This is a genomic window from Streptomyces sp. NPDC052101 (genome assembly GCF_040680235.1).
In the GTDB taxonomy this organism is placed as follows: domain Bacteria; phylum Actinomycetota; class Actinomycetes; order Streptomycetales; family Streptomycetaceae; genus Streptomyces.
This window is the reverse complement of record NZ_JBFAWH010000007.1, coordinates 220,333-278,003: the sequence shown is the minus strand read 5'-3', so window position 1 is coordinate 278,003 and position 57,671 is coordinate 220,333. Positions and strand designations below refer to the sequence as shown.

The following is a 57,671-nucleotide window of genomic DNA, read 5'->3' as shown; positions in this document are numbered from 1 at the left end:
CGCGCGCGTACGGCGCACGACGATCATTGACGATCATTAAGGGACTTCTCAGACAGGGTCCGTACGGTGCCGGGCATGGCTACGAAGACACAGGAAGGCGCCAAGGCCGGCACCGAGGCGCAGGGCGACGAGACGGCGGTGGAGGCCGCCACCACCGAGGAGGAAGCCGCGCGGGCGGAAGCTCTTGAGGACGGCTCCGGGCAGGTGGATGCCGCCGGGGAGGACGCCGCCCGGGAGGATGCCGCCGAGGAAGCGGAACCCGCCGAGGAGAAGGCGCCCTCCGGGGTCGGGCAGGGCGCCGGTGCCGTCGTCTCCGCCGTGCTGGGCCTCGTCTCGCTCAGCGGCGGCTGGATCGGCACCGTCGCGGGCGCCCGCGAGCAGCTCGTAGGCCAGCTGCGGACCTCCTCCACGGCGAGTGTCGCCTCCCAGATCAAGGCGGTCTACGGCAACGCCTGGCACAGCACCGCCCTGTGGGCCGGCCTGTTCGCGCTGGCCGCGCTGCTCACCGGCGCGGTCGTGCTCGCCCGGCCCGCCTTCGGCGCGCCCGGCCGCCCGCAGGACCCCTGGATCAAGTCGGTCGCCTGGGCGGGTGTCTCGCTCGGCGTCATCGGCCTGCTGCTGGCCGTCCTGAAGTACTCCGACGCCCTGCTCGCGCTGCCCTCGGCCGGCTGAGAAACCGGCTGAGAACCCGGCTGAGACCCGGGCTGAGAACCCGCAGGTCCCAGGGGCCTTAGGGAATCCATGAGCGCCTTATGGACTCCCTAAGGCCCCTTACGCGCGCGTGCGGCCGAAACGCGGCCCGAAGATGCGGAACTCTCCCGATGTGGCGCACCCCCCTGGGAGACGAAGGTGGAGGCATCGCAGAACGCCGAGGCACCACACCGAATCTCCGCGAGGGACACGTCATGATCGAGTTCGAGTACCAGAAGATGCGCTCCGCCCAGCTGATCCGCGAGGCCGCGGAGCAGCGCCTGGCCCGCGAGGTCAACCGGGCCCGGCGCGCCGCCCGGCGCACGGCCACGGCCGGTCACGACGCGGTGGCCGCCGAGTCCCATACCGACCGCCCCCGCCGGCACCGGATCCCGCGCGCCGCGTGACCACCGGGCCGGCGGACCGGGGCACCCCCGGTCCGCGGGGCGACCGGTCGGAAGGCGGCCGTACGGGGGTCGGCCGCCTTCCGGACCAGGGTCGTACGACCGCCCGGCGCGGTCGTACGACCCTTCCGCCTGCTGATACGACTCTCCCGGCCGACAGTACGACGATCGCACCGGGGTTGTGGAAAACGGGTGCCCAGCTGTCCGAGCCTCGTGCGATGCTCTGGCCCGTGGAGACCAGGTCCGTCAGTCCCGTGTTCGTCGGCCGCACCGTCGAGCTGGACACCTTGAACGACACGCTCGCCCGCGCCCGCGCCGGCGAGCCGCAGGCGCTGCTGCTCGGCGGGGAGGCGGGGGTCGGCAAGACCCGCCTCGTCGAGGAGTTCGCCACGGCCGCCGCCCGGCATGCCGTCGTCGCCGTCGGCGGCTGCGTGGAGATCGGCGCCGACGGACTTCCGTTCGCCCCCTTCTCCACCGCGCTGCGCGCCCTGCGCGACGCCCTGCCCGAGGAGTTCGCCGCCGCCGCCCGGGGACAGGAGGAGGAACTGGCCCGCCTCCTGCCCGACCTGGGCGAGGCCGGCGCCGGCCGCCACGACGAGCAGGGCATGGCCCGCCTGTTCGAACTCACCGCCCGGCTGCTGGAACAGGTCGCCGCCGAGCAGCCGGTCGTGCTGGTCCTGGAGGACCTGCACTGGGCCGACGCCTCCACCCGGCACCTCCTCGCCTACCTCTTCCGCACGCTGCGCGCCGGCCGGCTCCTCGTCCTCGCCAGCTACCGCTCCGACGACATCCACCGCCGCCACCCACTGCGCCCCCTGCTCGCCGAACTCGACCGGCTGCGCACCGTCCGCCGTGTCGAACTCGGCCGCTTCACCCGCGAGGAGGTCGGCCGCCAGATCGCCGGGATCCTCGCCGCCGAGCCCGACCCGGCCCAAGTGGACGAGATCTTCGAACGCTCCGACGGCAACGCCTTCTTCGTCGAGGAACTCGCCGTCGCCACCTGCGACGGCCACTGCACCGGCCTCACCGACTCCCTGCGCGACCTGCTGCTGGTCCGGGTCGAGACACTGCCCGAGAGCGCCCAGCGGGTCGCCCGGGTCGTCGCCGAGGGCGGCTCCACCGTGGAGTACCGGCTGATCGCCGCCGTCGCCGGGCTCACCGAGGACGACCTCATCGAGGCCCTGCGGGCCTGCGTCGGCGCGAACATCCTCACCGCCACCCGGACCGGCGACGGCTACCGCTTTCGGCACTCCCTGGTCCGCGAGGCCGTCGCCGACGACCTGCTGCCCGGCGAACGCTCCCGGCTCAACCGCCGCTACGCCGAAGCCCTGGAGGCCGAGCCCGCGCTCGTCCCGGCCGACGCGCGCGTGATGCGCCTGGCCAGCTACTGGTACCACGCCCACGACGCCGCCAAGGCCCTCCCCGCCGTCCTGGACGCCTCCGTCGCGGCCCGCCGCCGGCACGCCTACACCGAGCAACTCGGGCTCCTGGAGCGGGCGATGGAGCTGTGGGACAGCGCCCCGGAGGAGGTGCGCGCCGCCCTGCGCCCGGTCGACTACACCGAGGTCTACCCCCCTTGCGGCTGCGACCCCGCCACCACCCCGCTGCGCTGTCTCGACCTGATGGCCGAAGCCGCCGTCGCGGGCCGCTTCGGCGGCGAACGGGAGCGCGCCCTGAAGATCACCAAGAGGGCGTTGCGCCTTCTGGAGGAGGACCCGGACCCCTTGCGCGCCGCCTGGTTCTGGGTGCAGCGCTCCCGGCTCGTCCAGGCCCAGGCCCGCGGCGACGGCTGGCAGGAACTGGCCACCGCCCAGGACCTGGTGCGCGGCCTGCCCCCGTCCGAGGTGCACGCCGAGGTGCTGGCCCTCGTCGCCAACTGGTCCATGCTGCACCGGCCCGGCCCCGAGGCCTTCGCCGCCGCCGAGCGCGCCGTGGAGTACGCGCGCATGGTCGGCGCCCGCGACATCGAACTGCACGCCCGCCTCACCCTCGGCTGCCTCAAGGTGGACTCCGGCGACACCGAGACCGGCCTCGCCGAGGCACGGCAGGTGCTGCACGACACCCTCGCCGAGGGCGTGCGCCAGGTCGCGGGGCGCGCCTATGTGAACCTGCCGTCCGAACTGCAGAGCCTCGGCCGCGACCGGGAGGCCGTCCCCCTGCTGCGCGAGGGCATCGACTTCGCCCGTGACTACGGGCTGATGGACTCCGAGGCCTGGATGCGGGGCAACCTGTCCGAGGCGCTCTACTCGATCGGACAGTGGACGGAGGCCGCCGAGGTCGCCACCCGCGCGACCGGGGTCGGCCATGGCGCCAAGCCCCGGGGCGCGGGTGCCCTGCGCCTGGCCCACCTCGCCCTGGCCCGCGGCGACCTCGCCGAGGCGGGCCGGCAACTCGCCGCGGCCCGCGCCCACTGGGGCACCCACGACCCGATGCCCCAGCAGTCCCTGCCGCTGGCCCGGGTCGCCCTCGGGGTCGCCGCCGAGGAGGGCCGTATCGCCGACGCCCGCGCCGAACTGCTGCGGGCCCTGGACGCCGGTTTCCCGCCCGGCACCCACCGCTACGGCTGGCCGCTGCTGCGGGCCGCCGCCACCGCGGAGGCCGAGGCCCGCACCCTGCCCGCCGCCCGGACGGGCCGCGCCGAGATCCTCGACCGCCTCGGCGCAGCCGCGCGGACCCTCCCCACCACCGCCCCGCTCTGGCAGGCCTACGGCCAGTGGACCCGCGCCGAACTGCGCCGCGCGGACGGCACGGACACCGCCGACGACTGGTCGCCGGTCGTCACCGCCTTCGAGTGCCTGGACCGCCCCTACGCACTCGCCCGGGTCCGCCACCGCCTCGCCGCGGCCCTCCTCGGCGCCGCCGGCGGCGACGACGAACGCGACCGCGCGGTGGAGCTGCTCCGGCTGGCCGACGCGGTCGCCGCCCACCTCGACGCCCGGTCCCTCGCCGATGCCGTCGCGCGGCTCGCCCAGCGCGCCCGCCTCACCCTGATCGGCACCCCCAGGCAGGCCCTCGCCCCCGCCGACCCGGCCGCGGCCCTCGGCCTCACCAGCCGGGAGCGGGACGTGCTGCGCCTGGTCTCGGTCGGCCGCACCAACCGCCAGATAGCCGAGGAGCTGTTCATCTCCCCGAAGACCGCGAGCGTCCACGTCTCCAACATCCTGGGCAAGCTCGGTGTCTCGGGCCGGGGAGAGGCCGCGGCGACGGCACACCGGCTGGGGCTGTTTCCGGCCGAGACGCTCACTGCCCCGACGGCGGGGTGAGACCTACGCTGGGGGAAAGCCGCAAGGGGGAGCAAGCGGGGGAGGGGCCGTGTTCAACGCCTTCGAGGAACTGTTCGCGCCGGGCCGCAAACACACCCGGGACGAGCAGAACCGACTGGAACTGACCGTCGAGGACGTGGGGGACGCCGACCCCGGGCGGGGGCCCATCGACCTGACGTCCGGAAAGGCCGTCATACGGCTTCCCGGCCCACTGCCCGCCGACGAGGAGCCGGTGGACAGCCGCCGGGAAGACGCCGGGGAGGCGTGAGCGGTCCGGCCTGCGCTGTCCCGCCCCGTCCGGGTTCCCGTTCCACCCGACCGATCCCGGGAGGGAACCCCCGGTCCCAGGACCCCTGGCCGCTCAGTCCCAGGACCCCTGTCCCGCAGGCAGCCGGGACACCTCCGCCAGGTCCTCCTCGGTCAGGCGCAGCCCGGCCGCCGCCGCGTTCTCCACGGCCCAGCGTTCCCGCTTCGTGCCCGGTAGGGCGATCACATGACGGCCCTGGGCCAGGACCCAGGCCAGGGCCACCTGGGCCGCGGTGACCTGCTCGCCGTGCCGGCGCGCGATACGGCGCAGGCCCGCGACGATCGGCTGGTTGGCCGCCATCATCTCGGCGGTGAAACGGGGATGGCGGGCCCGGACGTCGTCCGGTTCGAAGCCCTCGCCGGGGGTCAGCGTGCCGGTCAGGAAGCCGTTGCCCAGCGGCATCGCCGCGAGCAGGCCCACGCCCCGCGCCGCGCACCACGGCAGCAGCGCCCGCAGGGCCTCCGGCGACCACACCGACAGCTCCGCCTCCACCGCGGCCACCGGGAACACCTGCTGCACCCGCTGCAGCTGGCGCAGGGTGGCATCGTGCAGCCCCGTACCGAAGCGGCGGCCACCGCGCGCGCCCACCGCGCACAGGCCCAGTGCCCGCACCTTGCCGGCCCGCACCAGCTCGGCCATCGCGCCCCAGGTCTCCTCGACGGGGACCTCGGGGTCGGCGCGGTGCAGCTGGTAGAGGTCGATCACGTCCGTCTGCAGGCGCCGCAGCGAGGCGTCGCAGGCCCGTTTCACATACCCGGGGCGGCCGTTGGCCACGATGTGCTGCTCGCCCACCAGCAGCCCGACCTTCGTCGACACGAAGGCGTCCGCGCGCCGCTCCTTCAGCACCCGGCCGAGCAGCAGCTCGTTGGTGAACGGGCCGTACATGTCCGCCGTGTCGAGGAGGGTCGAGCCCAGATCCAGCGCCCGGTGCACGGTCCTGACCGATTCGTCGCCCCGCTGCCGCGACCCGCTGTACGCCCAGCTCATCGGCATGCACCCGAGTCCGACGGCCCCCACCCCGAGCGCCCCCGCGCCGATCGTCCTGCGCTCCACCTGCTCGTGAACCTCCCTTTGCCCCGGCCCCCAACCTAACCTCTGCACGCGCGCGTACCCGACCGAGGGGCCGCCCGGCGGGCACCGCCCCGAAGTCACCCGCGGTAGCACCCCCGTGCCCGCGCTCACCTGTGCTGATCGGCGGGCGCGGATGTTGTCCGGCCGGATCCGCCGGGCAGGCCATAGCCTCCATGCCATGACTGAAGACGTGTGGCTTCCCATAGCGCCGGAGGAGATCGAGGGACTGCCCGAGGGGCCCCGGTATCTGTTCTGGGACGGGGGCGACGACGGGGAGCAGCCGTTTCCCGGCGACCCGGCGGACTGCGTCCTGTACGTGGTGCCGTACATGAAGCGGTGGACGGTCAGGGTGCGTCCCCTGGAGCAGCTGACCCATGTGCGGGTCATCCAGACGCTGACGGCCGGCGTCGACGACGTCACCGCGCGGCTGTCGTCCATCCGGCCGGGCGTGCAGCTGTGCAACGCGCGCGGGGTGCACGAGACGAGCACCGCCGAACTCGCGCTCACCCTGACCCTCGCCTCCCTGCGCGGCATCCCCGGTTTCGTCCGCGCCCAGCAACAGGAGCGCTGGGAGAGCGCGTTCCACCCCTCCCTCGCCGACAAGAGCGTCCTCATCGTCGGCTACGGCTCGATCGGCGCCGCCATCGAGGACCGGCTCGCGCCCTTTGAACTCGCGCGGGTGGCGCGCGTCGCGCGCTCTGAGCGCACCACGGCGCGCGGTCCGGTGCACCCGCTCACCGAATTGCCCTCCCTGCTTCCACACGCTGACGTCGTGATCCTCTCCACGCCCTTGACGGAGCAGACGCGGGGGCTGGTGGACGCCGAGTTCCTGGCGCGGATGAAGGACGGGGCGCTGCTCGTCAACGTGTCGCGCGGTCCCGTCGTCGACACCAAGGCGCTGCTCGCGGAGGTGGAGAACGGCCGCATCGGCGCGGCCCTCGACGTCACCGATCCCGAGCCGCTGCCGCCCGGACACCCGCTCTGGCAGGCCCCCGGCGTGCTCATCAGCCCGCATGTGGGCGGGCCCTCCTCGGCCTTCCTGCCGCGCGCCAAGCGGCTGCTCGTCGACCAGCTGACCCGGTTCGTGCGCCACGAACCCCTGCGCAACGTGATCCTCACGACAGGGGCGTGATCCTCCCGGCCCTCCCGTTCGGCACCCTCCGCAACCTCTCGGACGCGGCCCGTACCCGCATCGGTGCTGGTCGTCACGGAGCGTAGAGAAGCTATGTCCCTGAGTGACGATCCTGGTGTATCGTCCCGACAGGGGCTGCGCCGTCGATGTTCGGCGCCGGGGATGGACATTTCAGATTTGTGAGGGGGGCGACGGGCGATGCACGGCCTATGGACGAACGATCCGACGCGGCGGAGCCGCCGACGGCGGCCCTGGCGCACAGCCGCGCGCAGGCGCGGCCACCACACCAGTCATCACCAGCGCAGGAACAGCGCCCGCAGGAGGCATACGCACCCAGCGCACCGGGACCGTCGGGACCCGGGAGCGGCGCTCACCGGGAGGCCCCGGTGAGCGCGCCACCCTCGGTGACCACCGCCCTGGACGGAGCGGTGCGCGCATCGCTCCCGCAGCAGGCGCAGCTGCTTCGCCGGCCGGCCGCCGGCGAGGCCACCCGCACGCTGGAGCAGCTCGTCCTCGCCCTGGTCTGCGCGGCCTACGCCGTCGGGGCCGCGTGCGACTGGGGCGCGGGCGAGATGGCGCTGATCATGGGCGACTTCGGGCTGAGCGCCGCGGCGGGCACCGCCGCCGTCTCATGCTTCCTGTACGCCCGCAATCCGCGCGTCCGCTTCCGCTCGGCCTGGCTGCTGTTCGCCCTCTCCTCGGCGATGGCGGCCCTCGGCAACGCGGTCTGGGGGTGGTACGAGGTCGTCCTCGGGCGGCCCGTGCCCAGCCCCTCCTACGCCGACCTGTTCTTCCTGTGCTTCGCGCCGCCCGCGATCGTGGGCCTGCTGGTGCTCGCCAAACGGCCGGTGACCAGGGCCGGCTGGATCTGCCTGGGGCTGGACGCCTGGCTGATCGGCGGCTCGCTGCTCACGCTGTCGTGGAGCCTCGCGCTCGCCCAGGCGGCCCGGTTCGACGGGCCGAGCGTGGCGCACACCGCGCTGTCGCTGGCGTACCCGCTGCTCGACATCGCGCTCGTCAGCATGGTGCTCGCGCTGCACTTCCGCCGCACCCCGGGCAACCGCACCGCGGTGAACACGGCGATCGGCGCGCTCGCGCTGACCGTGATGTGCGACGCGCTGTTCACCTCGCCGCTGCTGCACAGCAGTTACCGCTCCGGGCAGCTGCTGGACGCGGGCTGGTTCGCCGGTTCGCTGCTGCTCGCCTACGCCCCCTGGGCCGCGCCCCGCGGCAAGGGCGCGCAGGAGGCCCACGGACCGGACGGGCACACGCGCGTGGTCCACGAGCACCTGCCCGGCCAGCGCGGCACGGCGCACCCGCCCGTGTCCGTGCCCGCCCCGGGAGGCGATCACAGCCGGTATCCGTCCGGCCGGCCGCTCACCGGCTCCCTCGCCGCACTCACCCCGTACCTCGCCGCCGCCGTGTGCACCCTGGGCATCCTGTACAACGTCCTCAACGGCCGCCGACCCGACCACGTGGTTCTGATCACCGCGGGCGCCGTCGTGCTCGCGCTCGTCATCCGGCAGGGCATCATGCTGCTGGACAACATCACCCTCACCCAGGAACTCGCGCAGAAGGAGAACCACTTCCGCTCCCTGGTGCAGGGCTCCAGCGACGTGATCATGATCGCCGCGCCCAACGGCATCCTGCGCTACGTCTCCCCGGCCGCCGCCGGTGTCTACGGCCGGCCCGCCGAGGAACTGGTCGGCAGAGAGCTGGCCGGCCTGATCCACCCGGAGGACCTGGGCTGCGTGGTGCACGAGGTGCGCCGCTTCCTCGCCGTCAGCCCGCTGGACGAACCCACCACCCGCATCGAGTGCCGCTTCCGGTCCGGCGACGGCGGCTGGCTCAACGTGGAGTCGACCGTCAACCGCCACCACGGCGGGCTGATCTTCAACAGCCGCGACGTGACCGAACGGGTGCGCCTGCAGGCGCAGTTGCAGCACAACGCCGAGCACGACCCACTGACCGACCTGCCCAACCGCGCGCTGTTCACCCGGCGCGTCCAGCAGGCCCTGTCCGGCCGTCGCGCCACCGACCGGGGCACCGCCCTGCGCAACACGGCCGTGCTCTTCATCGACCTGGACGGTTTCAAGGCCGTCAACGACACCATCGGGCACCAGGCCGGGGACGAACTGCTCGTCCAGGCCGCCCGCAGACTCCAGGACGCGGTCCGGCAGGGGGACACCGCCTCCCGGCTGGGCGGCGACGAGTTCGCGGCCCTGATCGTCGGGGACGGCACCCGCGACCGCGCCGCCCGGGAGCGCAACATCCTGGAGCTGGCCGACCGGCTCAGGCTGACCCTCTCCCAGCCGTACGCCATCGACGGCAACGATGTCCGGGTCAACGCCTCCATCGGCGTCGCGTTCGCCGAACCGGGCCTCGGCGCGGGCGAGCTGCTGCGCAACGCCGACCTCGCGATGTACCGCGCGAAGGCGGCCGGAAAGGGCCGGGTGGAGCTGTACAAACCGCAGATGCAGCAGGACGTCGTACGCAAGGCGGAGCTGGCCACCCGGCTGCGCGCCGCACTGCACGACGGCGAGTTCGCGCTGCTGCACCAGCCGGTGGTGGGCCTGGGCGACGGCCGGATCGCGGCGGTCTCCGCGCAGGCGCGCTGGCGCTCCTCGCAGGGCGTGCTGTTCACCCCGGCCGAGTTCCTGCGGGTGGCCGAGGACGGCGACAAGACCGCCGAGCTGGACCGCTGGATCCTGCAGGAGGCCGTGGAGCAGGCCGCCGAGCGGGCGGCCACCGGAATGGTCGTCCCGGTGACAGTACGTGTCGGCGCCCGGCGGCTGCTGGACCGCTCCATGCCGCTGGGCCCGGTGGAGGCGCTGCTGACCCGGCACGGGCTGCCGCCCGGCGCACTGGTCGTCGAGCTGTCCGACACCGATCCGCGGATCCCCTTGGAGGAACTGGAGCGCAGGCTGACCGCGCTCAGCCGGCTCGGGGTGCGGATCGCGCTGGACGGCTTCGGCAGCGGCTACGCGGCCATCACCGCCCTCAGAAGGCTCCCCGTAGACGTCTTGAAACTCGATCGCAGCCTGGTCGAGGGCGTCGTGGAGTCCGCGCGGCTGCACAAGATCACCAGCGGTCTGCTGCGGATCGCCGGGGATCTCGGGATGCAGTCCGTGGCCGAGGGCGTGGACCTGCCGGAGCAGGTGGTCGCGCTGCGCGCGATGGGCTGCACCCATGGGCAGGGCATGGCGTTCGCCGGGCCGCTGGACGAGTACCGGCTGCGCCGGGCGCTGGGGACCGGCCACTATCCAGTGCCGCACGCACCGGGCGAGCCGGCGTTCGCCGGAAGCCTCAGGGAGCCACAGGGGCGCGCGGGGGTGTACACAGGTGGTGTCCCCGCTGTCCTGGGAGGCGGCAGTGCCCTTCGCTCACATTCTGAGACTCCTGTCCCACCCACTTGACACCTGGTGCGCGTCGGGGGGAGGGTCAGTGCCATGCGCACCCGAATTCTCGTACTTGGACAGCGCGTCGGCTGAGCTGGGACCCACCGGAGGACGATCCGGAATCCCCAGCGACCTCACCGGCGCGCTCCCCTCGCTTGCCCTACGGCACGAGGGGTTTTTTGTTGCACGAGCGCCTTTCGTGCAGCGCTTGAACTCCGTACAAACCTCGCAAAAACCCTCAGCATCGAGAAGAGAATGCCGATGACCGAGCAGGCCACCGGGGCCCATCCGCAGCCGCGGCCCCGATCCGGAGGACAGCAGTCCGCCCCCGTCGAGCACGTCACGGGTGCGCAGTCCCTCATCCGCTCCCTCGAGGAGGTCGGCGCTGACACGGTATTCGGCATTCCCGGCGGCGCGATCCTGCCGGCGTACGACCCCCTGATGGACTCGACGAGAGTCCGTCATGTCCTGGTCCGCCACGAGCAGGGCGCCGGCCACGCGGCCACCGGCTACGCGCAGGCCACCGGCAAGGTCGGCGTCTGCATGGCCACATCGGGCCCGGGCGCCACCAACCTGGTCACGCCGATCGCCGACGCCCACATGGACTCCGTGCCGCTGGTCGCGATCACCGGCCAGGTCGCCTCGAAGTCGATCGGCACGGACGCCTTCCAGGAGGCGGACATCGTCGGCATCACCATGCCGATCACCAAGCACAACTTCCTCGTCACCAAGGCCGAGGACATCCCGCGGGTCATCGCGCAGGCGTTCCACATCGCCTCCACCGGCCGCCCGGGCCCGGTCCTGGTCGACATCGCCAAGGACGCCCTCCAGGCGAAGACGGTCTTCTCCTGGCCGCCCACCATGGACCTGCCCGGCTACCGCCCGGTGACCAAGCCGCACGCCAAGCAGATCCGCGAGGCGGCCAAACTGATCACCTCCGCCCGGCGGCCCGTCCTCTACGTCGGCGGCGGCGTCATCAAGGCGCACGCGACCGCCGAGCTGAAGGTCCTCGCCGAACTCACCGGAGCGCCCGTCACCACCACCCTGATGGCGCTCGGCGCATTCCCCGACAGCCACCCGCTGCACGTGGGAATGCCGGGCATGCACGGTGCGGTCACCGCCGTCACCGCGCTGCAGAAGGCCGACCTGATCGTCGCCCTCGGTGCCCGCTTCGACGACCGTGTCACCGGCAAGCTGGACAGCTTCGCTCCGTACGCCAAGATCGTCCACGCCGACATCGACCCGGCCGAGATCGGCAAGAACCGCGCCGCGGACGTGCCGATCGTCGGCGACGCCCGCGAGGTCATCGCCGACCTGGTCCAGGCCGTGCAGAAGGAGCACAGCGAGGGCCACAAGGGCGACTACACCGCCTGGTGGAGCGACCTCAGCCGCTGGCGCGACACCTACCCGCTCGGCTACGACCAGCCCGAGGACGGCTCGCTGTCCCCGCAGCAGGTCATCGAGCGCGTCGGCCAACTCGCGCCCGAGGGCACGATCTTCGCGGCGGGCGTCGGCCAGCACCAGATGTGGGCCGCGCACTTCATCCAGTACGACAAGCCCGCCACCTGGCTCAACTCCGGCGGCGCCGGAACCATGGGCTACGCGGTCCCGGCCGCCATGGGCGCCAAGGCCGGACAACCGGGCCGTACGGTCTGGGCGATCGACGGCGACGGCTGCTTCCAGATGACCAACCAGGAACTGACCACCTGCGCCCTGAACAACATCCCGATCAAGGTCGCCATCATCAACAACGGCGCCCTCGGGATGGTCCGCCAGTGGCAGACCCTGTTCTACAACCAGCGCTACTCCAACACCGTGCTGCACAGCGGCCCGGAGGACATCAACCCGGACGCGAAGGGCACGCGCGTGCCGGACTTCGTGAAGCTCTCCGAGGCGATGGGCTGCGTGGGCCTGCGCTGCGAGCGCCCCGAGGACCTGGACAAGGTCATCGAAGAGGCGAACTCCATCAACGACCGCCCGGTCGTCATCGACTTCATCGTCCACGAGGACGCGATGGTGTGGCCGATGGTCGCCGCCGGCACCTCCAACGACGAGATCATGGCCGCCCGGGACGTCCGCCCCGACTTCGGCGACAACGAAGACGACTGAGCGAGGAAGAGCAGAAGAGATCATGTCCAAGCACACGCTCTCCGTCCTGGTGGAGAACACACCGGGCATCCTCGCCCGGATCGCCGCCCTGTTCTCACGGCGCGGCTTCAACATCGACTCGCTCGCAGTCGGTGTCACCGAGCACCCCGACATCTCCCGCATCACCATCGTGGTGGGGGTCGAGGACCTCCCGCTGGAGCAGGTGACGAAGCAGCTCAACAAGCTCGTCAACGTGCTGAAGATCGTCGAGCTGGAGCCCGGTCAGGCCGTGCAGCGCGAACTCGTCCTGGTGAAGGTCCGCGCCGACAACGAGACCCGCTCCCAGATCGTCGAGATCGTCCAGCTGTTCCGCGCCAAAACCGTCGACGTCTCCCCGGAGGCCGTCACCATCGAGGCCACCGGATCGAGTGACAAGCTGTCCGCCATGCTCAAGATGCTGGAGCCGTTCGGCATCAAGGAGCTGGTGCAGTCCGGCACGATCGCCATCGGCCGCGGCGCCCGTTCGATCACCGACCGTTCGCTGCGCGCTCTGGACCGATCCGCGTAAAGCTGAAGTACGGCTGAAACCGGGCGGTCGGCGACACACCGTCCGCCCGGATACCGAGACCCCGAGACTTCCCTTCCCCGCACCGTCATACGGTGGGACGCACAACCTGCACACCAAGGAGAGAACCCAAAGTGGCCGAGCTGTTCTACGACGCTGACGCCGACCTGTCCATCATCCAGGGCCGCAAGGTCGCGGTCATCGGCTACGGCAGCCAGGGCCACGCCCACGCGCTGTCGCTGCGTGACTCCGGTGTCGACGTCCGTGTCGGTCTGCACGAGGGCTCCAAGTCCAAGGCCAAGGCCGAGGAGCAGGGCCTGCGCGTGGTGACCCCGGCCGAGGCCGCCGCCGAGGCCGACGTCATCATGATCCTCGTCCCGGACCCGATCCAGGCCCAGGTCTACGAGAAGGACATCGCCCCGCACCTGAACGACGGCGACGCCCTGTTCTTCGGCCACGGCTTCAACATCCGCTTCGGCTTCATCAAGCCCCCGGCCGGCGTGGACGTCTGCATGGTCGCCCCGAAGGGCCCGGGCCACCTGGTCCGCCGTCAGTATGAGGAGGGCCGCGGCGTTCCCTGCATCGTGGCCGTCGAGCAGGACGCGAGCGGCAACGCCTTCGCGCTGGCGCTGTCGTACGCCAAGGGCATCGGCGGCACCCGCGCCGGCGTCATCAAGACGACCTTCACCGAGGAGACCGAGACCGACCTCTTCGGCGAGCAGGCCGTCCTCTGCGGTGGTACGGCCGCGCTGGTCAAGGCGGGCTTCGAGACCCTGACCGAGGCCGGTTACCAGCCGGAGATCGCCTACTTCGAGTGCCTGCACGAGCTGAAGCTGATCGTGGACCTCATGTACGAGGGCGGCCTGGAGAAGATGCGCTGGTCCATCTCGGAGACCGCCGAGTGGGGCGACTACGTCACCGGCCCGCGCATCATCACCGACGCCACCAAGGCCGAGATGAAGAAGGTCCTCGCCGAGATCCAGGACGGCTCCTTCGCCCAGAACTGGATGGACGAGTACCACGGCGGTCTGAAGAAGTACAACGAGTACAAGCAGCAGGACTCCGAGCACCTGCTGGAGACCACCGGCAAGCAGCTGCGCAAGCTGATGAGCTGGGTGAACGAAGAGGCGTAAGTCTCACGTCAGGGGGCCGGGGCAGACTGCTCCGGCCCCCGTCGTCCATTTGTTGTCCACCCCGTCCAGCCCCGGACGGGTGATCCTTCCGCAGAGGCGCAAGACTGACTGCTCAGCGCCACTACACTGCTGCACAACACGCGTCAGGCCCACAGCGTCGTGCGTCTTCCGCGGCTAGCCCCCTCCACCGCCAGCGGCCGTCGGGACGGCCGTCCGCATTGGACTTGTGAGGACCTCACGTGAGCTCGAAACCCGTCGTACTCATCGCTGAAGAGCTGTCGCCCGCGACCGTGGACGCACTCGGCCCGGACTTCGAGATCCGGCACTGCAACGGAGCGGACCGAGCCGAACTGCTCCCCGCCATCGCCGAAGTCGACGCGATCCTGATCCGTTCCGCCACCAAGGTCGACGCCGAGGCCGTCGCCGCCGCGAAGAAGCTCAAGGTCGTCGCGCGGGCCGGTGTCGGCCTGGACAACGTCGACGTCTCCGCCGCCACCAAGGCCGGCGTGATGGTCGTCAACGCCCCGACCTCCAACATCGTGACCGCCGCCGAGCTGGCCTGCGGTCTGCTCCTCGCCACCGCCCGCAACATCCCGCAGGCCAACGGCGCGCTGAAGAACGGCGAGTGGAAGCGCAGCAAGTACACGGGCGTGGAGCTGGCCGAGAAGACCCTCGGTGTCGTCGGCCTCGGCCGTATCGGCGCCCTGGTCGCCCAGCGCATGTCCGCCTTCGGCATGAAGGTCGTCGCCTACGACCCCTACGTCCAGCCCGCGCGGGCCGCGCAGATGGGCGTGAAGGTCCTCTCCCTGGACGAGCTGCTGGAGGTCTCCGACTTCATCACCGTCCACCTGCCCAAGACCCCCGAGACCCTCGGCCTGATCGGCGACGAGGCGCTGCGCAAGGTCAAGCCCAGCGTGCGCATCGTCAACGCCGCCCGCGGCGGCATCGTCGACGAGGCGGCGCTGTACTCGGCGCTGAAGGAGGGCCGGGTCGCCGGCGCCGGACTCGACGTGTACGCCAAGGAGCCCTGCACGGACTCCCCGCTCTTCGAACTCGACCAGGTCGTGTGCACCCCGCACCTCGGTGCCTCCACCGACGAGGCCCAGGAGAAGGCGGGCATCGCCGTCGCCAGGTCCGTCCGCCTCGCCCTCGCCGGCGAGCTGGTCCCGGACGCGGTGAACGTCCAGGGCGGTGTCATCGCCGAGGACGTCAAGCCCGGTCTGCCGCTCGCCGAGCGCCTCGGCCGTATCTTCACGGCGCTCGCCGGTGAGGTCGCGCACCGCCTCGACGTCGAGGTCTACGGCGAGATCACCCAGCACGACGTGAAGGTGCTGGAGCTGTCCGCGCTCAAGGGCGTCTTCGAGGACGTCGTCGACGAGACGGTGTCGTACGTCAACGCGCCGCTGTTCGCGCAGGAGCGCGGCGTCGAGGTGCGGCTGACCACCAGCTCCGAGTCGGCCGAGCACCGCAACGTGGTGACCGTGCGCGGCACGCTCGCGGACGGCGAGGAGGTGTCGGTCTCCGGCACGCTGGCCGGTCCGAAGCACGTCCAGAAGATCGTGGCGGTCGGTGACTACGACGTCGACCTCGCGCTCGCCGACCACATGCTCGTCCTGCGCTACGAGGACCGTCCCGGTGTCGTCGGCACCGTGGGCCGCATCCTCGGCGAGGCGGGCATCAACATCGCCGGCATGCAGGTCGCGCGTGCGGCGGTGGGCGGCGAGGCGCTGGCCGTGCTCACCGTCGACGACACCGTGGCCGCCGGCGTGCTGGCCGAGGTCGCCGCCGAGATCGGCGCGACGTCCGCCCGCTCGGTGAACCTGGTCTGAGGCAACCTCGAACTCCCCCGGAGGCGGTACGCCCTCCGGGGGAGTTCTGCTGCGCTCCCGTCCAGCACGAGCGCGCCGTTTCGACGCGATGGCGGGCCGCCGGTCGCCTCGCCACCTCCCGGAGCGCCGGCTCCTCGCACCGACAGCGATCCGCCACCCGGCGGCAGTGCGCGCCGGGATCGCGCACCCGCTCCACCGGCCCGAGTTCGACGACCGCACGGGCCACCAGCACCCGGTGGCTCCCGGTCACGGCGCTCCGCGTCCAGCGCGGCGCCCCGCTCCCGGCGGACCCGGCCGCAGGCACCCCGAGCGGCACGGTGACCTTCTACGACGGCACGACAGCGCGCGCAACCGTCCCGAACGACGCCGGCCGGTCCCGTCTCACCACCTGGCGGAGTCCGGCCCCCCGGCGCCCACGCGATCAACGCCGCCTGCTTCGCCATGAGCGCGACCGAGTGCTCGCCCTCGCCGGGGGTACGCAGATGCGCGGATTGCGGCCGGTCGTCGGGTGCGGGAGATTGGGCTCATGCGCCGGACTCCACGCGTGGAACCCTGGTCGAGATGCCCGTAGCGGACGCCGGGACGGGGGTGCTGATCGTCGGCGGCGGCCCGGTCGGGCTCACCGCGCGGGCGCTGCTGGAGCAGTGGGGGGTACGGGCCCTGCTGGTCGAGAAGCACCGTGAGTTGTCGCCGTTCCCCCGGTCCCGGCTGGTCAACGTACGCTCGATGGAGATCTTCCGCGGGCTCGGGCTCGCCGACCGGATCACGGCCCGGGCCTTCGCGCCCCGGTACGGCCGGGTCCGCTTCCGCGACACCCTCGGCGGCGGCGACTTCGCCTCGGCGGCGATGGTCGGGGTGCACGCCCCGGTGCCCGAGAGCCCCGCGCTCGGCGTGGTCACCTCGCAGGACCGGCTGGAACCGGTGCTGCTCGACGCGGCGGACGCGCCGGTGCGGTTCGGGACCGAACTCGTCGGCCTGACCGAGGAGGCGGACGGTGTCGTAGCCCTGCTCGCCGACCACCGCACCGGCGACGAGAGGCGGATCCGCGCCCGGTACGTCCTCGCCGCCGACGGCGCGCACTCCACCGTCCGGCGGCTGCTGGGCATCGGTACCGCCGGTCCGGGCGCGCTGGCGGACGTCACCACCGTCGTGTTCGACGCCGGTCTCGACCGCTGGTGCGCGCGGCAGCCCGCCGGGGTCTACTTCACCGCGCACGGCTCGTTCACACCGCTCTACCCCGAAGGGGGCTGGGCCTGGTTCGGTCCCACGCCCGACGGCGCCGAAGCCACCGACTGGGCCGGCCTCGTCGCGCGCGCCGTCGGCCCCGGCACCGACGTACGGCCCGTGGTGCGGCGCGTCCAGCACTGGGTGATGGACGCGTTCGTCGCGGAACGCCTGGGGCACGGCCGGATCCTGCTGGCGGGCGATGCCGCGCACGCGGTCCCCGTCATCGGCGGCCTGGGCATGAACGCCGGCGTCGCCGACGTGCACAACCTGTGCTGGAAACTGGCGGGCGTGCTCCAGGGCTGGGCCGGACCGGGGCTGCCGGACACCTACGCGCCGGAACGGCACCCCGTCGCCCACGAGACGCTCCGCCAGGCGGTGGCCAACGCCCAGCTCCTGCGCGGGGTGCAGAGCCGCCGCCTCGCACAGCTGCGGACCGGTGATACGGCGCCGGACCAGGTCGAACTGCCCTGGACGGACCGGTACTTCGCCCAACTCGGCCTGGTCCTGGGCGTCACCTACCACTCCGCCGCCGTCCTCCCCGAGACCTCCGACCCACCGGAGCCGTCCGCCCCCGGTACGGACTACGTCCCCACCCCGGAGCCGGGTCACCGCCTGCCCCACCTCCGGCTCCGCGACGGCCGCTCCACGCTGGACGCCGTCGGCGCCTGGTTCACCCTGCTCACCCCGGACCCCGCGGCCTGGGCGCACGGCAGGGCCGTGGCCGCGCCGCTGCGCGTCGAGCCGCTTCCCGCCGAGCACACCGAGCCGTACGGCCTCGGTCCGCACGGCGCCCTGCTCGTCCGGCCGGACGGCCACATCGCCGCCCGCTGGCCCGACGGCTCGCCGGCCGCCACGACCCTCGCCGCGGCCCTGAGCGCGATCACCGGCAGGCCCTGACCTCCCGGGCGGCTACAGCCGCGCCCGCTTCAGCGCCATGTGCAGCAGCAGCCGGTCCTCGCCGTCGTCCAGGTCGAGTCCGGTCAGCTGCTCCACGCGGGACAGGCGGTAGTACAGCGTCTGCCGGTGGATGCCCAGCGCACCGGCCGCGCGTCCGGCCTGGCCCGCACAGTCGAGGTAGACCTCCGTGGTGCGGGCCAGCTCCCGATGGGCGGGGGAGAGCAGCGCGCCGACCACGGGATCGTGCGCGTCCTGCGGCGGCAGCGCGGTCAGCAGCCGGTACGGCCCGATGCGCGCCCACTGCGCGACCGGCCCGAACCGCGGCTCGGCCAGCGCGGCGCGCGCCGCGGCGGCGGCCTCCCGCCAGACCGCGCCCAGCTCGGCGAGCCCGACGCGGGGATCACCGACACCGGCGCCGCACGCGGCCCCTGCGGCGCCGGAGGCGCCCCGGGCCGCGGCTCCGGTGAGTCCCGCCGCGGCCGCCGCGGCCGCCCGTGCCCCGGCCCCGCGCGCCGCCCCCTCGGCCTCCTTCAGCAATCGTGCGGCCGCTGTCAGCGCGGGGGTGGTGACCTCTGTGGTGCGCAGGCGTATCAGGAGCGCGAGGCTCTGCTCTTCCCCCGCTGGCTTGAGGGCGTGCGAGGTTCCCCCACTCCAGGGAAGCGTGCACAGTGCCGCGGCATGGGGGATCGTACGGGCGGCCGGGGCGTCGTCCGGGTCGGCCGACGGCCAGGGGGCGACGCAGACCAGGGTGAGGGGCCCGTCGGCGCGGGGGCCGAGCGCGGCGCGGAGTTCGGCCACCGCCATCTCCCGCTGCCAGCCCCGTTCCGCCGTGAGCACCGCCCGCAGCTCCCGGCTCAGCCCGGCCCCGGCCTCCGCCTCGTCCGCGAGCAGCGCGCCGATCCGGTCGGCCACCTCCATCGCCGCGGCCAGCTGCGCGTCCGTCGGCCCCGGATCCCCGTCCAGCAGCCAGACATAGCCGAGTACGACCCCCCGATGGCGTACCGGCAGGCAGATCCGGCCGCGGTAGACGCCGGCCTCCGGGCTCGGCGGGATCCGCACCGGGCCCGTCGCGCGGGTGATGCCGAAGCCCTCGAACCAGGACCGGACGGTCGCCGTGGAGCGCCGGGTCAGGATCGAGCGGGTGCGCACCGGGTCCAGCGCGGTGGGATCCAGCTCGTCGTCGCTGTCGTACGCGCCGAAGGCGATCAGTTCGAAGTCGCGGTTCTCCAGGGTCGCCGGGACGCCCAGCAGCTCCGAGATCTCGTCGACCAACTCCTGGTAGTCACCTTTGAAAGCCTTGAAATCCGCCGCCACTCGGGCATTCTCCCTCATTTTCCGGCTGCCTTCATACAGTTGTCTGAGATCCAGGGCACGGATGCGTGACAGCTGTCGATGGCTCACGATCGGAGAGATCCTTAGGTTTCACGGTGGTTCTCCGTGCCGTACCCGAATCGTCGGGTGACGGCCGTATTCGGTGCTTTGTCTGTGGAGGTGCCCCGTGCTGGGTCCCGTGATTCTCGCCGCGTCGCGCAGCGACCGGATGCGACGCCTGATCTCGGCGGCCCCGGTGACGAAGCAGGTCGTCGACCGCTTCATCCCCGGCGAGACCGTGGCCGACATCGTGCCGATCATCAGGGACCTGACCGCCAAGGGCCTGGAGCTGACGATGGACGTCGTCGGCGAGGACATCACCACCCCCGAGCAGGCCGCCGCCGCCCGGGACGCCTACCTGGCGCTGATCGACCACCTGCGGGACCTGGAGCTGGGCGAGCGGGTCGAGATGTCCGTCAAGCTCTCCATGTTCGGCCAGTCCCTCCCCGGCGGTCACGAGCTGGCCCTCGCCAACGTCCGCCCGGTCGTCGAGGCCGCCGCCGCGATCGGTACGACCGTGACGCTGGACGCGGAGGACCACACCACCCTCGACTCGATGTTCGCCATCCACGAGGAGCTGCGGAGGGACTTCCCGCAGACCGGCTGTGTCATCCAGGCCTACCTCTTCCGCACCGAGGCCGACGCCCGCCGCCTCGCCGCCGCCGGCAGCCGCGTCCGCCTGGTGAAGGGCGCCTACAAGGAGCCCGCCGAGGTCGCGTACCAGCAGAAGCACGAGATAGACAAGGCGTACGTCCGTATCCTGCGGATCCTCATGGACGGGGAGGGGTACCCGATGATCGGGTCCCACGACCCGCGCCTGATCGCCATCGCCCAGGAGCTGGCCCACAAGGCCGGCCGCAAGCTCGACGAGTACGAGTTCCAGATGCTCTACGGCATCCGCGGCGAGGAGCACCTGCGGCTGGCCGCCGAGGGCCACCGCATGCGCGTCTACACCGCCTACGGCACCGACTGGTACGGCTACTTCATGCGGCGCCTCGCCGAGAAGCCGGCCAACCTGCGCTTCTTCCTCAGGTCGATGGTCAGCAAGGGGTGATGCGCTGGATGAGCCGCGGCTGTCGGTCTCCGAGGAGCTTCGGAGGCCAACAGCCGCGGCCCTGCGGCCGGCTGAGCCGGACCCAGATCCCTGGAAAGGAGTCAAGGATCTCGTGACTCCGCCCCCGAGAGGGCTTCTCACGGGCTCGTCATAGGGAGTCCGTGACGGTCAAGCCCTGACCGCTGCTCACCATACGCAACCGCTTCAGCTCCCTCGGGCTGAAGCCCGGGAATCACTCGGAAGAGGTACCTCATGGACGCTGTGACCCAGGTCCCCACCCCCGTCAACGAGCCGGTGCACGGCTACGCCCCCGGCTCGCCCGAGCGCGCCCGGCTGGAGGCGAAGCTCAAGGAGCTGGCCGAGAACCCGATCGATCTGCCGATGACCATCGGCGGCGAGAAGCGGATGGGCGGCGGCGAGCCGTTCCAGGTGGTCCAGCCGCACAACCACAAGGCCGTCATCGGCACCCTGCGCAACGCCACCCGGCAGGACGCACAGGACGCCGTCGACGCGGCCCTGGCCGCAGCCCCGGCCTGGCGCGCGATGTCCTTCGACGACCGCGCCGCGATCATCCTGCGCGCCGCCGAGCTGCTCGCCGGCCCCTGGCGCGAGACCATCGCCGCCTCCACCATGCTCGGCCAGTCGAAGACCGCCCAGCAGGCGGAGATCGACACCCCGTGCGAGCTGGTCGACTTCTGGCGCTTCAACGTCCACTACGCCCGCCAGATCCTCGCCGAGCAGCCTCCGGCGAACTCCCCGGGCGTGTGGAACCGCATGGACCACCGCCCGCTGGAGGGCTTCGTCTACGCGATCACGCCGTTCAACTTCAGCGCCATCGCGGGCAACCTGCCGACCGCGCCCGCGCTGATGGGCAACGTCGTGGTCTGGAAGCCGTCCCCGACCCAGACCCACGCCGCCGTCCTCCTCATGCAGCTGCTGGAGGAAGCCGGTCTGCCCAAGGGCGTCATCAACCTCGTCACCGGTGACGGCATCGAGGTCTCCCACGTCGCCCTGGAGCACCGGGACCTCGCCGGCATCCACTTCACCGGCTCGACCAAGACCTTCCAGTACCTGTGGAAGACGGTCGGCACCAACATCGAGAAGTACCGCTCCTACCCGCGTCTGGTCGGCGAGACCGGCGGCAAGGACTTCCTGGTCGCCCACCCGAGCGCCGACCGTGCCGTGCTGAAGACCGCCCTGACCCGCGGTGCCTTCGAGTTCCAGGGCCAGAAGTGCAGCGCCACCTCCCGCGCCTACATCCCGGCCTCCATCTGGAACTCCGGCTTCAAGGAGGAGTTCGCGGCCGAGGTCGACTACCTCACCATGGGTGACGTCACCGACCTGTCGAACTTCATCGGCGCCGTGATCGACGACCGTGCCTTCGCCAAGAACAAGGCCGCGATCGACCGCGCGAAGTCCGACCCGACCTGCGAGATCGTCGCGGGCGGCAGCTACGACGACTCGGTCGGCTACTTCGTCCGCCCGACGGTCGTCGTCTCCACCGACCCGGAGAACGAGATCTTCCGCACGGAGTACTTCGGCCCGTTCCTCGGCGTCTATGTCTACGAGGACGACCAGTACGACGAGATGCTGACCCAGATGGAGTCGGTGTCCGACTACGCCCTCACCGGCTCGGTCATCTCGGCCGACCGCGCGGCGGCCGCGTACACGATGGAGAAGCTCCGCTTCGCCGCGGGCAACTTCTACATCAACGACAAGTCGACCGGCGCCGTCGTCGGCCAGCAGCCCTTCGGCGGCGGCCGCTCCTCCGGCACCAACGACAAGGCCGGCGCCCCGCAGAACCTCCTGCGCTGGACCCTGACCCGGGCCATCAAGGAGACCCTGGTCCCGCCGACCGACTACGCGTACCCGCACATGGGCTGATCCCGAGCCCCCGCGAACACGGGCCGGGAAGCCTGCCGCCGAGCAGGCTTCCCGGCCCGTTTCCATCGCGAGGGTCCAGCGTGAGGGACCTTCCTCACGGGCGGGTCCTCACGAGATGTTCAGAGTGACGTCGTCGTCGTCGCTCAGATCCGGCTCAGTGATCTTCGTGTTGAACTGGTGGCTCTTGCCGCCCGGGACGGTGCAGGTCACGGTGGAACGGAGGCTGAACCTCGTGTCCACCGGCACGGTGAGGTCGACGGGACCGTAAGGCGCCGTCACCTGGCCGTTGTTGTCCAGGTTGTCGTCCGAGACGGACTTGCCCACGGCCGGGACCTTCAGAGTCACCTTGGTGGGGACGGCGTTCGGGAACTTGCTCGCACAACTCACTTGCCCGGAGTAGTGCACCGTTCCCGTGTCCACCGCGGGTGCGGAGCGCGCCGGACCTGCGAACAGCAGCCCGCCGGCGGTGGCCGCGGCGAAGACGGCCAGGGTGCGGGACCTGTGGAAGGCGCGCGATGTATTCGTGGGCATGTCACCACCTGCCTCAATGGCGTGGGGTTCGACGGGGCCGCATGCGCGCGCCGCACTGAGTACGGGCGCTCGGCTGGTGAACGGTTTCCGCGACGGGTCGGCCGTACGTCGGCCGGAAGCCACTGCCCCTCTGTCACAACAGCATCGGCAGCCCCATCCGTTCTCTGACCACGCTGCTACAACCGCTCCCGTCCTGCAACCGCAGGCGTTGCTGACCAGGGATTTCCGGCTTCTCAGCCGGTGATCGGCAACCGGCGGCCGAGAAAGTCCCGCATGAGCGCGGCGATCTGGTCCACATGGGTCTCCAGCGCGAAGTGCCCCGTCGGCAGCAGATGGATCTCCGCCTCCGGCAGATCGCGGCGGAAGGCGAGAGCGCCCTGCGGTACGAAGATCTCGTCGTGGGCGCCCCACACGGCGAGCAGGGGGACCCGGCTGTCCCGGAAGTACTCATGGAACGCCGGGTACAGCGCGAAGTTGCTGCCGTAGTCGGAGATCAGATCGAGCTGGATCTCCGCCTGGCCGGGCCGGGCCAGCCGGGCGGCGTCGTGCTCATAGGCGTCCGGGCTGACCAGAGTGGGGTCCGAAACCCCGTGCAGATACTGCCACTTGATGCCGTCGAGCGTGTAGATCTCCCGCACCGGCGCCTCGGTCCGAGGCGTCCGCTTCTCGATCAGGGCCAGCACCGGCGCCCAGGCCTCGGCGCCGAGCCCCTCCTCGTAGGCGTTGCCGTTCTGCGTGACGATCGCGGTCACCCGGTCGGGGTGCGCGAGCGCGAGACGCAGACCGATCGGGGCGCCGTAGTCCTGGATGTAGAGGGCGTACCGGTCAAGGCCGAGCTGCCGGGTGAACTCCTCGGTGACGGCGGCCAGTTCGGCGAAGGTGTAGGGGAACTCCATGGCGTCCGGCGTCGCCGAGCGGCCGAAGCCGATGTGGTCCGGGGCGATCACCCGGTACCGGTCGGCGAGCAGCGGGATCAGCTCGCGGAACATGTGCGAGCTGCTCGGGAAACCGTGCAGGAGCAACAGGACCGGGGCGTCGGCGGGCCCGGCCTCGCGGTAGTACACGTCGAGCCCGCGGACGGTCACGGTGCGGTGATGGACCTGGTGAGTCGGCATGGGGGAAGTTCAGCACCCTTCCATCTAACCAGTCAAGATATTTTTAGAGGTTAGATGGAACAATGGCGTCATGGTCACCCGATTGCGCCTCGCCCACACCGCCGACCTCGACCCCGCCGAACTCGGCGCCGCCCGCGCCCTGTTGGACCAGGCGTTCGACGGGGGATTCTCCGACGAGGACTGGGATCACGGGCTCGGCGGCCTGCATGTACTCGTCCACGACGGCACCGGGCTCGCCGCCCATGGCGCGGTCGTCCAGCGGCGCGTCCGGCACCGGGGGCGCTGGCTGCGCACCGGATACGTCGAGGCCGTCGCCGTACGCACCGATGCGCGGCGCAAGGGGCTCGGCGGGCGGGTGCTGGGGGAGCTGGAGCGGGTGATCGAGCGGGCGTACGACCTCGGTGCGCCCTCGGCGAGCCCGGCCGGGGCCCTGCTGCACACCGCCCGGGGCTGGCGGCGGTGGGAAGGCCAGGTGCACGGCCTGTCGCCGGACGGGATCGTACGGCTGGCGGAGGAGGAGGGCGACCTGTACGTGTGGCCCGCGCTCGCCGGGGCGCTCGACCCCGCCGGGGAGTTCGTCCTCGACTGGCGTGACGGAGACGTGGCCTGACAGACCCTCAGGGCCTGGCGCGGACCAGGATCTTGCCCGTGTTGCCGCCGCGCAGCATCAGCAGGAACGCCTCCACGATCCGCTCGAAGCCCTCGACCACCGTCTCGTCCGCCGCCAGCGCCCCGCTGCGCAGATGCGGTACAGCGAAGTCGTACAGCTCGTCCTGCGCGTCCAGGTGGTCCTTCACCAGGAAGCCCTCGATGCGCAGGCTCTTCTCCACGACGTCCGAGTGGTTGAAGACGACGGGCGGGGCGTCCGGGGTGTTGTACTGGCTGATCGTGCCGACCCGCACCACCCGGCCCCGCTCGCGCAGCGCGCCGATCGCCGCGCCGAGGTGGTCGCCGCCGACGTTGTCCACGAAGACGTCGATACCGGAGGGCGCCGCCTCGGCGAGCAGATCGGCGACCGGGGCGGCGCGGTAGTCGAACGCCGCGTCGTAACCCACCTGCTCCGTCAGGTACTTCACCTTCTGAGGGGTGCCCGCGCTGCCGATCACGCGGCCCGCGCCGAGCAGCCGGGCGAAGCGGCCGGTCGCCGTGCCGACCCCGCCCGCCGCACCGGAGACGAACACGTCCTCGCCCTCGCGCAGCCGGGCGATCCGGGTCAGGGCGACGTACGCCGTCAGGCCCGTGCCGCCCAGCACGCTCAGATACGCCGACAGCGGGACGCCGGGGTGGTGCGGGAGCCGTCGTACCTCCTCGGGGCGGACCACGGCGTGGGTGCGCCAGCCCTGGCGGTGGAAGACGATCTCGCCCTCGGGCAGCTCCGGCGTCCGCGACGCGGTGACCCGGCCCAGGGTGCGGCCCTCCAGCGGGGCGTTCAACGCGAAGTCGGCGTCCATCATTTCGCGGTGGTACGGGTCGACGGACCACAGCAGGTTCTCCACCAGGGCGGTGCCGGGCGCCGGTTTTGGCACCGGGGACTCGGCGAAGCGGAAGTGGTCCGCGGTGGGGAAGCCGGTGGGGCGGGCGGTCTGCTGCACGGTGAGCGCGATCTCGGTCATGGCGGTGACGCTAGGCAGGAATGCCCGGCGTGGGCAGGGGGTTGGGCTCATGGAACGCGCCGATCCATGAGACAGCCTCATACACGCAGGTGGGAGCCCCGAGTGACAGCAGTCGACCTTGCCCCGCAGGAGCTGAGGATCCTGGTCGCCGTGGCCGACGAGGGCGGGTTCTCCGCCGCGGCCACCCGGCTCGGGGCCACGCAGTCCGCCGTCTCCCACGCCGTGCGCGGCATCGAGCGCAAGCTGCGCGTCGTGCTGTTCGAGCGCGGCCGGTTCGGTGCCCGGCCGACGCCCGCGGGGGAGCGGGCGGCGGCCCATGCGCGACGGGTGCTGCGCATGCTCCAGGCGATGGCCGCCGACGTCCGCGGCGCGGACACCGGCGAGATCTCCGGGCCGCTGCGCATCGCCGCCTTCCGCAGCGCGGCCCTGCATCTGCTGCCGGCCGCCCTGGAGCGGCTCGCCGCCCTGCACCCCGGCATTGAGGTGAGCGTCACCGTCGTACGCGAACTGGGCGCCGGCACCGCGGGCGAGGTCGCCGCGGGACGGGCCGACCTCGGGATCGCCACCCTGAGCGGGCCGCCACCGGCCGGGCTGGTCGGCTCAGTACTGCTGGAGGAGCCGTACTCGCTGGTGCATCCGGCGGGGCGGCCGGACCCGCGCACCCTCCCGCTCGTCGACTGGGCGGAGAACTGCGGCTCCTACACCCGCGACTGGTGGGCGGCGCAGGACTGGATCCCGGCGGCGACCGTGAGCGCCGAGGACGACGGCGCGGTGCTGTCCATGGTGGGCAGCGGGCTCGGCATGGCCATCATGCCCGCGCTCTCCCTCACCGGGGCGCCGCCCGCCGTCGAGATCACCGATCTGGGGCCGCGGCGGCCGTACCGCTCCGTCGGCTATGTCACCACCCCGGAACTCGCCACCACCACCGCCGTACGGGCCCTCATCCGCACCCTGCGTTCCCTCTCAGGGCCTTCACTCGAACGCACGAGAGCCCAGCTCAGAGCGGTGTGACACGGCCTGCCGTCTCAGATAGTAGGAAGTCCGAGTAATTGTGCAGACAGATGCGGGCGGCTCCCTTAGCTTTGTAGGAGCCGAACGCATCGCTCGATCCAGCGAACGGCGGTCGTGAGCCGGACCCGTGCAGGCAACCCCTGCGGTCCGCGGCTCCCCGCCCCTCCGGCGTCTCGTAACCCCCCTTACGTGCTCCACGTTTGCCGAAGGAGTCGATTTCCATGGCCGAGACGACCGTCCGCCGCCGGGTCCGCCACGCGTCCCCCGCGAGCGAGTCCGACCGCAAGAACGCCGCCGCCGCCCTCCAGCGCGCCCTCGACCGCCGCGACAACGGCGGCGAGACCGGCCACTGAGGGCGCCGACATGCGCTGTCCGTATGGCGGACAGCGCATGTCATCACCTGGGACGAGGAGTAGGGTTCCCGCATGTCTCGCAGCCTCAATCTCGCAGTGATCCCCGGTGACGGCATCGGCCAGGAGGTCGTGTCCGAGGGTCTGAAGGTCCTCTCCGCCGTGCTTCCGCAGGATGTGAAGCTGGAGACGAAGGAGTACGACTTCGGCGCCCAGCGGTACCACGCCACCGGTGAGACCCTCACCGACGCCGACCTCGACGCGCTGAAGCAGCACGACGCCATCCTGCTCGGCGCCATCGGCGACCCGTCGGTGCCGTCCGGCGTCCTGGAGCGCGGCTTCTTGCTCAAGCTCCGCTTCGCCTTCGACCACCACGTGAACCTGCGCCCGTCGAAGCTCCTGCCCGGCGTCGCCACCCCGCTCGCCGGCCAGCCGGAGATCGACTTCGTCGTCGTCCGCGAGGGCACCGAGGGCCCCTACACCGGCAACGGCGGCACGATCCGCAAGGGCACCGAGCACGAGGTCGCCACCGAGGTCTCCGTCAACACGGCCTTCGGTGTCGAGCGCGTGGTCCGCGACGCCTTCGCCCGCGCCCAGGCCCGCCCGCGCAAGAAGCTCACGCTGGTCCACAAGAACAACGTGCTGACCTTCGCCGGTCACCTGTGGACGAACATCTTCAACCAGGTGGCCAAGGAGTTCCCCGAGGTCACCACGGACTACATCCACGTCGACGCGGCCACCATCTACCTGGTCACCGACCCGGCCCGATTCGACGTCATCGTCACCGACAACCTCTTCGGCGACATCATCACCGACCTCGCCGCGGCCGTCTCCGGCGGCATCGGCGTGGCCGCGTCCGGCAACATCAACCCCAGCGGCGCGTTCCCGTCCATGTTCGAGCCGGTCCACGGCTCGGCCCCGGACATCGCCGGACAGGGCAAGGCCGACCCCACCGCCACGGTCCTCTCCGTCGCCCTGCTGCTGCGCCACCTCGGCTACGACAGCGAGGCCGACCGCATCGACACGGCCGTGACCGCCGACCTCACCGAGCGCGCCGCGCTGGGGACCCGCAGCACCTCGCAGATCGGCGACGCGCTCGCCGCCCGAGTAGCCGGCTGACCCGGCGCTCCACCACAGAAGCCGCCGGGTCCCACGCCACCCGGCGGCTTTCGCATGTCCCCGCCGGGTGCCACCATCGACCCCTGGGCCGCTTTCACCCCCATTCCTTCCGCCGCGGCCCTCGCGCGATAATCGGACGCGGAGCCGCGGCATGAGGGAAAGCTCGGACGTCCTAGCACTGGCAGGTCGCAGTGACGGGGCGTGAGCGCGGCCCGTCACAACAACCGGTGAAGGACACATCACTCATGACGACGCCCACGATCGAGCTCAAGCCCTCCGCCAGCCCCCTCGCCGCCGCCGAGCGCGAGGCGATCCTGGCCAACCCCGGGTTCGGCCGCCACTTCACCGACCACATGGTGACGATCAAGTACACCGAGGGCCGTGGCTGGCACGACGGCCAGCTCGTTCCGTACGCGCCGATCCCGCTCGACCCGGCGACCAACGTCCTGCACTACGCCCAGGAGATCTTCGAGGGCCTGAAGGCCTACCGCCAGCCCGACGGCTCGGTCGCCCTCTTCCGCCCGGACCAGAACGCCAAGCGCTTCCAGCGCTCCGCCAAGCGGCTCGCCATGCCCGAGCTGCCGGTCGAGACGTTCATCGAGGCCTGTGACGCCCTCGTCCGGCAGGACCGGGACTGGGTGCCCGGGCACGGCGGCGAGGAGTCCCTCTACCTGCGCCCGTTCATGATCGCCACGGAGGTCGGCCTGGGCGTCAAGCCGGCCAACGAGTACCTGTTCCTCGTGATCGCCTCGCCGGCCGGCGCGTACTTCCCGGGCGGTGTGAAGCCGGTGTCGATCTGGGTCTCCGAGGACCGCGTCCGCGCCGTCCCCGGCGGTATGGGCGACGCCAAGACCGGCGGCAACTACGCCGCCTCCCTGCTCGCCCAGGCCGAGGCCGCCGCCAAGGGCTGCGACCAGGTCTGCTACCTCGACGCGGTCGAGCACCAGTGGGTCGAGGAACTCGGCGGCATGAACCTGTACTTCGTGTACGGCGACAAGATCGTCACCCCGGCCCTGACCGGCTCCATCCTGGAGGGCGTCACCCGCGACTCCCTGCTGGCCGTCGCCCGCGACCTCGGCTACGAGTCCGAGGAGGGCCGCGTCTCGGTCGAGCAGTGGCAGCGCGACTCCGAGAACGGCACCCTCACCGAGGTCTTCGCCTGCGGCACCGCGGCCGTGATCACCCCGGTCGGCACGGTGAAGCGCGCCGCTGCCGAGTGGAAGCAGAGCGATGGGGAGCCGGGTGAGGTGACCGTCCGGCTGCGCCAGGCTCTGCTCGACCTTCAGCGGGGGACTGCTGAGGACAAGCACGGGTGGATGCACCGCATCGGCTGATAGCTCGGCGGGAACTGCCGCGACAAGCCGTCGATCGTCCGCGGGTCCGTCGTGGCTGGCCGCGCCCACGCGGCGGAGCCGCATATTGACACAGCCCCGCGCCCCTTTTGCGCTACGCGCTCAGGGCCGCCTCGGACTCGTGGTCGAGTTCCGAGGCGGCCCTCGTGCGTTCCCCGCCGAACGTCAGCAGCAGATACACCGCTCCACCCACCGCGCCCGACAGCACGAAGCTGCAGTCCACCCCGCCGGTCAGGTGCAGCAGCGGGCCCTGGTACGACGGCAGGGACACCCCCAGCAGACCGACGCCGGCGCCCAGCGCCCAGGAGACGGTCGCCCGCACGTTCCAGCCCGCCCGGTACCAGTAGATCCCGCCCCGTGAGCGGCGGTTGAAGACCTGCAGGGCGTCGGCGTCGTACACCCCGCAGCAGCGGGCGAAGCCGATGAGGGTGATCACGGCCCACGGGGTGCCGATCGCGGTGAGCAGCAGCACGAAGGACGTCATCGCGGACTGGGCGTTCCAGGCGTAGTGGCCGACGAAGACGCAGGCCGTGGCGACGACGGCGACCGTGTAGGTGGCGCGGGCGCGGGAGGCCCTCGGCAGGATCGCGTCCAGGTCCAGGCCCATGGAGTACAGCATCAGGCCGGCGTTGCCGACCGAGCCCGCGGACGCGGACAGCAGCAGCGGGACCAGGTACCAGGTGGGGGAGGCGCCGACCAGCGGGCCCGCGTAGTCGGTGGCCGCGTTCGCCGCGTACGCCGTGAAGGTGCCGAACAGCTGCGGCACCAGCAGGCCGAGGACCAGGCCGAGCCACGTGGCATGCAGCACACGGCGGCTGGAGTTCCGGGACGGCGAGATGTAGCGGGTGTAGTCGCCGAGGAGGGTGATGAAGGCGATGGGGCCGGACAGGCCCGCCGCCACGGCCGCCAGGAACCAGGTCGGCCAGAACGAGCCCAGCAGATAACCGCCCGTGCCGGCGAGCGCCGAGGTCGTGAAGTGCGGGGCGTAGGCGAGGATGCCGAGGGCCAGCAGGGCCGTCATGCCGATCGCGAGGACGCGGGACATGGCGAGCAGCACCCGGTAGCCGTAGACGGCGCCCGCGACGGTCGCCGCGGCGAGCACGGCGTAGACGACGGCGTACGACACCCCGTCCGCGGGCAGCCCGGCCATCCGGCCGAGCACGCCGATCATCACGTCCCCGCCGATCCACACGGTCAGCGCCGTGTAGCCGAGGGCGAGCAGCAGTCCGACGACCGAGCCGACCAGCCGGCCCCGGACGCCGAACTGGGCGCCGGAGGAGGTGGACAGGTTGGTCGCGGTGCGCAGCGAGACCAGGGCCAGCGGCGCCGTGAACAGGGTGCCGATCACCGTGCCCGCGACGATCGCGCTCACCGACGCCCACCAGCCGAGCCCGAAGGACGGCGGCAGCCAGCCGAAGATGATCACCCCGAGACAGAGGTTGGAGCCGAGCAGGATCGAGACGAGATCGCGCGGACCACTGGTCCGCTCCTCGTCCGGGATGGTGTCGACTCCGCGCTGTTCTATCGGCATGGCTGGTCTCCTTCGACTACCGCCGGTTGAGTTTGAGCGACGTTCAATGTCAGTGAAGCTTTGCCCCGCAGTCAATACTTCTGTTTCATGAATTCTGTGTTTAGAGTGGTGTTCTAATCGAGGGATGGCAAGGAGGTGCCGCGAGATGAGACTGACCCCCACGGAACGTGACCGGCTGCTGCTCTTCGGAGCCGCCGAGCTGGCCCGGGCCCGCCGGGCGCGCGGCCTGAGGCTGAACGTGCCTGAGGCGACCGCGCTGATCGCGGACACCGTCTGCGAGGCCGCGCGGGACGGCCGGCGGCTCGCCGAGGCCATCGAGGCGGCGCGTTCCGTGCTCGGCCCGAAGGACGTGCTGCCGGGCGTCGCCGACGTCGTCACCGAGGTGATGGTCGAGGCGGTCTTCGACGACGGCTCCCGGCTCGCGGTGGTCTGTGACCCCATCGGCGGCGGCGCGCTCGGCGACCGGGGGCCGGGCGCACTGCTGCCGGTGCCCGAGCACGCCGAGCCGGAGGCGGCCGTGCGGCTGCCGGTCACCAACACGGCGACCGTGCCCGTCTCCGTCACCTCCCACTTCCACTTCTTCGAGGCCAACCCGCGGCTGGACTTCGCACGGGAGAGGGCCTACGGGATGCGTCTCGCCGTCCCCGCCGGCTCCTCGGTGCGCTTCGGCCCCGGCGAGAGCGTCGAGGTGGGACTGGTGCCGATCGGCGGCGACCGGATCGCGATCGGCTTCGCCGGGCTGGTCGACGGGCCGCTGGACGCGCCCGGCGCCAGGGAGGAGGCCCTGCGCAGGGCCGCGGCCTGCGGATACCTGGGAGCTGAGAACCGATGAACCCCTACGAGTACGCGGCCACCCACGGCCCCCGCGCGGGCGACCGCATCCGCCTCGGCGACTCCGGCCTCACCATCCGCGTCGAGTCCGACTCCCAGCGCCACGGCGACGAGTTCCTGGCCGGCTTCGGCAAGACCGCCCGCGACGGACTGCATCTGAAGGCCGCCGCCGTCCGCGAGACCTGTGACGTCGTCATCAGCAATGTGGTGGTGATCGACGCCGTGCAGGGCATCCGCAAGGTGTCCATCGGCATCCGGGAAGGCCGGATCTGCGCCATCGGGCGCGCCGGAAACCCCGACACCCTCGACGGCGTCGACGTCGTCGTCGGCACGGGCACCTCGATCGTCTCCGGCGAGGGGCTCATCGCCACCGCCGGGGCCGTCGACACCCATGTCCATCTGCTGTCGCCGCGCATCATGGAGGCCTCCCTCGCCTCCGGCGTGACCACGGTCATCGGGCAGGAGTTCGGCCCGGTGTGGGGCGTCGGCGTCAACTCGCCCTGGGCGCTGCGCCACGCCTTCAACGCCTTCGACGCCTGGCCGGTCAACATCGGCTTCCTGGGCCGGGGTTCGTCCTCCCACGAGGCGCCGCTGATCGAGGCCCTGGCCGAGGGCGGGGCGTTGGGCTTCAAGGTGCACGAGGACATGGGCGCCCACACCCGCGCGCTGGACACCGCCCTGCGCGTCGCCGAGGAGCACGATGTCCAGGTCGCCCTGCACAGCGACGGCCTGAACGAGTGCCTGTCGGTCGAGGACACCCTGAGGGTGCTTGAGGGCCGCACGATCCACGCCTTCCACATCGAGGGCTGCGGCGGCGGTCACGTGCCCAACGTGCTGAAGATGGCCGGCGTCCCGAACGTCATCGGCTCCTCCACCAACCCCACCCTGCCCTTCGGCCGGGACGCGGTCGCCGAGCACTACGGGATGATCGTCTCCGTCCACGACCTCAAGCCCGACCTGCCGGGCGACGCCGCCATGGCCCGCGACCGCATCCGCGCCGGGACGATGGGCGCCGAGGACGTGCTGCACGACCTGGGCGCGATCGGCATCACCTCCTCCGACGCCCAGGGCATGGGCCGCGCCGGTGAGACCGTCCGCCGTACGTTCGCCATGGCCGGCAAGATGAAGGCCGAGCTGGGCCCGATGGAGGGCGACGGCGAGGGCGACGACAACGCCCGCGTCCTGCGCTACATGGCCAAGCTGACGATCAACCCGGCCATCGCGCACGGGCTTTCGCACGAGGTCGGCTCCATCGAGGCCGGCAAGCTCGCCGACATCGTGCTGTGGCGCCCGGAGTACTTCGGCGCCAAGCCCCAGCTCGTGCTGAAGTCCGGCTTCCCGGCGTACGGCGTGACCGGCGACCCCAACGCGGCCACGGACACCTGCGAACCCCTGGTGCTGGGACCGCAGTTCGGCGCGTACGGCGCCACGGCCGCCGACCTCTCGGTCGCGTTCGTCGCCCGGGCCGCCGTCGACCAGGGGGGCGACGGGATGCCCACCCGCCGTCGCCGGGTCGCCGTGCGCGGCACCCGCGGTATCGGCCCCGCCGACCTGCGGCTCAACGCCCGTATCGGAGCGGTCGACGTCGACCAGCACACCGGCCTGGTCACCCTCGACGGCGACCCGCTCAGCTCGGAACCCGCCGACTCGGTCTCCCTCAACCGCCTCTACTTCCTGTGAAGGACCCCCGTATGAACACCCCCGCCGCCGACGGCTTCCGCATGCCCGCCGAGTGGACCCCGCACGAGCGCACCTGGATGGCGTGGCCGGGCCCCAATCCCACCTTCGACGACCCCGAGGACCTCGCGGCCTCCCGGGCCGCCTGGGCGGGCGTCGCCCGCGCGATCCGCCGCTTCGAGCCGGTGACCGTGGTCTGCGGCCCGGGCCAGTCGGCCGAGGCGCAGGCGCTGCTCGGCCCGGACATCGACACCGTCGAGCGGGAGCTGGACGACGCCTGGATGCGGGACATCGGCCCCACCTTCCTCACCGACGGCCAGGGCGGACTGGCCGCCGTGGACTGGACGTTCAACGGCTGGGGCGCCCAGCACTGGGCCCGCTGGGAGCACGACTCCAAGATCGCCGCGTATGTCTCCGACCTCACGGGCGCGCGGACGTACGCCTCGAAGCTGGTCAACGAGGGCGGCGCGATCCACGTCGACGGCGAGGGCACCGTGCTGCTCACCGAGACCGTGCAGCTCGGCCCCGAGCGCAACCCGCACTGGTCCAAGGAGGAGGTCGAGGCCGAGATCCACGCCCACCTCGGCACCAGCAAGGCGATCTGGCTGCCGCGTGGCCTCACCGGCGACTACCCTCCCTACGGCTTCGGCACCCTCGGGCACGTCGACATCGTCGCCGCCTTCGCCCGGCCGGGTGTCGTGGTGGCGCACTCCCAGCCGGACCCCGCCCACCCCGACCACGAGGTCACCAAGGAGGTCATCGGCCTGCTGAAGTCGGCGACCGACGCCCGGGGCCGCAGGCTGGAGGTGGTGGAGGTCCCCGCGCCGACCGCCCTGGAGGCCGACGGCCACTGGGCCGACTACTCCTACATCAACCACTACATCTGCAACGGCGGTGTGGTGCTGTGCGGCTTCGACGACCCGCGCGACGAGATCGCCGCCGGGATCTTCCGCCGCCTCTTCCCCGGGCGGACGGTCACCCTGGTGGACGCGCGTACGATCTTTGCGGGTGGGGGCGGCATCCACTGCATCACCCAGCAGCAGCCGAAGGCATGAGTGTGTTTTCGACCATGTAGGAGACAGGGATGGCCGGTGCGGCACGGGCGCGGAAGAACGCGCCGCCGCGCGAGGAGGTACTCGCCGCCGCCATGGACATGATCGCCGAGCGCGGTCTGGAGAAGCTCACCATGGCGGCGCTCGGCCGCGAGGTGGGGATGAGCAGCGGCCATCTCCTCTACTACTTCCGCTCCAAGGACGAGCTGCTGCTGCAGACCCTGGAGTGGAGCGAGGGGCGGCTGGGCGCGGAACGCGGCCGCCTGCTCGCCGGCCCCGGGACCGCCCGGGAGCGGCTGTCCGCCTACGTCGACCTGTATGTGCCCGACGGCCACCGCGATCCGCACTGGACGCTGTGGCTGGAGGTCTGGAACCGGTCGCAGAACGCCGACGACGACGCGCGTGCCCGGCAGGCCGCCATCGAGGGGGCGTGGCATCGCGACCTGGTCGCGCTCGTCGCCGAGGGGATCTCGCACGGGGAGTTCCGGAGGGTGGACGCGGACCGCTTCGCGGCGCGGTTGCGTGCACTGCTCGACGGGTTCTCCATCCATGTGGCCATCGGGCTGCGCGGTACCGATCGCGAGCAAGTGCTCGCGCATGTACGGGAGTTCGTCGCGGACGGACTCCTCGCAGGCGCCTGAGGCCCGTACCGGGCAAAGGAATCCTTTCCTCCGCCGCCGGGCATGTACCGGCGCATGGGACGACAACACTGGAAGAAGATCTGGGTCGGTTCGGCCGGGAACATGGTCGAGTGGTTCGACTGGTTCGTGTACGCGAGCTTCGCCACGTACTTCGCCGGCGCGTTCTTCCCGAGCGGCAATCCCACCGCCCAGCTGATGAACACCGCGGGCATCTTCGCCGTCGGCTTCTTCATGCGCCCGGTGGGCGGCTGGCTGCTCGGCCGGGTCGGCGACCGCAAGGGCCGCAAGGCGGCGCTGACGCTGACCGTCTCGCTGATGTCGGCCTCGGCGATCCTCATCGCCGTCGCCCCGACCTACGGGGCCGCCGGTTACGGCGGCGCGCTCGTGCTGCTCGTCGCCCGGCTGCTGCAGGGCCTGTCGGTGGGCGGCGAGTACGCGGCCAGCGCCACCTACCTCACGGAGGCCTCGGACCCGCGGCGGCGCGGATTCGCCTCCAGCTTCCAGTACGTCTCCATGACCGCCGGCCAGATCGCCGGCCTCGGACTGCAGATCATCCTGCAGCGCACCATGTCCGACAGCGCGCTGCACAGTTACGGCTGGCGCATCCCGTTCATCGTGGGCGCGCTCGGCGCGGCGATCGTCTTCTATCTGCGCCGCAGCATGCTGGAGACCGAGGTGTACGAGGCGGACGCCTCGCACGCCGAGGAGCGCGGCACCCTGCGCGCCCTGTGGCAGCACCGGCGGGAGGCGTTCCTGGTCATCGCCCTCACCATGGGCGGCACGGTCGCGTACTACACGTACACCACCTATCTGACCAAGTACCTCTCCAACTCGGCCGGCCTGCCCAAGCGGACGGCGACGCTCGTCTCCTTCACCGCGCTGATCGTCTTCGCCTGCCTCCAGCCGCTCGCCGGCGCCCTCTCCGACCGGATCGGCCGCCGCCCGCTGCTCATCACCTTCGCGGTCGGCTCCACCCTCCTCACCGTGCCGATCCTGACCCTGCTCAAGCACGCGGACGGCTACTGGCCGGCCCTCGGGCTCACCCTGCTCGCGCTGGTCGTCGTCACCGGGTACACCTCGATCAACGCCTGCGTGAAGGCCGAGCTGTTCCCGACCGGCGTGCGCGCCCTCGGCGTGGCCCTGCCGTACGCCCTCGGCAACGCCCTGTTCGGCGGCACCGCGGAGTACATCGCCCTGTGGTTCAAGAAGGCCGGGATCGAGTCCGGCTTCTTCTGGTACGTGGCGGGCTGCGCCGCCGTGTCCCTCGTCGTCTACGTCACCATGCGGGAGACGAAGGACCTGGACCTCGCCCGGGTGAGCGACCGTACGGACTCCAGTCTGACGACCGCATCCTGAGACGGTCCGTGAGCCGGGGGCGGGCCTGTGCCAGACTGCCCCCGTGCTCTCGTTCGCCATGATTATTGGCAGCAGGCGCGCCGGTCCGCAGTGACCACCTCGTACGACCAGGTGCGGGTGGCCACCGTCGTCCTCGACCCGCGCGCAGACCTCTCGCACCCGCGAGGGGTTTTTTCGTTTTCCGGCCCACCAGCAGCCGGAAGCGGTGCGCGAGGGACCATTGGGGGGACGGTGGAGCCGGTCAGATCCGGTAAGACCGAAGATTCACAACAGGAGCCTTGAGACCATGACCGAGACGGCAACCAGCGAGCTAGACGACTCGTTCCACGTCTTCGACACCACGCTGCGCGACGGCGCGCAGCGCGAGGGCATCAACCTCACCGTCGCGGACAAGCTCGCCATCGCCCGGCACCTGGACGACTTCGGCGTCGGCTTCATCGAGGGCGGCTGGCCCGGCGCGAACCCCCGGGACACCGAGTTCTTCGCCCGCGCACAGGCGGAGATCGACTTCCGGCACGCCCAGCTGGTCGCCTTCGGCGCCACCCGCCGCGCCGGCGCCAAGGCCGCCGAGGACCCCCAGGTCAACGCCCTGCTCGACTCGGGCGCCCCGGTGATCACGCTGGTCGCCAAGTCGCACGACCGGCATGTGGAACTGGCGCTGCGCACCACGCTCGACGAGAACCTGGACATGGTCCGCGACACGGTGTCGTACCTGAAGGACCAGGGCCGCCGGGTCTTCGTGGACTGCGAGCACTTCTTCGACGGCTACCGCGCCAACCCCGAGTACGCGAAGGCGGTCGTCCGCACGGCCTCGGAGGCCGGCGCGGACGTCGTGATCCTCTGCGACACCAACGGCGGCATGCTCCCCGCCCAGATCCACGCCGTCGTCGCCACGGTCCTCGCCGACACCGGCGCCCGGCTCGGCATCCACGCCCAGGACGACACCGGCTGCGCGGTCGCGAACACCCTGGCCGCCGTGGACGCGGGCGCGACCCATGTGCAGTGCACGGCGAACGGCTACGGCGAGCGCGTCGGCAACGCCAACCTCTTCCCGGTCGTCGCCGCCCTGGAGCTGAAGTACGGCAAGAAGGTGCTGCCCGAGGGCCGCCTGCGCGAGATGACCAGGATCTCCCACGCGATCGCCGAGGTCGTGAACCTCACCCCCTCCACGCACCAGCCGTACGTCGGTGTCTCCGCCTTCGCCCACAAGGCCGGCCTGCACGCCTCCGCGATCAAGGTCGACCCCGACCTGTACCAGCACATCGACCCCGAGCTGGTCGGCAACACCATGCGCATGCTGGTCTCCGACATGGCGGGCCGCGCCTCGATCGAGCTGAAGGGCAAGGAGCTGGGCATCGACCTCGGCGGCGACCGCGAGCTGGTCGGCCGGGTGGTGGAACGCGTCAAGGAACGCGAGCTGAAGGGCTACACCTACGAGGCGGCGGACGCGAGCTTCGAGCTGCTGCTGCGGACCGAGGTCGAGGGCAGGCCCCTGAAGTACTTCGACGTGGAGTCCTGGCGGGCCATCGTCGAGGACCGCCCCGACGGCACCCACGCCAACGAGGCCACGGTGAAACTCTGGGCCAAGAGCGAGCGGATCGTGGCGACGGCGGAGGGCAACGGCCCGGTCAACGCCCTCGACCGCGCGCTGCGCGTCGCGCTGGAGAAGATCTACCCGCAGCTCGCCAAGCTGGACCTGGTCGACTACAAGGTCCGCATCCTGGAGGGCAAGCACGGCACCTCCTCCACCACCCGCGTCCTGATCTCCACCTCCGACGGCACGGGCGAGTGGTCCACGGTCGGCGTGGCGGACAACGTCATCGCCGCCTCCTGGCAGGCTCTGGAGGACGCGTACACCTACGGGCTGCTGCGGGCAGGCGTGGAACCGGCCGAGTAGCCACAGTGGGGGGATGAGCGACGACGCGCACGACCTCCTGTCCCGGGCCCGCGTGGCGACCCGGCTGCCCGCCGGGGACCTGGAGCGGGCCCGGCGCTTCTACGCCGACAAGCTCGGCCTGGAACCCGTGGACGAACGCCCCGGCGGGCTGCTGTACCGGTGCGGCGGGATCGACTTCGTCGTGTTCCGCTCCACCGGCGTCTCGCCGGGCACCTTCACCCAGATGGCCTTCGAGGTGGACGACCTCGACGCCGTCGTGGCGGAGCTGCGGCGCCGGGGCGTGGTCTTCGAGGAGGTCGACGTGCCCGGCATGCGCACCGTGGACGGCATCGCCGAGATCGAGGGCAACTACCTGAGCAAGGGCGCGCGCGGGGAGCGAGGCGCCTGGTTCCGGGACAGCGAGGGCAACCTGCTGGGGGTGGGCCAGCCGGTCCACAGGTCGCCGGAGCCCTTCTTCAGGCCCTAGTGATCCCGGGCTCAGGGCGCCCGCCAGATGTTGTCGAAGGCGATGTTCTCGATACGGCGCCGCTCACGCACGGCCTCCAGCTCGGTCACCGCGTCGCCGACCGTCACCAGGACGGTGACCACCGCCTCGTCGCCGGGCTCCGCCTCCGGCGGCCGCTCGCCCTCGATGCCCAGGGTGGCGGCGAGCCCGGCCAGAACCGGCTCACGGGACCACCACCGGTCGGCGGCATGGCGCCGCGCCGGGCTGTCGGCCACCGCATCCGTGTCGGCCCGGCGGAGCCGGCGGGTCCGCGCCCCGGAGAGCTGCCCCGCCGACTCCAGCGCGTCCCGATAGGCGGCGGCCAGCCCCTCCCCCCGGCGCCACAGCCAGTCCTCGACCGTCTCACCCGGCTCCCGCCGCACGAGCGCCGCCCCGGCCTCGTCCAGCATCCGGTCACCCGTGGTCAGCACGGGACCGGGCACGATCCGCTCACCCTCCAGGGCGAGCGCCCGCACCCCGAGCAGATCGATCAACTCGGCCCCCGCGAGCGCCAGCGACAGATCACCCTGCTCAACGGCGTGCTCGCCAGCCACATCAAGGCTGACGAGAAACAGATCCTCCGGTGTGCTCATACCCCCACGATGCCCCCACACCCTCACCCCGCAACCCAACCCCCCACTCCCCGCGAGCCGCCGACTGTTCTTCAGCAAGCCCAGGCGACCGAAGCACGGGCAGGGGCAGACGGTGAAGGGACGTGGACGGACTCAGGCGGCCGAGCACCGGGCCGTGGCAAGGGCCGGTCGGCCGAGGCGCGGGCGCAGGTGGACTCGGGCGGCCAGTGGGAGGTGGCGGGCTCGGTTCGGCGGCCCGAGTCCGCCCGCGCCCACTCCTCCGCCCACCCGAGCCTGCCCTTGCCGCTCCCCGGCCGCCCGAGCCTGCCCTTGCAGCTCCCTGGTCGACCGAGCCTGCCGTCTCCGCCCTCCGCTGCCTGAGTCCGCCCGCGCCCACCCACCAGCGGTCCGAGTCCACGCTCCGCCCACCTGCCGCCGCCCACTCACGAGTCCACCGACTCCGCCCGCCCCCCACGGCCGCCTGAGCCCACCCACCGGCCCAAGCCCGCCCTCCGGCCGCCCGAGCCTGCCGTCTCCGCCCTCCGCCGCCTGAGTCCGCCTGAGCCCACCCACCAGCGGTCCGAGTCCACGCTCCGCCCACCTGCCGCCGCCCACCCACCAACCGACCGACTCCGCCCACGCCCCCAACGGCCGCCTGAGCCCACCCACCGGCCCAAGCCCGCCCTCCGGCCCACCGACCCCAGCCGCCCGAGCCCACTCCCTCACCCACCCACCAACCCATGCCCGCCAACCAGCCCGCCCCACCCACCAGCCCACCGACCCTGTTCACGCCCACCCTCCAGTTGGCCGAGTCGGGTGGTGGGTGGGCTAGGCCGGAGACCCCTGGGGGAGTGCTACTGCAGGTGCCACTTCTGGTTCGTGGCGCCTGTGCAGGACCAGATCTGTGTTCGTGCCCCGCTGGCGGACGAGTTGTCCGTCACGTCGAGGCACTTGTTCGCCGCCGTATTCACCACGTCACCGGTGGCCGCGTCGTACGCCCACTGCTGCGCACCGGTGCCGTTGCAGTCGTACAGCTGCACCTTCGCCCCGTCCGTCGTGGCACCGGACGTCACGTCCAGGCACTTGGCGAGCGCCTGCACCGACCCGTCGGCCGCCACCGTCCACCGCTGGGCCGCGCTGCCGTTGCAGTCGTACAGCTGGACGGCCGTACCGTTCGCGCTCGAACCGCCCGCCACGTCCAGGCACTTGCCGGCCAGTCCGACGAGGGAACCGCTCCGCGCGCCCCCGCCGGACTGCGTGCCGGACCAGGTGAAGGTCGCCGAGGTCCTCCCCGGAAGCGAGTAAGTGGCGTGTTGGGAACCCCAGTTGATGGTGACCGTCTGTGCCGAGGCCGAGTCGTTGTACGCGATCAGCGCCTTGCTGCCGTCCGGGTTCCGCCATGCCACGTTGGGCACGGCACTCGACGCCGTCGAGGCGATCCGCTGGGCGCCCGGCCGGACGAACTTCGTCAGCTGCCCCATGTCGTAGTACTCGACCGTGTAGTCCACCGTCCCGCTCGCACCGTCTCCGTCGTGCACGGTGACCAGCCCGGTGCAGGTGCCGCAACCCCCGTTGTGCGGGCCCATGTTCTGGTCCACGGCCAGCGACCACTTGGTCACCGACTTCGCCCAGTTGCGGGTGTAGTCGATGATGTCGGACATGTCCTCGCGCTGCTGGTCGGCGATCCAGGTGCCACCGGAGTGCTCGGTGCCGAACGCGTCCAGCGAGGGGTACTGGTCGTGCACGGTCGACTGCTTGCCGACGTCACCGCCGTACCCGTGCCAGGCGATCCCGCCGAAGTTGGGGTGGTCGCGGATCGCCGGGTCGTCGACGCTCTGCGCCGCGTAGGAGTCGTACGTGTCCCAGTTCCAGTCGTGGGCCAGGACCTTCGTCGACAGCCCCGCCGACTGCAGCCGCGGCAGCAGGTCGTTCTTGAGGAAGTACGCCAGCCCGCTCGCGTTCCAGCTCATCGACGGGTAGCCGGAACAGCAGGTCGGCTCGTTCTGCGGGGTCACGTACGAGACGTTGACCCCCTGGTCCTTGTACGCCTGGAGGTACTTCACGAAGTAGGACGCGTACGCCCCGTAGTCCTCGGCCTTCAGCCACCCGCCGTCCAGTGACCCGCTGTCCTTCATCCAGGCCGGGGCCGTCCACGGCGAGGCCATCACCGTCAGGGACGGGTTGAGCCGGAGCGCCTGCCGGGTCAGCGGAACGACGTCCGCGAGGTCGTGCGTGAGGGAGAAGTCGTCCAGGTTCGGGTCGGTCCGGCCGGACGGTACGTCGTCGTACGTGTAGCCGTAGCGCGCGAGATCCGAGGCGCCCATCGGGTTGCGCAGGAACGACAGCCCGATGCCGTCCGTCGGCGAGAACAGCTTGCGCATCGTCGCGTCCCGCGTGGCCGGGGACAGCGCGCCGCTGCTGTTCATCAGCCAGGCCGCGGTGTCCGTGAAGGACGCGCCGCCGCCGGTGAAGGTCTGGTAGCGGGTGTTCTCGTCGACGGTGATGTTGGTGCCGCCGCCACCCGTGCCGGACTGGAAGGGGAACGGGGTCTGGGCCTGCAGTCCGCGTACGACATGCCGACCGGCGGAGTCGTCGGTGGTGGTCAGCCAGGCGGTGACCTGCTCACCGGCCGCGTGCGCCGGGGGTACGGCGGCGGTGAGGCCGGCGGCGGAGAGCAGCCCGGCCAGCAGCAGCCGGGCCGTGCGGGGGGTTCTCCTCATGATGCCTCGCCCTTCAACTGGCGTGCAGTCTTGACGGGTTGGGGTGCCGTTAGTTAACTCACGACGTGATCTAAGCCATGAGTGAACCATGAGAGCCGAGGGAAGGTCCATGCCAAGAACCGCCCTGCTCGTCTCCGGGGCCTTGCTCGCCGCCCTGTTGCCCCTGTCCGCCGCGGCCCACGCCGCCGACGACCCCGCCCCGGTCCCCGTCGACCGCTTCGAGGGCGAGGTCCCCTTCGCCGCCCAGCCCGCCGACGGCATCTTCACCTGGGGGAGCGACGCCGACGACCCGCCCGCCCTCCACCTCGCCGACCGCGCCGACGCCCCCGAGGGTGCCAAGGTCCTCACCGGCACCTACGACATCAGCGGCTACGGCGGCTTCACCCACGACTTCGCCGCCGGCGAGCCCGCCCACGACTGGTCCGCCCACCAGGGCATCCGCTTCTGGTGGGACGGCCGGAACAACGGCCGGAAGATCGCCTTCGAGATCAAGGACGGCGGCGCCGGCGGCGAGGCCTCGGAACTCTGGACGACCTCCTTCACCGACGACTTCAACGGCTGGAAGCGGATCGAGATCCCCTTCACCGACTTCGCCTACCGCACCGACTACCAGCCGGTCGGCGGCATCGACCATGTCCTCGGGCTGACGCAGATGTGGGGGTACTCCGTCACGCTCCCCGCCGGCACCAAGGGCGACTTCGCCATGGACGACGTCGAGCTGTACGGAAAGGCCGACCAGTCGCTGCGCGCCTCCGTCACCACCGACGCACCCGTCCATCCGGTCAGGCAGGGCGGCACCGCCGAGGTCAAGGTCACCCTCGCCACGACCGGCGACCGGCCGGTCGACGACCCGGTGACGGTCACGTACAGGACCGAGGGCGGCACCGCGACCGCCGGTCAGGACTACACCCCGACCGAGGGCACCCTCACCTTCCCGGCCGGCACCGCGTCCGGCGCCTCGCGGACGATCGAGGTGCCCACCCGGAAGAACCGCTCCGCGGCACCCGCGAGGACCGTCCCGCTCCAGCTCGCGGTCACCGGCGCCAAGGCCCCGGCCGAGACCCCGCAGATCGTCATCGACGCGCACGGGCTGCCGTACCTGAACGCCGAGTTGCCGATGCGGCAGCGCGTCGCGGACCTGCTGTCCCGGATGTCCCTGGAGGAGAAGGCCGGGCAGATGACCCAGGCCGAGCGCGGAGCCGTCGGGACCGGAGGCGACATCGCGACGTACGCCCTCGGCTCGCTGCTCTCCGGCGGCGGCTCCACGCCCACGCCCGACACCCCCGAGGCCTGGGCGAAGATGATCGACGGCTTCCAGCTCCGGACCCGGGCGACCCGCTACCAGATCCCGCTGATCTACGGCGTCGACGCCGTCCACGGCCACAACAACCTGACCGGCGCCACGATCATGCCGCACAACATCGGCATCGGCGCGACAAGGGATCCCCAACTCGCCGGGCAGACAGGGGCGGTGACGGCCGCCGAGGTCCGCGCCACCGGTATCCCCTGGGACTTCGCCCCCTGCCTCTGCGTCTCCCGTGACGAACGCTGGGGCCGCTCCTACGAGTCCTTCGGCGAGGACCCCGCCCTCGTGCAGTCCATGGAGACCATGATCCAGGGACTGCAGGGCCGCGCCGACGGCCGGGACCTGAAACGGAACGACAAGGTGCTCGCCACCGCCAAGCACTTCGCCGGCGACGGCGGCACCGCGTACGGCTCCTCCACCACCGGCACCTACACGATCGACCAGGGCGTCACCACGGTCACCCGGCAGCAGCTGGAGGACATCCACCTGGCGCCGTACCGGACCGCCGTCGAGCGGGGCATCGGCACGGTCATGCCGTCGTACTCCTCCCTCGACATCGTCGGTGACGGCAAGGGCGCGGTGAAGATGCACGCCCGCGGCGACATGATCAACGGCGTGCTGAAGGGCCGCATGGGCTTCGGCGGCTTCGTCATCAGCGACTGGAACGCCATGGACCAGCTCCCCGGCGACTACGCGACCCATGTCCGCACGGCGGTCGACGCGGGGGTCGACATGATGATGGTGCCCTACGGCTACAAGGACTTCGGCGCCGCGCTCGTCGACGAGGTCAGGGCGGGCCGCATCAGCGAGCAGCGGATCGACGACGCCGTATCCCGCATCCTCGCCCAGAAGTTCCGGCTGGGCCTCTTCGAGCACCCCTACGCGGACACCAGCGGTGCCGCCGCCATCGGCTCCCCGGCCCACCGGGCGGTCGCCCGCCGGGCCGCCGCCGAGTCCCAGGTGCTGCTGAAGAACTCCGGCGGTCTGCTGCCGCTGAAGAGGAGCGAGAAGGTGTACGTCGCCGGGTCCAACGCCGACGACCTCGGCAACCAGACCGGCGGCTGGACCATCACCTGGCAGGGCGCGTCCGGCACCCACACCCGGGGCACGACCGTCCTGCAGGGCATGCGCGAGGCCGGCGGGAACGTCACCTACTCCAAGGACGCCTCCGCCCCGACCGACGGCTACGACGCCGGCGTGGTCGTCGTCGGCGAGACCCCGTACGCCGAGGGCGTCGGCGACGTCGGCAACGGCCACAGCCTGCGGCTGTCCGCCGCCGACCAGGCGGCCGTGGACAAGGTGTGCGCGGCCATGAAGTGCGCCGTGCTGATCGTCTCCGGCCGCCCGCAGCTCGTCGGCGACCGGCTCGACAGGATCGACGCACTCGTGGCGTCCTGGCTGCCCGGCACCGAGGGCGAGGGCGTCGCCGACGTCCTCTACGGCAGGCGCCCCTTCACCGGACAGCTCCCCGTCACCTGGCCGAAGTCCGAGTCCCAGCTGCCGATCAACGTGGGCGACGCCTCGTACGACCCGCAGTTCCCCTACGGCTGGGGCCTGACCACGCTCACCGGCGTGCCGCGCGGCGGTACGGCCACCCTGCACGCCCTCGCCGTGGCGGCCGCCGCGGCCGAGCGAAGGGGTGACGACCGGGCCGGCCGTGCGCTGGTGACCAAGGCGCGGCTGCTCGTCCAGCGGAAGGCCGGCGAGCGGATGACCCAGGCGGTGGCGAAGCCCTTCGCCGACGCGGGCCATCTGCTGCTGACCGGAGGGTACGGAAAGGCGGTGGAGAAGCTCATCGAGGCGTACCGGGCCGCCTAGACCGAGACTTTTCACCCGATTATGGGAGGCTTCGGGTAGTTTCGGGGGCATGAAGGCCCTGCGGAACCGAAGCCTCCCAGCACTGCTGCTGGCCGTCCTCGCCCTGGTCCTGGCGACCACGTTCGCGCCCGGGGCGAGCGCGGACACGAGCATCACCGCCATCGCCCAGGCCCTCCGCAAGAGCCCGGTCTACGTCGACCCGGCAGCCTCGGCCCAGCTGCCGAAGGCGGACGCCGACGCCCTCGCCAAGCGCATCAAGGACGCGGACAAGCCCCTGTTCATCGCGGTCCTCCCGGCCGGCCACCCGACCGCGGGCCTCTTCACCGGCCTGCGCGCCGCCACCGGCGTCACCGGCCTGTACGGCATCCGCCTCGGCGACCGCTTCGACGCCCGCGCCGACTCCTCGGTGATGTCGGCGACGGCCCGGCGGAACCTGGTGGCGAGCGTCCAGGGCGAGTCGGCCAAGGCCCAGCTCACCGACTTCACCGACCGCGCGCTGGCCAACATGGGCGGTCATGCTCCGAAGAGCTGGGGCGGTGCCGGCGGTTCCGGCGGCGGGACGCCCACCGCGGCGCTGATCGCCCTCGGCGCGGTCGTGGTGGCCGGCGGCGCGGGCGCGTACGCGCTGGTCCGCCGGGGCCGCCGCCGGCACGAGGAGGAGCGGCGGGCCGCCCTGGACCGGCTGGGGGTGGTCGTGGACGAGGACATCACCGCCTTCGGCGAGGAACTGGACCGCCTCGACTTCCGGCCGGGGGAGCCCGGCGCCGACGACGCGATGCGCGCCGACTACGAGCACGCCCTGGACGCCTACGAGACCGCCAAGCAGCGCATGGCCCAGGCGGCCCGGCCGGAGGACGTCCGCACCGTCACCGAGGCCCTGGAGGACGGCCGCTTCTCGCTGGCCCGGCTGGCCGCCCGCCGCGAGGGCCGCCCGCTGCCCGAACGCCGCCCGCCCTGCTTCTTCGACCCGCGTCACGGACCCTCCGTGAGCGACGCCCCCTGGACCCCGCCCGGCGGCGCCCCGCGCGAGGTCCCCGTCTGCGCGGCCGACTCCACCCGGCTCGCCGACGGCCGCGATCCGGTGATCCGCGAGGTTGACACCGACCAGGGCCGCCGCCCCTACTGGGACGCGGGCCCCGCCTACGGCCCGTGGGCGGGTGGCTACTTCGGCGGCGGCATCCTGCCCGGCCTGCTCGTCGGCACCCTCCTGGGCAGCATGATGGCCACCCCGTCGTACGCGGCCGACTACGGCGCGGGCTACGGTGACTTCGGCTCCGGCGGTGACTTCGGCGGCGGCTACCAGGGCGGCGACGTGTCCGGCACGGACTTCGACCCCGGTGACTTCGGCGGCGGATTCGGCGGCGGCGGAGGCTTCGACGGGGGAGGCGGCGACAGCGGCGGCGACTTCGGCGGGGGCTTTTGAACAGTGCTCAGTCCCGGGGGTCCGTCTCCAGGGACTCCAGCCGTTCCAGCAATCCGGCGGCCAGCGCCAGCACCCCGCGCTCCGTCTCGCCGAGCGAACCGAGCGCCCCGGCCAGCCAGGCGTCCCGCTCGGCCATGTCCCGCTCCAGCGCCTGCCGCCCGGAGCCGGTGAGCGAGAGCACGGACTGCCGCCGGTCGTCCGCATCCCGCTCCCGCACGATCAGCCCCTCGGCCTCCAGCTCCGCGTAGACCCGGGTGAGCGACTGCGGCCGCTGCCGCTCCTGCGCCGCGATCTCACCGGGTGTCGCCGGCCCGTGCCGGTGCAGATGCCCGAGCACGGCGAGCTGGTTGGGGCTGAGCCCCTCGTCCCCGCGCTCCTGCCGCAGCCGCCGGTTGAGCCGGATGACGGCGCGACGGAGGCGGGCGGCTTCGGAGAGATGATCCATGGGGGAGATCGTACGTAGAAACTTAATACTTATGGAGCCTATTCCGCTGTATGGTCGCCGAATGCGCTCAAGACTCATACGCAATGCGTACGAATCCGCGCTGACGATGACGGCGGTCCTGCTGTGCTGGGGAGCTGCCCTGTGGCTGGAGGGCGCGGCCGGGCTCCACACCGATGTGCCCGTCCTCGCGGTGGCCCTGACCCTCAGCCTGTCCGCGACCCAGCGCACCGCGCCCACGCGGCGCAGGCCGGCGGCGCTCGTCCTGCTGCCCGCGACGGCCGCCGGCGCCCGGTTCCTGGGCCGCCTGATCATGCATCACTACGCCATGGGCGCCGCCGTCTTCACGGCCGGCATCTCCCTGTGCGTCTGGATCCGCCGCTACGGCCCCGCGGCGGCCAGGGCCGGCACGCTGATGACGCTGCCGTTCGTGGCGCTGCTGGTCGTGCCCGGCCCGGCGCTGCCGCTCGCGGCCGAGGGCGGGCTGGTGAGCTGGTTCTGGTCGGCGCTCATCGCCGTCATGGCGTGTCTGAGCGTCTGGCTGGTCCAGGGCCTCGGCGACCGGTACGGCCCCTGGCGCCCGGATCCCGAGCGGTCGACGCCCCGCGGGACGTCCCGTCTCCGTCCGCGCCCGAGCACCCGGATGGCCGTACAGATGGCGGCGGCCGTGGCCGCGGCGTTCGTGTCCGGCCGGCTCCTGTTCGACGACCACTGGCCGTGGGCGGTCCTTACGGCGTACGTCGCGGCGAGCGGCAATCGCGGACGAACAGACGTACTGCACAAGGGAGTTGAGCGCTTCGCCGGGGCGGCCGCGGGTACCCTGCTGGCCACCGGCGTGGCGGCCGCGGGCATCACCGGCGGCGCGTCGGTGGCGGCGATGTTCGCGATCCTCGCCGTCGCCCTGTGGCTGCGCCCGCTCGACCACGCCTACTGGGCGGCCGGAATGACGACCGTCCTCTCCCTGCTCCTCGGCTACTTCGGCCAGGACGCGGTGAGTCTGCTGCCGACCCGCCTCGCCGCGATCGCCCTGGGGGCGGCCCTGTCCGTCGCGGCGGCGTGGTGGCTGCTGCCCGTGCGCCACCACCGCCCGCGCGAAGGCCCCCGGAGGGTCAGGCGTTCTTGATCGCCGAGATGTCGAAGTTCAGCTTGATCTTGTCGGAGACCAGGACGCCGCCGGTCTCCAGTGCGGCGTTCCAGGTCAGCCCCCACTCGGAGCGCAGGATCTCGGTCCTGCCCTCGAAGCCGACGCGCTCGTTGCCGAACGGGTCCTTCGCGATGCCGTTGAACTCCAGGTCGATGCTGATCGGCTTGGTCACGCCCAGCAGCGAGAGGTCGCCGGTGATGCGGTAGTCGTCGCCGCCCAGGGCCTCCGCCCTGGTGGAGCGGAAGGTCATGGCCGGGAACTCGTCGGTCTTGAAGAAGTCGGACGACTTCAGGTGGCCGTCCCGGTCGGCGTTGCCGGTGTCGATGCTCTCCATCCTGACGTCGAGCGTGGCGGTGGACCTGGCGGGGTCCGACCCGTCCAGGTGGAGTGTGCCGGTGAAGTCGTGGAAGCCGCCCTTGACGTTGGTGACCATGGCGTGCCGCGCGGTGAAGCCGATCGTGGTGTGGGCCGGGTCGATCGTGTAGTCGCCGGTGAGCGCGGCGAGATCGGGGCCCGCGGCGGTGGTCTCGGGGGTGGTGTTCTTGCGGCTGAAGATGCCCATGACGTGCTCCAGGAAAAGTGTGCCAAGAATCTGTTGAACGTTAAACGAATCCGCTCGATTCGACGGTAGACCCATTCAGTTCGGTTTTCAACATCATCCGCAGCGTGTTTTTTGCGTCACGGGGAGTGACATTCGAGCGCCGACGGGTAACGGTGCTCCAGTGACCGGTCCTCTGCGCATCACCCGGCGCGCGCTGCTGCTGGCCGCCGCCCTCGTCCCGGCCCTGCCCCTCGGCGCCCGCGCCGCCGACGACCCCTACGGCACCCTGCGCCGCCGCTGGCTCGGCATCGCCCTCGGCTCGGGCTACGACCCCGGCGCCGAGCCCTATGCCTCCCGGCTCGCCCAACTCGGCGCCCTGGCAGGCGACTTCGCCGTCGGTATGATCCCGGCTGCTGACTCCCTGTGGCCCGGTCACCCCTTCGACCCGCCGTCCGGCATCACCTTCAGCTACGGCCGGCTGTGGACCATGGCCCAGGCCTGCGTCCAGCCCGGCACCGGCGCCACCGCCGACCCCGCCCTCCTGGCTGCCGTACTGCGCGGCCTCGACCACCTCGCCACCACCGTCTACAACCCCTCGACCGGCCCGTACGGCAACTGGTGGGAGTGGCGGATCGGCAGTCCGCGCCTGCTCATGGACATCACCGCCGCCCTGTACGAGCGGCTCGGCGCGGACCGCGTCGACGCCGCCTGCGCGGCCGTGGACCACTTCATCCCGGACGCCCTGCTCACCGACTACTCCGGCACCTCCACCGGCGCCAACCGCGTCGACCTGTGCCGCTCCGTCGCGCTGCGCGGCATCCTGGGCCGCGACGCCGGCCGTATCTCCCTCGCCCGGGACGCGCTCTCGCCGGTCTTCCCGTACGTCACCCGGGGCGACGGGCTCCATGCCGACGGCTCCTTCGTCCAGCACACCTGGGTCGCCTACTCGGGAACGTACGGCCAGGTCCTGCTCGACGGCCTCGGGCGGCTGTTCGCCCTGCTCGCCGGATCGCCGTGGGAGGTCATCGACCCCGCCCGGCAGAACATCCTCGACGGCGTCGAGCACGCCTACGCGCCCCTGATCCATGACGGGCTGGTGATGGACTGCGTCAACGGCCGCGCCATCAGCCGGGGCCTCCTGCGCGGCGACGACCTCCACCTGCTGCACAGCGATCACTTCCACGGGCAGGCGCTCGTCGCCGCCATCGCCCTGCTCGCGGGCGGGGCCGGAGCGGGGGAGCGGGAGCGGTGGTACGGCCTGGTGAAGGGATGGATCCAACGGGACACCGTGACACCTGTGCTGACGAATCGTCAGTTCGGTGTCGCCGATCTCGCGCGGCTCCACGCCATCGCCGACTCGGCCGTCCCGCCGACTCCGGAACCCCTCGGCCACCGGCTCTTCGCGGCCATGGACCGCGCCGTCCACCGCGGACCCCGCTTCACCGCTGCGCTCTCCATGGCCAGCGACCGCATCGCCCACTACGAGTGCGGCAACGGCGAGAACCCGCGCGGCTGGCACACCGGGTCCGGGATGTTGTCCTGGTGGCCGGGACAACGCGGCGACCAGTACACGGACTGGTTCTGGCCGACCGTCGACTGGTACCGGCTGCCCGGCACCACCGTCTCCACCAAGCGGCTCGCCAACCGCGCCGGCGGCGAGTGGGGCGCACCCAAGCCGGACGTGCGCTGGGTGGGCGGGGCCACGGACGGCCGGTACGCGGCCGTCGGGCAGCATCTGAAAGGCCTCGGCTCCAGCCTTGAGGCCCGCAAGTCCTGGTTCTTCCTCGACGACGCCGTGGTCTGTCTCGGCGCCGGGATCAGCTGCGCCGACGGTGTCCCGGTCGAGACGGTCGTGGACAACCGCAACCTGGGCGAGAACGGCACCCAGCTCTTCGCGCGCGGCCGGAACTGGGCGCATCTGGCGGAACACGGCGGCTGGATCCTGCCGTACGGAGGCGCACTGCACACCCTGCGCGAGGACCGCACCGGCGCCTGGTCCGACATCAACACCACCAGCACCGACGAGCGGCGCACCCGGCGCTGGCAGACCCTGTGGCTGGACCACGGCACCGACCCGGCCGGTGCCGGCTATGTCTACGTCCTGCTGCCCGGCGCCTCCCGCACCGAGACCGCCGCCCGGGCCGCAGACCGCTCCTGGCTGTCCGTTCTCGCCAACGACACCGGCTGCCAGGCCGTCGCCGTGCCCCGGCTGGGGCTGACCGGAGCGAACTTCTGGCAGGCCGGTACGGTGGGGGACCTGGCCGTATCGGCGGGCGCGAGCGTGCTGGTCGTGCGCCGGGGCCGTACCGCCACGCTCCTGGTGAGCGAGCCGCCCCGGACGGGTGAGCCGTTGGAGATCGTCTGGGACCGTCCGGTCCGGGCGGTGCGGCGGGCCGGCGAGGGGGTCGAGGTCCTGTCGGCGGACCGCTGTCTGAGGCTCCGTGTCACTCCGGGGATGGCATGTGCCAGCCACGAATGTGAGGTGACTCCCAGGTGACGCCTTTGTGGCCCCTCTACAACGCCGATGCCCTGTGAGCAGTCGGAAAGGCTGCACACGGCCATGGTTCTGTTCACTGGCACCAGGAAAACGGGCCGTAGACTGTACGGAGTCGACGGCTCGCTTTCCTTGGTGTCCTTCGTAAGGTCACTACATGACCGTTTTGGAAGAGACGAAGGGTGAGCCGACCGGCGAGCCGACGGACGCGCGCGGGCGGGTCGCCGAGCTGCACGAGATTCGTGCCCAGGCCGTGGCGGGCCCCAGCGAGAAGGCGACCGAGGCGCAGCACGCCAAGGGCAAGCTGACGGCGCGGGAGCGGATCGAGCTGCTCCTGGACCCGGGGTCCTTCCAGGAGGTCGAGCAGCTGCGCCGGCACCGGGCGACCGGCTTCGGGCTGGAGGCCAAGAAGCCGTTCACCGACGGTGTCATCACCGGCTGGGGCACGGTCGAGGGCCGTACCGTCTTCGTCTACGCCCATGACTTCCGGATCTTCGGCGGCGCGCTGGGCGAGGCCCACGCCACCAAGATCCACAAGATCATGGACATGGCCATCGCGGCCGGCGCGCCCCTGGTCTCCCTGAACGACGGCGCGGGCGCCCGTATCCAGGAGGGCGTCTCCGCGCTCGCCGGCTACGGCGGCATCTTCCAGCGCAACACCAAGGCGTCCGGCGTCATCCCGCAGATCAGCGTGATGCTCGGCCCGTGCGCCGGCGGCGCCGCGTACTCGCCCGCCCTGACCGACTTCGTCTTCATGGTCCGCGAGACCTCGCAGATGTTCATCACCGGCCCGGACGTGGTCAAGGCGGTGACCGGCGAGGAGATCAGCCAGAACGGGCTCGGCGGCGCCGACGTCCACGCGGAGACCTCCGGCGTCTGCCACTTCGCCTACGACGACGAGGAGACCTGCATCGCGGAGGTGCGCTACCTCCTCTCGCTGCTCCCGCAGAACAACCGCGAGAACCCGCCCCGGGTGGACTCCTCCGACCCGGCGGACCGCCGCGGCGACGTCCTGCTGGACCTGGTCCCGGCCGACGGCAACCGGCCGTACGACATGGCCAAGGTCATCGAGGAGATCGTCGACGACGGCGACTACCTGGAGGTCCACGAGCGCTGGGCGCGGAACATCATCTGCGCGCTGGCCCGCCTCGACGGCCAGGTGGTCGGCATCATCGCCAACCAGCCGCAGGTCCTCGCGGGCGTCCTGGACATCGAGGCGAGTGAAAAAGCTGCGCGCTTTGTCCAGATGTGTGACGCTTTCAATATCCCGATCGTCACCTTCCTGGACGTGCCGGGGTTCCTCCCCGGTGTCGACCAGGAGCACGGCGGAATCATCCGCCACGGCGCGAAGCTGCTGTACGCCTACTGCAACGCGACCGTGCCGAGGATTTCGCTGATCCTGCGCAAGGCGTACGGAGGTGCGTACATCGTCATGGACTCCCAGTCGATCGGCGCCGACCTCACCTACGCCTGGCCGACGAACGAGATCGCCGTCATGGGCGCCGAGGGCGCGGCCAACGTCATCTTCCGTCGTCAGATCGCCGGTGCCGAGGACCCCGAGGCCATGCGTCAGAAGATGGTCAAGGAGTACAAGGCCGAGCTGATGCATCCCTACTACGCGGCCGAGCGCGGCCTGGTGGACGACGTCATCGACCCGGCCGAGACCCGCGAGGTCCTGGTGAAGTCGCTGGCGATGCTCCAGTCCAAGCACGCCGACCTGCCCTCCCGCAAGCACGGCAACCCCCCGCAGTAACCCTGCGGACACTTCTCTCACGGAGACTGACACCCATGGACAACGCTGAGATTCGCGTCGAGAAGGGCCACGCCGAGCCCGAGGAGGTCGCCGCCATCACGGCCGTCCTCCTGGCACGTGCGGCGGCCACCCCGGCGGCGGCCCCGACGCACCGCGTCCGCAGGAAGGCCGGCTGGCGCCGCCTGGAGCGGGAGGGCGGCTTCCGCGCCCCGCACAGCTGGCACTGAGTTTCCACGTGTGACCACGGCCCCGCTCTCCTTCGGGAGGGCGGGGCCGGACTGGTTGTGCCGTATGCGGTCACTCGCCGGGTACCGGCCGCTACTCTGAATCCCCGATCGTGGCCAGGGGAAGCAGGGGGAACACGTGACGTCGCAGGTTGTCTCGTACGAGCTGGACGACGGAACCCAGATCCGTTTCGAGATCGAGCCGACCGACGAATGGCACCAGGTCAGCTCCGAAGGCAGCATCGGCCGGATCCGGGAGGCAGTGGCTCCGGCGGTGCAGGGCGCCCGCGCGGTGCTCGAACAGGTCAAGGCACTGAAACCCGGTGAGGTGGAGGTGAAGTTCGGCGTGAAGGTGACCGGCACGGCGAACTGGCTGATCGCCAAGGCCGCCACCGAGGCGAACTTCGAGATCACCCTGACCTGGCACGGGACGGTACCGGACGCACCGTGAGCACGGCGGCCGGCAGCCCGCGACCACGATCCGACTCCTGGGTCGCGGCCATCCATGCCTCGCAACACGACCGCCGTCCGCTCGGCTCCGGTTGCCTGATCGACGGCCGACGGGTGCTGACCTGTGCCCACGTGGTGTTCGACGGCGACCAGCAGAAGCCGGAGCTGTGGGTGGCCTTTCCCAAGGCGCACGGCATGGGCTACCGGCGAGTCCCGGTGCACGAGGTGACCGCGCCGCCGATCGCCGAGCGCGATGTACAGGACGTGGCCGTGCTGACCCTCGCGCAGGCGGTGCCGGAAGGGTACGCGGCACGGCTGCGGCAGCCGGAGGGCAGAAGCCTGGTCGGTCAGCGATGGTGGACCTTCGGATTCCCCGACGGGATGCTGGGCAATTCGTCCGACGGCGTGGTGGGCGAAGACCTCGGCTACGGGTGGACACGCCTGGACACAGGTTCCCGCTATCCGGTCAAGTCGGGCTACAGCGGAGCTGCGTTGTGGTCCCCCGACTACGAGGCGGTGGTCGGTCTCGTGGGCCAGGCCCAGGGGACCAACGGCGACGCGCGTGCCATCACCCTGCGCGCCGTCGACGCCTACTTACCCGACCAGAAGCTGTACCTGCTGACCGGCTGGTCGGCGGAAGCCGCCGGGGAGGGGGCCCTGGCCGCCTGGGGCTGGAGCCTGGACACCGACCCGGAGGCAGGCCTGCACTGGCGGCCCCGGGCTCGCGGCGTCTACCGGGACAGCGATCGCGGCTTCCGGTTCCGCGGACGCACAGCGGCGCTCACCACGATTCGCGACTGGCTGGTGGGTGTCCACCCCCAACCACAGGTACTCGTGGTGACAGGCTCCCCCGGGGTGGGCAAGTCCGCCGTACTGGGGCGGATCGTCACCACGTCCGATCCCGCCGTCGCCGCCGCCCTGCCACGCGGCGACGACGCCGTGCGCGCGGTGGAGCGTTCGGTGGCCTGCGCCGTGCACGCCAAGGGCAAGACGGCCCTCGAAGTAGCCGGCGAGATCGCCCGCGCCGCCTCCGCGAGACTGCCGGTGGACGTCAGAGAACTCGTGACGGTCCTGAACAGCGCGCTGGAGCAGACCCGCCGCACCGGCTTCACCGTGATCATCGATGCCCTCGACGAAGCGGCCGGCATCCAGCAGGCCCGCCAGATCATCCACCACATCGCCCGCCCGCTGGCCGAGGACCTGCACCACCTCGGGGTGCGCGTCGTCGTCGGCACCCGGCGGCGGGACGACGGCGGCTCCCTCCTCCAGGCGTTCGCCACCCCGCGGGTGATCGACCTCGACAACGCTGAGTTCTTCGCGCAGGCGGACCTGGCCGCCTACGCCCTTGCCACACTCCAGCTCCATGGTGACGAACGCCCGGACAACCCCTACAACGACCTCGGCGTCGCGGAGCCCGTGGCCGAACGGATCGCGGAACTCGCCGACGGCAACTTCCTTGTCGCCGGCCTCGTCGCCCGGGCTCGCGGCTCCTACGACCAGGAGCCCGTGGCACTGTCGGCCCTCACCTTCACCCCGACCGTCGACGCGGCACTGAACTCCTACCTCTCGCTGCTTCCCCGAGTCGCCGGCGTCCCCGCCGCGGCCCTGATGACCGCCCTCGCCTACGCCGAGGCACCCGGCATCTCCGTGGGCCTGTGGCAGGCCACCATCACCGCGCTCAGATACCCGGCCCCCGACGCGGAGCGCCTGGAGGTGTTCGCCCGTTCCTCCGCGGCCAACTTCCTCGTCGAGACCAGTGCCGTCGAACCCTCCGCGCCCGTCTACCGGTTGTTCCACCAAGCACTCAACGACGCTCTGCTGCGCCACCGCGATGCCACCGCGGACGAGAAGGCCATCACCTCCGCGTTCCTGCGCACAGGTCAGGAACGCGGATGGGCGAAGGCTCCCTCCTACCTGCTCCGCTCCCTGCCCGCCCACGCGCAGCGTGGGGAGTGCGTGGACGAACTCCTCCAGGACGACGCCTACCCCCTCTACGCGGATGTGCGCCGGCTGATCCTCGCGGCCGCGGCCGCCTCCACCCCGGCGGCCAGGCAGCGCGCCCGACTGCTGCGCAAGACTCCTCGCGCCATTCACGCCTCACCCGCCGAACGCGCCGCGCTCTACAGCGTCAGCGAAGCCCTGCACGGCCTCGGCTCGGCCTACCGCGACCTGGCCTGCGAGACCCCCTACCGGGCCCGCTGGGCAGCCACCCAACGAGGGGACGACGAAGCCCTGTTGGAAGGGCACACCGGGCCGGTCAGCGCCCTGTGCACCGTGCGCACCAGCGGTGGGCGCATGTACCTCGCGTCCGGATCCCTCGACTGCACCGTACGCGTGTGGGATCCCACGACAGGCACGCAGCGTCATGTGCTCGAAGGCCACGGGGGGCCGGTCAACGCGCTGTGTGTGGTGGGACATACGGACGGCCGTGTGCTGCTCGCCTCGGCGTCCGACGACGCCTCCGTGAGGCTGTGGTGGGATCCCGCCGCCGGGACACAACACCATGTGCTCGAAGGCCATGGGGGGCCGGTCAACGCGCTGTGCGCGGTGGGATGTTCGGACGGCCGTGTGCTGCTCGCCTCGGCGTCCGACGACACCACGGTGCGGCTGTGGGATCCCGCCACCGGCGCCCGGCACCATGTGCTCGAAGGCCACACAGGGCCGGTGAGAGCACTGTGCCCGGTGCGGCTCCTCGACGGTCGCCTGCTGCTCGCCTCCGCGTCCGACGACGGCACCGTGCAGCTGTGGAATCCCGTCGAGGGCACGCATTCCCGGCGACTGAGGCCCTTCGCACGGGCCTTCACGCACAGCGGCGTGCGGATGCTGTGCACGAGCCGCCTCAAGGGCGGACCGACCATGCTGTTCGCCGCGTCCGAGGACGGCACGGTCAGAATGTGGGACCCGGCCACAGGCCGCTGCGAAAGGCTCTTCAAAGGCCACTGGGGACCGGTCGGCGCCCTGTGTCCCCTGGAGACCTCCAACGGCCGGCTCCTCCTGGCCTCTGCCTCCCACGACAGCACCGTACGACTGTGGAACCCTTTCCCTGATCCCCCGACGCGCCTCAAGGAACGCATCCTCGGCCCGAGTGAGCGACGGAAGGCGATCGAGTCCGGTGCGGAGGACACTCCCGCCGCGTTCACACACCGGCGCGGTCCGCTACGGCGGCTGAAGGTCCCGGTGAGCAGTCAGGAAATCCTGCTCGAAGGCCATGCGGACGTGGTCGGTGCGCTGTGCGTGGTGGAGACCTCCGACGGCCACGTCCTGCTGGGCTCCGCCTCCCACGACGGCACCGTGCGCCTGTGGGACCCGGCCAAGGGTGCCGAACACCATCTCCTCAAGGACCACACCGGGCCCGTCAGCACCCTGTGCTCCGTGCAGTCCGCGGACGGCCGGGTCCTTTTGGCCTCTGCCTCCGACGACCGCACCGTACGACTGTGGAATCCCGTCCCGAACGCCCGACACGACCTGTTCGAACGGTCTGTCGGCTCGGTCAGCGCGCTGTGTGCGTTCGAGGCGGCCGACGGGGAGGCCCTGCTGGCTTCCGCGTCCCACGACGGCACCATGCGCCTGTGGGACCCCGACACGGGCGCTCACAAACAACTGCTGAGGAGCCACAGCGATTCGGTCAGCGCCTTGTGCGTGATCGAGTCCACCGACGGGGAAACCCTGCTGGGATCCGCATCCCTCGATGGCACTGTGCGCCTGTGGAATCCGGCCACCGGCACCCGCGGAAGCCGTCTCAGGGGCCACACGGGGCCGGTGGGTGCGTTGTGCACAGTGCGGTCCGTCGAGGGGCGTGTGGTGCTTGCTTCGGCGTCTGAGGATGCGACGGTGCGTTTGTGGGATCCGGTGTCCGGTGTGCAGCTTCATGTGCTGGCGGGTCACGCGGGGCCGGTGGGTGCGTTGTGTGC

Annotated in this window: 44 protein-coding genes (1 of these 44 running past the window's edge); 34 read left to right on the top strand and 10 right to left on the bottom strand. The window is 71.6% G+C overall.

The window, feature by feature from the left end; translation table 11 throughout:
• The 5 genes from AB0L75_RS16060 to AB0L75_RS16040 all read left to right on the top strand — a co-directional run.
• Positions 1-30, top strand: the end of a protein-coding gene (locus AB0L75_RS16060) for a GNAT family protein (RefSeq protein ID WP_365181171.1). 546 nt of this gene lie to the left of the window's left edge; only the last 30 of its 576 coding nucleotides appear in the window; the start codon falls outside the window, past its left edge; its stop codon occupies positions 28-30.
• A 45-nt stretch (positions 31-75) separates the two neighbouring features.
• On the top strand, positions 76-672 hold the full coding sequence (locus AB0L75_RS16055; protein WP_365181169.1) for a hypothetical protein: 597 nt from the start codon (positions 76-78) through the stop codon (positions 670-672).
• 233 nt (positions 673-905) lie between these two features.
• Positions 906-1,097, top strand: a complete 192-nt coding sequence (locus AB0L75_RS16050; RefSeq protein ID WP_365181168.1) for a hypothetical protein — start codon at positions 906-908, stop codon at positions 1,095-1,097.
• A 215-nt stretch (positions 1,098-1,312) separates the two neighbouring features.
• Complete coding sequence (locus tag AB0L75_RS16045; RefSeq protein ID WP_365181166.1) at positions 1,313-4,357, top strand: AAA family ATPase; 3,045 nt, start codon at positions 1,313-1,315, stop codon at positions 4,355-4,357.
• A 49-nt stretch (positions 4,358-4,406) separates the two neighbouring features.
• Positions 4,407-4,625, top strand: a complete 219-nt coding sequence (locus AB0L75_RS16040; RefSeq protein WP_365181164.1) for a DUF6191 domain-containing protein — start codon at positions 4,407-4,409, stop codon at positions 4,623-4,625.
• 93 nt (positions 4,626-4,718) lie between these two features.
• Here AB0L75_RS16040 and AB0L75_RS16035 read toward each other — a convergent pair whose 3' ends face one another.
• Positions 4,719-5,717 (bottom strand): aldo/keto reductase, encoded by a 999-nt coding sequence (locus tag AB0L75_RS16035; RefSeq protein WP_365181162.1) that lies wholly within the window; start codon positions 5,715-5,717, stop codon positions 4,719-4,721.
• 196 nt (positions 5,718-5,913) lie between these two features.
• Between AB0L75_RS16035 and AB0L75_RS16030 the strand changes: the two genes are divergently transcribed.
• From AB0L75_RS16030 to AB0L75_RS16000, 7 genes are all read left to right on the top strand, one after another.
• Positions 5,914-6,867, top strand: coding sequence for a 2-hydroxyacid dehydrogenase (locus AB0L75_RS16030; protein WP_365181160.1), 954 nt, complete (start codon positions 5,914-5,916; stop codon positions 6,865-6,867).
• Between the two features lie 386 nt (positions 6,868-7,253).
• Positions 7,254-10,283, top strand: a complete 3,030-nt coding sequence (locus tag AB0L75_RS16025) for an EAL domain-containing protein (RefSeq protein ID WP_365181158.1) — start codon at positions 7,254-7,256, stop codon at positions 10,281-10,283.
• 243 nt (positions 10,284-10,526) lie between these two features.
• Positions 10,527-12,374 (top strand): acetolactate synthase large subunit, encoded by a 1,848-nt coding sequence (locus AB0L75_RS16020; RefSeq protein WP_365181156.1) that lies wholly within the window; start codon positions 10,527-10,529, stop codon positions 12,372-12,374.
• Between the two features lie 22 nt (positions 12,375-12,396).
• Complete coding sequence (gene ilvN / locus AB0L75_RS16015) at positions 12,397-12,921, top strand: acetolactate synthase small subunit (protein WP_023546561.1); 525 nt, start codon at positions 12,397-12,399, stop codon at positions 12,919-12,921.
• A gap of 131 nt (positions 12,922-13,052) precedes the next feature.
• A complete protein-coding gene (ilvC, locus tag AB0L75_RS16010; RefSeq protein ID WP_365181154.1) occupies positions 13,053-14,051 on the top strand; it encodes a ketol-acid reductoisomerase in 999 nt (332 codons plus the stop codon).
• 239 nt (positions 14,052-14,290) lie between these two features.
• The gene (gene serA / locus AB0L75_RS16005; RefSeq protein ID WP_365181153.1) at positions 14,291-15,880 is read left to right on the top strand and encodes a phosphoglycerate dehydrogenase; all 1,590 of its coding nucleotides are present in this window, start codon (positions 14,291-14,293) and stop codon (positions 15,878-15,880) included.
• Positions 15,881-16,441: 561 nt separating this feature from the next.
• A complete protein-coding gene (locus AB0L75_RS16000; RefSeq protein WP_365181151.1) occupies positions 16,442-18,004 on the top strand; it encodes an FAD-dependent monooxygenase in 1,563 nt (520 codons plus the stop codon).
• Between the two features lie 12 nt (positions 18,005-18,016).
• Here AB0L75_RS16000 and AB0L75_RS15995 read toward each other — a convergent pair whose 3' ends face one another.
• The gene (locus AB0L75_RS15995) at positions 18,017-19,336 is read right to left on the bottom strand and encodes a helix-turn-helix domain-containing protein (protein WP_365181149.1); all 1,320 of its coding nucleotides are present in this window, start codon (positions 19,334-19,336) and stop codon (positions 18,017-18,019) included.
• A gap of 166 nt (positions 19,337-19,502) precedes the next feature.
• Here AB0L75_RS15995 and AB0L75_RS15990 point away from each other — a divergent pair, with 166 nt between their 5' ends.
• The gene (locus AB0L75_RS15990; protein WP_365181148.1) at positions 19,503-20,429 is read left to right on the top strand and encodes a proline dehydrogenase family protein; all 927 of its coding nucleotides are present in this window, start codon (positions 19,503-19,505) and stop codon (positions 20,427-20,429) included.
• A 252-nt stretch (positions 20,430-20,681) separates the two neighbouring features.
• On the top strand, positions 20,682-22,313 hold the full coding sequence (gene pruA, locus AB0L75_RS15985) for an L-glutamate gamma-semialdehyde dehydrogenase (protein ID WP_365181146.1): 1,632 nt from the start codon (positions 20,682-20,684) through the stop codon (positions 22,311-22,313).
• A gap of 108 nt (positions 22,314-22,421) precedes the next feature.
• Here the strand turns inward: pruA and AB0L75_RS15980 are convergent, their stop codons facing one another.
• On the bottom strand, positions 22,422-22,844 hold the full coding sequence (locus AB0L75_RS15980; protein WP_365181144.1) for a hypothetical protein: 423 nt from the start codon (positions 22,842-22,844) through the stop codon (positions 22,422-22,424).
• Between the two features lie 233 nt (positions 22,845-23,077).
• The gene (locus tag AB0L75_RS15975; RefSeq protein WP_365181142.1) at positions 23,078-23,959 is read right to left on the bottom strand and encodes an alpha/beta hydrolase; all 882 of its coding nucleotides are present in this window, start codon (positions 23,957-23,959) and stop codon (positions 23,078-23,080) included.
• Between the two features lie 70 nt (positions 23,960-24,029).
• Here AB0L75_RS15975 and AB0L75_RS15970 point away from each other — a divergent pair, with 70 nt between their 5' ends.
• The gene (locus tag AB0L75_RS15970; RefSeq protein ID WP_365181140.1) at positions 24,030-24,569 is read left to right on the top strand and encodes a GNAT family N-acetyltransferase; all 540 of its coding nucleotides are present in this window, start codon (positions 24,030-24,032) and stop codon (positions 24,567-24,569) included.
• Between the two features lie 7 nt (positions 24,570-24,576).
• On the opposite strand, the gene AB0L75_RS15965 is transcribed toward AB0L75_RS15970, so the two are convergent.
• Positions 24,577-25,572: an NADP-dependent oxidoreductase gene (locus AB0L75_RS15965; protein WP_365181138.1), complete on the bottom strand. Its 996-nt coding sequence runs from the start codon at positions 25,570-25,572 to the stop codon at positions 24,577-24,579.
• Between the two features lie 102 nt (positions 25,573-25,674).
• Here AB0L75_RS15965 and AB0L75_RS15960 point away from each other — a divergent pair, with 102 nt between their 5' ends.
• From AB0L75_RS15960 to AB0L75_RS15945, 4 genes are all read left to right on the top strand, one after another.
• Positions 25,675-26,583, top strand: coding sequence for a LysR family transcriptional regulator (locus AB0L75_RS15960; RefSeq protein WP_365181136.1), 909 nt, complete (start codon positions 25,675-25,677; stop codon positions 26,581-26,583).
• A 221-nt stretch (positions 26,584-26,804) separates the two neighbouring features.
• The gene (locus tag AB0L75_RS15955; protein ID WP_365181134.1) at positions 26,805-26,936 is read left to right on the top strand and encodes a hypothetical protein; all 132 of its coding nucleotides are present in this window, start codon (positions 26,805-26,807) and stop codon (positions 26,934-26,936) included.
• Between the two features lie 72 nt (positions 26,937-27,008).
• On the top strand, positions 27,009-28,052 hold the full coding sequence (locus tag AB0L75_RS15950; protein WP_365181132.1) for a 3-isopropylmalate dehydrogenase: 1,044 nt from the start codon (positions 27,009-27,011) through the stop codon (positions 28,050-28,052).
• 245 nt (positions 28,053-28,297) lie between these two features.
• Positions 28,298-29,386: a branched-chain amino acid aminotransferase gene (locus tag AB0L75_RS15945; protein ID WP_365181130.1), complete on the top strand. Its 1,089-nt coding sequence runs from the start codon at positions 28,298-28,300 to the stop codon at positions 29,384-29,386.
• Positions 29,387-29,498: 112 nt separating this feature from the next.
• On the opposite strand, the gene AB0L75_RS15940 is transcribed toward AB0L75_RS15945, so the two are convergent.
• A complete protein-coding gene (locus AB0L75_RS15940; protein ID WP_365181128.1) occupies positions 29,499-30,935 on the bottom strand; it encodes a cytosine permease in 1,437 nt (478 codons plus the stop codon).
• A 145-nt stretch (positions 30,936-31,080) separates the two neighbouring features.
• On the opposite strand from AB0L75_RS15940, the gene ureA reads away from it, so the two are divergent.
• The 7 genes from ureA (at position 31,081) to AB0L75_RS15905 (ending at position 38,855) form a co-directional block, all read left to right on the top strand.
• Positions 31,081-31,767 (top strand): urease subunit gamma, encoded by a 687-nt coding sequence (gene ureA / locus AB0L75_RS15935; protein ID WP_365181126.1) that lies wholly within the window; start codon positions 31,081-31,083, stop codon positions 31,765-31,767.
• The gene (locus AB0L75_RS15930) at positions 31,764-33,446 is read left to right on the top strand and encodes an urease subunit alpha (RefSeq protein WP_365181124.1); all 1,683 of its coding nucleotides are present in this window, start codon (positions 31,764-31,766) and stop codon (positions 33,444-33,446) included. The genes ureA and AB0L75_RS15930 overlap by 4 nt, the downstream gene beginning before the upstream one ends.
• An 11-nt stretch (positions 33,447-33,457) precedes the next feature.
• Complete coding sequence (locus tag AB0L75_RS15925) at positions 33,458-34,498, top strand: agmatine deiminase family protein (protein ID WP_365181122.1); 1,041 nt, start codon at positions 33,458-33,460, stop codon at positions 34,496-34,498.
• A gap of 29 nt (positions 34,499-34,527) precedes the next feature.
• Positions 34,528-35,136, top strand: a complete 609-nt coding sequence (locus AB0L75_RS15920) for a TetR/AcrR family transcriptional regulator (RefSeq protein ID WP_365181120.1) — start codon at positions 34,528-34,530, stop codon at positions 35,134-35,136.
• 54 nt (positions 35,137-35,190) lie between these two features.
• Positions 35,191-36,492 (top strand): MFS transporter, encoded by a 1,302-nt coding sequence (locus AB0L75_RS15915; protein WP_365181118.1) that lies wholly within the window; start codon positions 35,191-35,193, stop codon positions 36,490-36,492.
• Positions 36,493-36,778: 286 nt separating this feature from the next.
• Positions 36,779-38,389 (top strand): citramalate synthase, encoded by a 1,611-nt coding sequence (gene cimA, locus AB0L75_RS15910; protein WP_365181116.1) that lies wholly within the window; start codon positions 36,779-36,781, stop codon positions 38,387-38,389.
• Positions 38,390-38,402: 13 nt separating this feature from the next.
• Complete coding sequence (locus AB0L75_RS15905) at positions 38,403-38,855, top strand: VOC family protein (protein WP_365181114.1); 453 nt, start codon at positions 38,403-38,405, stop codon at positions 38,853-38,855.
• 11 nt (positions 38,856-38,866) lie between these two features.
• On the opposite strand, the gene AB0L75_RS15900 is transcribed toward AB0L75_RS15905, so the two are convergent.
• Positions 38,867-39,466, bottom strand: a complete 600-nt coding sequence (locus AB0L75_RS15900; protein ID WP_365181112.1) for a GPP34 family phosphoprotein — start codon at positions 39,464-39,466, stop codon at positions 38,867-38,869.
• 833 nt (positions 39,467-40,299) lie between these two features.
• The gene (locus AB0L75_RS15895) at positions 40,300-42,165 is read right to left on the bottom strand and encodes a lectin (protein WP_365181111.1); all 1,866 of its coding nucleotides are present in this window, start codon (positions 42,163-42,165) and stop codon (positions 40,300-40,302) included.
• A gap of 109 nt (positions 42,166-42,274) precedes the next feature.
• Between AB0L75_RS15895 and AB0L75_RS15890 the strand changes: the two genes are divergently transcribed.
• Together AB0L75_RS15890 and AB0L75_RS15885 are read left to right on the top strand one after the other, a co-directional pair.
• On the top strand, positions 42,275-45,289 hold the full coding sequence (locus AB0L75_RS15890; RefSeq protein ID WP_365181109.1) for a glycoside hydrolase family 3 N-terminal domain-containing protein: 3,015 nt from the start codon (positions 42,275-42,277) through the stop codon (positions 45,287-45,289).
• Between the two features lie 49 nt (positions 45,290-45,338).
• Entirely contained in the window at positions 45,339-46,712 is a 1,374-nt protein-coding gene (locus AB0L75_RS15885; protein WP_365181108.1) for a hypothetical protein, read from the top strand.
• Positions 46,713-46,719: 7 nt separating this feature from the next.
• Here AB0L75_RS15885 and AB0L75_RS15880 read toward each other — a convergent pair whose 3' ends face one another.
• Positions 46,720-47,157, bottom strand: coding sequence for a MarR family transcriptional regulator (locus tag AB0L75_RS15880; RefSeq protein ID WP_365181106.1), 438 nt, complete (start codon positions 47,155-47,157; stop codon positions 46,720-46,722).
• A gap of 61 nt (positions 47,158-47,218) precedes the next feature.
• On the opposite strand from AB0L75_RS15880, the gene AB0L75_RS15875 reads away from it, so the two are divergent.
• Positions 47,219-48,277: an FUSC family protein gene (locus AB0L75_RS15875; protein WP_365181105.1), complete on the top strand. Its 1,059-nt coding sequence runs from the start codon at positions 47,219-47,221 to the stop codon at positions 48,275-48,277.
• On the opposite strand, the gene AB0L75_RS15870 is transcribed toward AB0L75_RS15875, so the two are convergent.
• On the bottom strand, positions 48,264-48,860 hold the full coding sequence (locus AB0L75_RS15870) for a YceI family protein (protein WP_365181103.1): 597 nt from the start codon (positions 48,858-48,860) through the stop codon (positions 48,264-48,266). The genes AB0L75_RS15875 and AB0L75_RS15870 overlap by 14 nt on opposite strands.
• A 160-nt stretch (positions 48,861-49,020) precedes the next feature.
• Here AB0L75_RS15870 and AB0L75_RS15865 point away from each other — a divergent pair, with 160 nt between their 5' ends.
• From AB0L75_RS15865 to AB0L75_RS15845, 5 genes are all read left to right on the top strand, one after another.
• Entirely contained in the window at positions 49,021-51,336 is a 2,316-nt protein-coding gene (locus AB0L75_RS15865) for a polysaccharide lyase 8 family protein (RefSeq protein ID WP_365181102.1), read from the top strand.
• Between the two features lie 154 nt (positions 51,337-51,490).
• Complete coding sequence (locus AB0L75_RS15860) at positions 51,491-53,086, top strand: acyl-CoA carboxylase subunit beta (protein WP_365181100.1); 1,596 nt, start codon at positions 51,491-51,493, stop codon at positions 53,084-53,086.
• 35 nt (positions 53,087-53,121) lie between these two features.
• Complete coding sequence (locus tag AB0L75_RS15855; protein WP_365181098.1) at positions 53,122-53,313, top strand: acyl-CoA carboxylase subunit epsilon; 192 nt, start codon at positions 53,122-53,124, stop codon at positions 53,311-53,313.
• Between the two features lie 136 nt (positions 53,314-53,449).
• A complete protein-coding gene (locus tag AB0L75_RS15850; RefSeq protein ID WP_365181096.1) occupies positions 53,450-53,761 on the top strand; it encodes a CU044_2847 family protein in 312 nt (103 codons plus the stop codon).
• A partial coding sequence (locus AB0L75_RS15845; protein ID WP_365181094.1) for a trypsin-like peptidase domain-containing protein occupies positions 53,758-57,671 on the top strand: 3,914 nt, incomplete at its 3' end. The genes AB0L75_RS15850 and AB0L75_RS15845, both read left to right, overlap by 4 nt.

Bases quoted from the DNA above. Each gene is read 5' to 3' on its own strand.
- AB0L75_RS16000 (WP_365181151.1), top strand. From the start codon at position 16,442: ATGCCCGTAGCGGACGCCGGGACGGGGGTGCTGATCGTCGGCGGCGGC.
- AB0L75_RS15980 (WP_365181144.1), bottom strand. From the start codon at position 22,844: ATGCCCACGAATACATCGCGCGCCTTCCACAGGTCCCGCACCCTGGCC.
- AB0L75_RS15885 (WP_365181108.1), top strand. From the start codon at position 45,339: ATGAAGGCCCTGCGGAACCGAAGCCTCCCAGCACTGCTGCTGGCCGTC.
- AB0L75_RS15975 (WP_365181142.1), bottom strand. From the start codon at position 23,959: ATGCCGACTCACCAGGTCCATCACCGCACCGTGACCGTCCGCGGGCTC.
- AB0L75_RS16020 (WP_365181156.1), top strand. From the start codon at position 10,527: ATGACCGAGCAGGCCACCGGGGCCCATCCGCAGCCGCGGCCCCGATCC.
- AB0L75_RS15900 (WP_365181112.1), bottom strand. From the start codon at position 39,466: ATGAGCACACCGGAGGATCTGTTTCTCGTCAGCCTTGATGTGGCTGGC.
- ureA (WP_365181126.1), top strand. From the start codon at position 31,081: ATGAGACTGACCCCCACGGAACGTGACCGGCTGCTGCTCTTCGGAGCC.
- ilvN (WP_023546561.1), top strand. From the start codon at position 12,397: ATGTCCAAGCACACGCTCTCCGTCCTGGTGGAGAACACACCGGGCATC.
- AB0L75_RS15855 (WP_365181098.1), top strand. From the start codon at position 53,122: ATGGACAACGCTGAGATTCGCGTCGAGAAGGGCCACGCCGAGCCCGAG.
- AB0L75_RS16030 (WP_365181160.1), top strand. From the start codon at position 5,914: ATGACTGAAGACGTGTGGCTTCCCATAGCGCCGGAGGAGATCGAGGGA.
- pruA (WP_365181146.1), top strand. From the start codon at position 20,682: ATGGACGCTGTGACCCAGGTCCCCACCCCCGTCAACGAGCCGGTGCAC.
- AB0L75_RS15930 (WP_365181124.1), top strand. From the start codon at position 31,764: ATGAACCCCTACGAGTACGCGGCCACCCACGGCCCCCGCGCGGGCGAC.
- AB0L75_RS15895 (WP_365181111.1), bottom strand. From the start codon at position 42,165: ATGAGGAGAACCCCCCGCACGGCCCGGCTGCTGCTGGCCGGGCTGCTC.
- AB0L75_RS16055 (WP_365181169.1), top strand. From the start codon at position 76: ATGGCTACGAAGACACAGGAAGGCGCCAAGGCCGGCACCGAGGCGCAG.
- AB0L75_RS15945 (WP_365181130.1), top strand. From the start codon at position 28,298: ATGACGACGCCCACGATCGAGCTCAAGCCCTCCGCCAGCCCCCTCGCC.
- cimA (WP_365181116.1), top strand. From the start codon at position 36,779: ATGACCGAGACGGCAACCAGCGAGCTAGACGACTCGTTCCACGTCTTC.
- AB0L75_RS15880 (WP_365181106.1), bottom strand. From the start codon at position 47,157: ATGGATCATCTCTCCGAAGCCGCCCGCCTCCGTCGCGCCGTCATCCGG.
- AB0L75_RS15860 (WP_365181100.1), top strand. From the start codon at position 51,491: ATGACCGTTTTGGAAGAGACGAAGGGTGAGCCGACCGGCGAGCCGACG.
- AB0L75_RS15915 (WP_365181118.1), top strand. From the start codon at position 35,191: ATGGGACGACAACACTGGAAGAAGATCTGGGTCGGTTCGGCCGGGAAC.
- AB0L75_RS15870 (WP_365181103.1), bottom strand. From the start codon at position 48,860: ATGGGCATCTTCAGCCGCAAGAACACCACCCCCGAGACCACCGCCGCG.
- AB0L75_RS15920 (WP_365181120.1), top strand. From the start codon at position 34,528: ATGGCCGGTGCGGCACGGGCGCGGAAGAACGCGCCGCCGCGCGAGGAG.
- AB0L75_RS15905 (WP_365181114.1), top strand. From the start codon at position 38,403: ATGAGCGACGACGCGCACGACCTCCTGTCCCGGGCCCGCGTGGCGACC.
- AB0L75_RS16050 (WP_365181168.1), top strand. From the start codon at position 906: ATGATCGAGTTCGAGTACCAGAAGATGCGCTCCGCCCAGCTGATCCGC.
- AB0L75_RS15940 (WP_365181128.1), bottom strand. From the start codon at position 30,935: ATGCCGATAGAACAGCGCGGAGTCGACACCATCCCGGACGAGGAGCGG.
- AB0L75_RS15965 (WP_365181138.1), bottom strand. From the start codon at position 25,572: ATGACCGAGATCGCGCTCACCGTGCAGCAGACCGCCCGCCCCACCGGC.
- AB0L75_RS15955 (WP_365181134.1), top strand. From the start codon at position 26,805: ATGGCCGAGACGACCGTCCGCCGCCGGGTCCGCCACGCGTCCCCCGCG.
- AB0L75_RS15950 (WP_365181132.1), top strand. From the start codon at position 27,009: ATGTCTCGCAGCCTCAATCTCGCAGTGATCCCCGGTGACGGCATCGGC.
- AB0L75_RS15995 (WP_365181149.1), bottom strand. From the start codon at position 19,336: ATGAGGGAGAATGCCCGAGTGGCGGCGGATTTCAAGGCTTTCAAAGGT.
- AB0L75_RS15970 (WP_365181140.1), top strand. From the start codon at position 24,030: ATGGTCACCCGATTGCGCCTCGCCCACACCGCCGACCTCGACCCCGCC.
- AB0L75_RS15925 (WP_365181122.1), top strand. From the start codon at position 33,458: ATGAACACCCCCGCCGCCGACGGCTTCCGCATGCCCGCCGAGTGGACC.
- AB0L75_RS15890 (WP_365181109.1), top strand. From the start codon at position 42,275: ATGCCAAGAACCGCCCTGCTCGTCTCCGGGGCCTTGCTCGCCGCCCTG.
- AB0L75_RS16045 (WP_365181166.1), top strand. From the start codon at position 1,313: ATGCTCTGGCCCGTGGAGACCAGGTCCGTCAGTCCCGTGTTCGTCGGC.
- AB0L75_RS15875 (WP_365181105.1), top strand. From the start codon at position 47,219: ATGCGCTCAAGACTCATACGCAATGCGTACGAATCCGCGCTGACGATG.